Origin of the sequence: Streptomyces sp. NPDC059695, assembly GCF_042733785.1 — a bacterium.
Lineage (GTDB): Bacteria > Actinomycetota > Actinomycetes > Streptomycetales > Streptomycetaceae > Streptomyces.
Genome location: NZ_JBHWFF010000005.1, coordinates 1 through 52,801, shown reverse-complemented (window position 1 = coordinate 52,801; position 52,801 = coordinate 1). Strand labels below are relative to the sequence as shown.

At 73.0% G+C, this 52,801-nt stretch carries 50 protein-coding genes; 18 read left to right on the top strand and 32 right to left on the bottom strand.

The features are described 5' to 3' along the window. Window positions 1-2: 2 nt before the first annotated feature. Window positions 3-431: a MerR family transcriptional regulator gene (locus ACFV2S_RS08190; RefSeq protein WP_385555370.1), complete on the bottom strand. Its 429-nt coding sequence runs from the start codon at window positions 429-431 to the stop codon at window positions 3-5. A gap of 69 nt (window positions 432-500) precedes the next feature. Between ACFV2S_RS08190 and ACFV2S_RS08185 the strand changes: the two genes are divergently transcribed. Continuing rightward, window positions 501-1,397: an aldo/keto reductase gene (locus ACFV2S_RS08185; RefSeq protein WP_385555368.1), complete on the top strand. Its 897-nt coding sequence runs from the start codon at window positions 501-503 to the stop codon at window positions 1,395-1,397. Here the strand turns inward: ACFV2S_RS08185 and ACFV2S_RS08180 are convergent. Next, window positions 1,392-2,111: a vWA domain-containing protein gene (locus ACFV2S_RS08180; protein ID WP_385555366.1), complete on the bottom strand. Its 720-nt coding sequence runs from the start codon at window positions 2,109-2,111 to the stop codon at window positions 1,392-1,394. The two genes, ACFV2S_RS08185 and ACFV2S_RS08180, sit on opposite strands and share 6 nt — an antisense overlap. Then, window positions 2,102-2,746: a PadR family transcriptional regulator gene (locus ACFV2S_RS08175; protein WP_385555364.1), complete on the bottom strand. Its 645-nt coding sequence runs from the start codon at window positions 2,744-2,746 to the stop codon at window positions 2,102-2,104. The genes ACFV2S_RS08180 and ACFV2S_RS08175 overlap by 10 nt, the downstream gene beginning before the upstream one ends. A 115-nt stretch (window positions 2,747-2,861) precedes the next feature. Here ACFV2S_RS08175 and ACFV2S_RS08170 point away from each other — a divergent pair, with 115 nt between their 5' ends. Further along, complete coding sequence (locus ACFV2S_RS08170; protein ID WP_385555362.1) at window positions 2,862-3,977, top strand: LLM class flavin-dependent oxidoreductase; 1,116 nt, start codon at window positions 2,862-2,864, stop codon at window positions 3,975-3,977. Window positions 3,978-4,084: 107 nt separating this feature from the next. Here the strand turns inward: ACFV2S_RS08170 and ACFV2S_RS08165 are convergent, their stop codons facing one another. The 3 genes from ACFV2S_RS08165 to ACFV2S_RS08155 all read right to left on the bottom strand — a co-directional run bounded on the left by ACFV2S_RS08165 (window position 4,085) and on the right by ACFV2S_RS08155 (window position 11,380). Then, window positions 4,085-5,545 (bottom strand): glutamate synthase subunit beta, encoded by a 1,461-nt coding sequence (locus tag ACFV2S_RS08165; protein ID WP_385555360.1) that lies wholly within the window; start codon window positions 5,543-5,545, stop codon window positions 4,085-4,087. After that, entirely contained in the window at window positions 5,538-10,124 is a 4,587-nt protein-coding gene (gltB, locus tag ACFV2S_RS08160; RefSeq protein ID WP_385555358.1) for a glutamate synthase large subunit, read from the bottom strand. Before gltB ends, ACFV2S_RS08165 begins: the two co-directional genes overlap by 8 nt. Before the next feature lie 527 nt (window positions 10,125-10,651). Then, window positions 10,652-11,380, bottom strand: a complete 729-nt coding sequence (locus tag ACFV2S_RS08155) for a VIT1/CCC1 transporter family protein (protein WP_385555356.1) — start codon at window positions 11,378-11,380, stop codon at window positions 10,652-10,654. Between the two features lie 253 nt (window positions 11,381-11,633). Here ACFV2S_RS08155 and ACFV2S_RS08150 point away from each other — a divergent pair, with 253 nt between their 5' ends. From ACFV2S_RS08150 to ACFV2S_RS08120, 7 genes are all read left to right on the top strand, one after another. Continuing rightward, the gene (locus ACFV2S_RS08150; protein WP_385555354.1) at window positions 11,634-12,629 is read left to right on the top strand and encodes an ADP-ribosylglycohydrolase family protein; all 996 of its coding nucleotides are present in this window, start codon (window positions 11,634-11,636) and stop codon (window positions 12,627-12,629) included. Then, window positions 12,626-14,158 carry an ADP-ribosylglycohydrolase family protein gene (locus ACFV2S_RS08145; protein ID WP_385555352.1) on the top strand — a complete coding sequence of 511 codons (1,533 nt, stop codon included), beginning with the start codon at window positions 12,626-12,628 and terminating at the stop codon, window positions 14,156-14,158. Before ACFV2S_RS08150 ends, ACFV2S_RS08145 begins: the two co-directional genes overlap by 4 nt. Continuing rightward, the gene (locus ACFV2S_RS08140; RefSeq protein ID WP_385555350.1) at window positions 14,124-15,290 is read left to right on the top strand and encodes an ADP-ribosylglycohydrolase family protein; all 1,167 of its coding nucleotides are present in this window, start codon (window positions 14,124-14,126) and stop codon (window positions 15,288-15,290) included. The genes ACFV2S_RS08145 and ACFV2S_RS08140 overlap by 35 nt, the downstream gene beginning before the upstream one ends. Continuing rightward, the gene (locus tag ACFV2S_RS08135; RefSeq protein WP_385555348.1) at window positions 15,287-16,684 is read left to right on the top strand and encodes an ADP-ribosylglycohydrolase family protein; all 1,398 of its coding nucleotides are present in this window, start codon (window positions 15,287-15,289) and stop codon (window positions 16,682-16,684) included. The genes ACFV2S_RS08140 and ACFV2S_RS08135 overlap by 4 nt, the downstream gene beginning before the upstream one ends. Next, the gene (rbsK, locus tag ACFV2S_RS08130) at window positions 16,681-17,601 is read left to right on the top strand and encodes a ribokinase (protein ID WP_385555346.1); all 921 of its coding nucleotides are present in this window, start codon (window positions 16,681-16,683) and stop codon (window positions 17,599-17,601) included. Before ACFV2S_RS08135 ends, rbsK begins: the two co-directional genes overlap by 4 nt. Then, window positions 17,598-18,839, top strand: coding sequence for a CaiB/BaiF CoA transferase family protein (locus ACFV2S_RS08125; RefSeq protein WP_385555344.1), 1,242 nt, complete (start codon window positions 17,598-17,600; stop codon window positions 18,837-18,839). Before rbsK ends, ACFV2S_RS08125 begins: the two co-directional genes overlap by 4 nt. Before the next feature lie 215 nt (window positions 18,840-19,054). Continuing rightward, window positions 19,055-19,831 carry an HpcH/HpaI aldolase/citrate lyase family protein gene (locus ACFV2S_RS08120; RefSeq protein ID WP_385555734.1) on the top strand — a complete coding sequence of 259 codons (777 nt, stop codon included), beginning with the start codon at window positions 19,055-19,057 and terminating at the stop codon, window positions 19,829-19,831. 58 nt (window positions 19,832-19,889) lie between these two features. Here the strand turns inward: ACFV2S_RS08120 and lgt are convergent, their stop codons facing one another. The 11 genes from lgt to hisI form a co-directional block, all read right to left on the bottom strand. Next, complete coding sequence (gene lgt / locus ACFV2S_RS08115) at window positions 19,890-20,879, bottom strand: prolipoprotein diacylglyceryl transferase (protein ID WP_385555342.1); 990 nt, start codon at window positions 20,877-20,879, stop codon at window positions 19,890-19,892. An 87-nt stretch (window positions 20,880-20,966) separates the two neighbouring features. After that, complete coding sequence (locus tag ACFV2S_RS08110) at window positions 20,967-21,791, bottom strand: DsbA family protein (RefSeq protein ID WP_385555340.1); 825 nt, start codon at window positions 21,789-21,791, stop codon at window positions 20,967-20,969. Window positions 21,792-21,855: 64 nt separating this feature from the next. Further along, the gene (trpA, locus tag ACFV2S_RS08105) at window positions 21,856-22,677 is read right to left on the bottom strand and encodes a tryptophan synthase subunit alpha (protein ID WP_385555338.1); all 822 of its coding nucleotides are present in this window, start codon (window positions 22,675-22,677) and stop codon (window positions 21,856-21,858) included. Continuing rightward, the gene (gene trpB, locus ACFV2S_RS08100; protein WP_385555336.1) at window positions 22,674-23,912 is read right to left on the bottom strand and encodes a tryptophan synthase subunit beta; all 1,239 of its coding nucleotides are present in this window, start codon (window positions 23,910-23,912) and stop codon (window positions 22,674-22,676) included. The genes trpA and trpB overlap by 4 nt, the downstream gene beginning before the upstream one ends. 151 nt (window positions 23,913-24,063) lie before the next feature. Then, on the bottom strand, window positions 24,064-24,345 hold the full coding sequence (trpM, locus tag ACFV2S_RS08095) for a tryptophan biosynthesis modulator TrpM (protein WP_385555334.1): 282 nt from the start codon (window positions 24,343-24,345) through the stop codon (window positions 24,064-24,066). A gap of 7 nt (window positions 24,346-24,352) precedes the next feature. Next, window positions 24,353-25,162, bottom strand: coding sequence for an indole-3-glycerol phosphate synthase TrpC (trpC, locus tag ACFV2S_RS08090; protein WP_383795582.1), 810 nt, complete (start codon window positions 25,160-25,162; stop codon window positions 24,353-24,355). A 154-nt stretch (window positions 25,163-25,316) separates the two neighbouring features. After that, window positions 25,317-25,856: a DUF2752 domain-containing protein gene (locus tag ACFV2S_RS08085; RefSeq protein ID WP_385555332.1), complete on the bottom strand. Its 540-nt coding sequence runs from the start codon at window positions 25,854-25,856 to the stop codon at window positions 25,317-25,319. 176 nt (window positions 25,857-26,032) lie between these two features. Then, entirely contained in the window at window positions 26,033-26,287 is a 255-nt protein-coding gene (locus tag ACFV2S_RS08080) for an HGxxPAAW family protein (protein ID WP_385555330.1), read from the bottom strand. Between the two features lie 139 nt (window positions 26,288-26,426). Next, window positions 26,427-27,077, bottom strand: a complete 651-nt coding sequence (locus ACFV2S_RS08075) for a TIGR02234 family membrane protein (RefSeq protein WP_385555329.1) — start codon at window positions 27,075-27,077, stop codon at window positions 26,427-26,429. A 14-nt stretch (window positions 27,078-27,091) separates the two neighbouring features. Then, window positions 27,092-28,582 (bottom strand): anthranilate synthase component I, encoded by a 1,491-nt coding sequence (locus tag ACFV2S_RS08070; protein ID WP_385555326.1) that lies wholly within the window; start codon window positions 28,580-28,582, stop codon window positions 27,092-27,094. Between the two features lie 11 nt (window positions 28,583-28,593). Beyond that, on the bottom strand, window positions 28,594-28,962 hold the full coding sequence (gene hisI, locus ACFV2S_RS08065) for a phosphoribosyl-AMP cyclohydrolase (protein ID WP_352019037.1): 369 nt from the start codon (window positions 28,960-28,962) through the stop codon (window positions 28,594-28,596). 84 nt (window positions 28,963-29,046) lie between these two features. Here hisI and ACFV2S_RS08060 point away from each other — a divergent pair, with 84 nt between their 5' ends. Beyond that, the gene (locus ACFV2S_RS08060) at window positions 29,047-29,682 is read left to right on the top strand and encodes a TIGR03085 family metal-binding protein (RefSeq protein WP_383795596.1); all 636 of its coding nucleotides are present in this window, start codon (window positions 29,047-29,049) and stop codon (window positions 29,680-29,682) included. A 4-nt stretch (window positions 29,683-29,686) separates the two neighbouring features. Here the strand turns inward: ACFV2S_RS08060 and ACFV2S_RS08055 are convergent, their stop codons facing one another. From ACFV2S_RS08055 to hisD, 10 genes are all read right to left on the bottom strand, one after another. Then, window positions 29,687-30,919, bottom strand: a complete 1,233-nt coding sequence (locus ACFV2S_RS08055; protein ID WP_385555323.1) for an MFS transporter — start codon at window positions 30,917-30,919, stop codon at window positions 29,687-29,689. Between the two features lie 6 nt (window positions 30,920-30,925). Continuing rightward, entirely contained in the window at window positions 30,926-31,513 is a 588-nt protein-coding gene (locus ACFV2S_RS08050; protein ID WP_385555321.1) for an ArsR/SmtB family transcription factor, read from the bottom strand. Window positions 31,514-31,624: 111 nt separating this feature from the next. After that, window positions 31,625-32,380: an imidazole glycerol phosphate synthase subunit HisF gene (gene hisF, locus ACFV2S_RS08045; protein WP_385555319.1), complete on the bottom strand. Its 756-nt coding sequence runs from the start codon at window positions 32,378-32,380 to the stop codon at window positions 31,625-31,627. After that, window positions 32,377-32,775, bottom strand: a complete 399-nt coding sequence (locus ACFV2S_RS08040) for a RidA family protein (protein ID WP_385555317.1) — start codon at window positions 32,773-32,775, stop codon at window positions 32,377-32,379. Before ACFV2S_RS08040 ends, hisF begins: the two co-directional genes overlap by 4 nt. After that, window positions 32,772-33,506, bottom strand: a complete 735-nt coding sequence (gene priA / locus ACFV2S_RS08035) for a bifunctional 1-(5-phosphoribosyl)-5-((5-phosphoribosylamino)methylideneamino)imidazole-4-carboxamide isomerase/phosphoribosylanthranilate isomerase PriA (RefSeq protein ID WP_385555316.1) — start codon at window positions 33,504-33,506, stop codon at window positions 32,772-32,774. The genes ACFV2S_RS08040 and priA overlap by 4 nt, the downstream gene beginning before the upstream one ends. 2 nt (window positions 33,507-33,508) lie before the next feature. Continuing rightward, window positions 33,509-34,156, bottom strand: a complete 648-nt coding sequence (gene hisH / locus ACFV2S_RS08030) for an imidazole glycerol phosphate synthase subunit HisH (RefSeq protein ID WP_385555314.1) — start codon at window positions 34,154-34,156, stop codon at window positions 33,509-33,511. Next, a complete protein-coding gene (locus tag ACFV2S_RS08025; protein WP_383795617.1) occupies window positions 34,153-34,317 on the bottom strand; it encodes a hypothetical protein in 165 nt (54 codons plus the stop codon). Before ACFV2S_RS08025 ends, hisH begins: the two co-directional genes overlap by 4 nt. Window positions 34,318-34,319: 2 nt before the next feature. Next, window positions 34,320-34,913 (bottom strand): imidazoleglycerol-phosphate dehydratase HisB, encoded by a 594-nt coding sequence (gene hisB / locus ACFV2S_RS08020; protein WP_056560681.1) that lies wholly within the window; start codon window positions 34,911-34,913, stop codon window positions 34,320-34,322. Then, the gene (locus ACFV2S_RS08015) at window positions 34,910-36,022 is read right to left on the bottom strand and encodes a histidinol-phosphate transaminase (protein ID WP_385555312.1); all 1,113 of its coding nucleotides are present in this window, start codon (window positions 36,020-36,022) and stop codon (window positions 34,910-34,912) included. The genes hisB and ACFV2S_RS08015 overlap by 4 nt, the downstream gene beginning before the upstream one ends. 5 nt (window positions 36,023-36,027) lie before the next feature. Then, window positions 36,028-37,371 (bottom strand): histidinol dehydrogenase, encoded by a 1,344-nt coding sequence (gene hisD, locus ACFV2S_RS08010; protein WP_383795622.1) that lies wholly within the window; start codon window positions 37,369-37,371, stop codon window positions 36,028-36,030. Between the two features lie 194 nt (window positions 37,372-37,565). Here hisD and ACFV2S_RS08005 point away from each other — a divergent pair, with 194 nt between their 5' ends. From ACFV2S_RS08005 to ybaK, 4 genes are all read left to right on the top strand, one after another. Continuing rightward, window positions 37,566-39,179 (top strand): oxidoreductase, encoded by a 1,614-nt coding sequence (locus ACFV2S_RS08005; RefSeq protein WP_383795625.1) that lies wholly within the window; start codon window positions 37,566-37,568, stop codon window positions 39,177-39,179. 77 nt (window positions 39,180-39,256) lie between these two features. Further along, window positions 39,257-40,309, top strand: a complete 1,053-nt coding sequence (locus tag ACFV2S_RS08000; protein ID WP_385555310.1) for a hypothetical protein — start codon at window positions 39,257-39,259, stop codon at window positions 40,307-40,309. Window positions 40,310-40,320: 11 nt separating this feature from the next. After that, window positions 40,321-41,058 carry an LON peptidase substrate-binding domain-containing protein gene (locus ACFV2S_RS07995; protein ID WP_383795629.1) on the top strand — a complete coding sequence of 246 codons (738 nt, stop codon included), beginning with the start codon at window positions 40,321-40,323 and terminating at the stop codon, window positions 41,056-41,058. Between the two features lie 38 nt (window positions 41,059-41,096). After that, a complete protein-coding gene (gene ybaK, locus ACFV2S_RS07990; protein ID WP_383795633.1) occupies window positions 41,097-41,594 on the top strand; it encodes a Cys-tRNA(Pro) deacylase in 498 nt (165 codons plus the stop codon). A 27-nt stretch (window positions 41,595-41,621) separates the two neighbouring features. Here the strand turns inward: ybaK and ACFV2S_RS07985 are convergent, their stop codons facing one another. The 4 genes from ACFV2S_RS07985 to ACFV2S_RS07970 form a co-directional block, all read right to left on the bottom strand. Next, on the bottom strand, window positions 41,622-42,260 hold the full coding sequence (locus ACFV2S_RS07985) for a DUF2567 domain-containing protein (RefSeq protein WP_385555308.1): 639 nt from the start codon (window positions 42,258-42,260) through the stop codon (window positions 41,622-41,624). A gap of 34 nt (window positions 42,261-42,294) precedes the next feature. Continuing rightward, window positions 42,295-43,098, bottom strand: a complete 804-nt coding sequence (locus ACFV2S_RS07980; protein ID WP_383797859.1) for an ABC transporter permease — start codon at window positions 43,096-43,098, stop codon at window positions 42,295-42,297. Window positions 43,099-43,198: 100 nt separating this feature from the next. After that, a complete protein-coding gene (locus ACFV2S_RS07975) occupies window positions 43,199-44,170 on the bottom strand; it encodes an ABC transporter ATP-binding protein (protein ID WP_385555732.1) in 972 nt (323 codons plus the stop codon). A 20-nt stretch (window positions 44,171-44,190) separates the two neighbouring features. Then, window positions 44,191-45,597 carry an NYN domain-containing protein gene (locus ACFV2S_RS07970; RefSeq protein ID WP_385555306.1) on the bottom strand — a complete coding sequence of 469 codons (1,407 nt, stop codon included), beginning with the start codon at window positions 45,595-45,597 and terminating at the stop codon, window positions 44,191-44,193. A gap of 216 nt (window positions 45,598-45,813) precedes the next feature. Here ACFV2S_RS07970 and ACFV2S_RS07965 point away from each other — a divergent pair, with 216 nt between their 5' ends. Beyond that, window positions 45,814-45,987, top strand: a complete 174-nt coding sequence (locus ACFV2S_RS07965) for a hypothetical protein (protein WP_189802284.1) — start codon at window positions 45,814-45,816, stop codon at window positions 45,985-45,987. 76 nt (window positions 45,988-46,063) lie between these two features. Here ACFV2S_RS07965 and dnaE read toward each other — a convergent pair whose 3' ends face one another. Continuing rightward, entirely contained in the window at window positions 46,064-49,603 is a 3,540-nt protein-coding gene (dnaE, locus tag ACFV2S_RS07960) for a DNA polymerase III subunit alpha (RefSeq protein ID WP_385555303.1), read from the bottom strand. 157 nt (window positions 49,604-49,760) lie between these two features. Between dnaE and ACFV2S_RS07955 the strand changes: the two genes are divergently transcribed. From ACFV2S_RS07955 to ACFV2S_RS07945, 3 genes are all read left to right on the top strand, one after another. After that, entirely contained in the window at window positions 49,761-51,086 is a 1,326-nt protein-coding gene (locus ACFV2S_RS07955; protein ID WP_385555301.1) for a DUF2252 domain-containing protein, read from the top strand. 70 nt (window positions 51,087-51,156) lie between these two features. Continuing rightward, complete coding sequence (locus ACFV2S_RS07950) at window positions 51,157-51,843, top strand: hypothetical protein (RefSeq protein ID WP_385555299.1); 687 nt, start codon at window positions 51,157-51,159, stop codon at window positions 51,841-51,843. A 53-nt stretch (window positions 51,844-51,896) separates the two neighbouring features. Continuing rightward, window positions 51,897-52,712 carry a thioredoxin domain-containing protein gene (locus tag ACFV2S_RS07945; protein WP_385555298.1) on the top strand — a complete coding sequence of 272 codons (816 nt, stop codon included), beginning with the start codon at window positions 51,897-51,899 and terminating at the stop codon, window positions 52,710-52,712. The last annotated feature ends 89 nt before the right edge of the window (window positions 52,713-52,801 follow it).

Genomic DNA, 52,801 nt, shown 5'->3' with positions numbered 1-52,801 from the left:
CCCTACAAAACAGGGCGCAAATACTCCGCCGCCGGCGGGGCCGGACACCGCGGTTCGCGGGGCGGACTCGGGGGGGCGCGCCCGCGCGCCCCCCCCGCGCCGCGCCCGCGCGGGGGCGCGCAGGAGCGGGTGCCCTGGAGGTCGTGGATCTGCTCGTCGATGGCGTCGAGCCGGGCGACGAGCAGCGGGCTGAGGCAGGGTTCGATCTCCGCCTCGCTGCCGCAGACGCAGTCGAGGACCTCGGCGATGACCCGGGTCGGCAGCCCGGCGGCGAGGAGGGCGCGGATGCGGCGGACGACTGCGGGGGCGTCGGGGCCGTAGACGCGCTGCCCGCCGGAGGTCCGCTCCGAGCCGAGGAGGCCCTGCTCCTCGTAGTACCGGAGCAGCCGGACACTCACTCCGGTCTCGCGCGCCAGCTCACCGATCCTCATGTGACCCCCCTCACATTCGCCCGTCCGTGCTTGAAGCTCACATCCATGTGAGCTCCTACGGTTCCGGGCATGACGAACAACACGAACCCCGCTGCCGACCCGACGATATTCCAGCTCGGCGGAGACCTTCCGGTCCGGCGTGTCGGCTACGGCACGATGCGACTCGCCGACGGCCCCGGCGACCCGTCCGGACCCGAGGCCCGGATCTGGTCGCCGCCGGCCGACCGCGCGGCCGCGGTGAGCCTGCTGCGCACGGCCGCCGAGGCGGGCGTCACGCTCTTCGACACCGCCGACGCGTACGCGCTGGGGGCGGGCGAGGAGCTGCTCGCGGAGGCGCTGCACCCGTACGGCGACGGGGTCGCGGTGGCCACCAAGGTCGGCGTGGTCCGGCCCTCCCCCACCGAGTGGGTGCCGCTCGGCCACCCCGCCTATCTGCGGCAGCAGGCCGAGCTGAGCCTGCGCCGGCTGCGCACGGAGCGGATCGACCTCCTGTACCTGCACCGGCTGGACGGGGACGTCCCGGTCGCCGAGCAGGTCGGTGCCCTGCGGCGGCTCCAGGAGGAGGGCAAGGTGCGGCACATCGGGCTCTCGGAGGTGACGGTCGCCCAGCTGGAGGAGGCCGAGGAGGTCGCCCCGATCGCGGCCGTGCAGAACCTCTACAACCTGGCGGCCCGCGACCACGAGGACGTGGTGGAGCACACGGCCGGGCGGGGGATCGCGTTCGTCCCGTTCTTCCCGGTCGCCATGGGCGGGCACGCGGGCCCGGACGGGCCGGTCGCGCGGGTGGCCCGCGAGGTCGGCGCGACCCCGTCGCAGACGGCTCTGGCCTGGCTGCTGCACCGGGCCCCGCACCTCCTTCCCATCCCGGGCACGACCTCGGCGGCGCACCTCGTGGAGAACCTGGGCGCGCTCGACGTCAGCCTGAGCGAGGAGCAGTTCGCGCGCCTGTCGCGGGCGGCCTCATGACCGGACGACGCCCTGGGCGCGGGCCGCGGCGAGCCAGGCGGGGAACTCGGAGACGAGCCGGTCGTAGAGCTCCGCGTCCGGGACCCGGCCCGGGTCCCGGCCCGCGTGGAAGAAGCCGGCGTTGTCGAGGGGGCGTTTCGCCGGCACGTCGAGCTCGTCGAGGCGGCGCAGGAAGTCGAACTGCCGGCTGCCGGGGTCGCCGAAGCCGATGAACTGCCAGAAGATCGGCAGCCGGGCCGCCTTGCAGACGTACCGCTCGGCGGCGAGCTTGTTGATCGGCCCTCCGTCGGTCTGGAAGACGACGAGCGCGGGCGCGGTGGAGCCGCTGTCCAGGTAGTGGTCGATGACGGCGTCCATGGCGAGGTGGTAGCTCGTCTTCCCCATGTGGCCGAGCCCGGCGACGATCCGGTCGATCCTGCCGGCGTGGTCGTCGAGGCGGATCTCGGTCTCGGCGTCGATGTCGGTCGAGAAGAAGACGACCGGTACCCGCCCGTCGTCGTCGAGGTGTGCGGAGAGCCCGAGGACGCGGTCGGCGAGGGCCTGCACGGTGCCGTTCGCGTAGTACGGCTTCATGGAGCCCGAGTAGTCGACGACGAGGTAGACGGCGACGCGCTGCCCGCTGACCCCGTGCCGCTCCAGCGAGGCCCCGGCCTCCTTGTAGAGACTCACGAGCGCGGGTGCCGTCTCCTCGACCTTCCGCAGGCTCAGTGCCATGGCTTCTCGCCCTCCAGCTCCTCGGTCTCCAGCTTCTCGGTCTCCAGCTCCTCGGTCTCCAGCTCCTCGGTCTCCAGCTCCTCGATGTCCGCGAGCATGGCGTCGGCCAGGTCGCGTTCGGCCGCGTGGTACCGCTCGGCCCAGGTCAGGGCGAGCCGGGGGTACGCCCAGGCCTCGTCCGCCCCCGCGTCCGCCACGTCGGCCTCGGCGCGCCGCCGCATGCCCTCGGCGTACTCCCGGTGGGCGAGCAGGATCTCGCGCATCCGCGCGGGTTCGAGGAGGTGTCCGAGCCAGAGCCGCAGCATCGGCGCGTGTTTCAGGACGGGCGGGTCGAGGGGGGCCGTGCGGGCCCAGGTGCGGACGGCGTCGAGGCCCTCGTCGGTGATGCGGTAGACGCGCTTGTCGCGGGTGCCGGCCTCGGGGGCGACGAGCCGGGAGGTGGCGTAGCCGGTGTTCTCCAGGCGTTTCAGCTCGCTGTAGACCTGGCTGAAGGAGGGGCTCCAGTAGAAGAGGCCGAGGGACCGGTCGGACCACTTCTTGACGTCGTAGCCCGACAACTCCCGTCCGTGGGACAGCAGTCCGAGCACCGCCCAGCCGGTCGCGGGAAGCCCTGGCACGCTCTCTCGGTCCACCACGGACGGCAGTCTACGACCCTTCCCTCCTCTCCTTGTGCCTGCTAGAAGTATTTCGATTAGGCATAAGCAGGCCGTGAGCAACGGCAGAGGCAGGCCCACCCGGGAGGAGCGTCCCGTGAAGTTCTCCATGATCTTCGAAGCACAGCTCGTCGACCCGACCCCCGACCGAGAACGCCAGGTCATCCACGACTGCGTCGAACAGGCCGTCCTCGCCGAGGAGATGGGCTTCGACCGGATCTGGGCGGTCGAGCACCACTCCCTCACCCAGTACGCCCACATGAGCGCGTCCGAGATCTTCCTGACCTGGGTCGCCGCCCGCACCCGGACCATCCGCGTCGGCCACGGCGTGGTCACCATGCCCTTCGGCTACCAGCACCCGGTCCGGGTCGCGGAGCGCGCCGCGATGCTCGACGTGCTCTCCGGCGGCCGCGTCGACGTGGGCGCCGGCCGGGGCGCGACCCGCCAGGAGACCCGGATGTTCGGGGTGCGCCGGGAGGACACCCGCCCGCAGACCGAGGAGGCCCTGCGGATCTTCGCGGCGGCCTGGCGGGAGCCGGAGCTGGAGTGGCACGGCACGCTCGACATCGGCCCCGGCGCGGTCCTGCCCCGCCCCGTCCAGACCCCGCATCCACCGCTCTTCATGGCCTGCTCGCAGCACGACTCGCTCCGCCGGGCGGCCGAACTCGGCATCGGCGCGCTGGTGATGGGCTTCGCGGGCGCCGACGACGTCCGCGCGATGCGGAGGGTGTACGACGAGGCCCTCGCGTCCCGGGACGGATCCCGGTTCGTCTCCACGGAGGTCAACGACCACTTCTCGGCGCTCTGCCCGACGATCGTCCTGGACGACGCCGCCCGCGCCCTCCGGCTCGGCACCCGGGGCCAGCGCTTCTTCGCCGAGTCGATCGCCCACTGGTACGGCGGCGCGCCCGCCCCCACGGGGTACGCGGAGGACGAGGACCACGCGGGGGCGCTCGACGACCAGCGGCAGAAGCTGATCGCCCGCCTCCACGAGGCGGACATCCCGGCCCGCCCGGTCGACACGGGGACGTACCACACCGACCACGCCTACGGGGACGCGTCCACGGCGATCGCCTACGTGGAACGGCTCCGGGAGATCGGCGTCGACGAGGTGATGTGCCTGATCCAGATGGGCACGGTCCCGCAGGAGGTCTGCCTGGAGACGATCCGGCAGTGGGGCACGAAGGTCATCCCGCGCTTCCGCGCCGCCTGACCACGCGCCGCAGCGCCCCCACGTCGTCCGGTCGGGGACATTCAGGGGGCGCTGCGCTCAGTTCCGTACGTCGTTGTACGGGACGTTCTCGGGGTGATCCGGTGGGATCAGACCGTCAGCGAACGGTCCGTCGGACGGATCGGGGCCGGCAGGGAGCTGGCGCCGGTCAGGTAGCGGTCCACGCCGCGGGCGGCCGAGCGGCCCTCGGCGATGGCCCAGACGATGAGCGACTGGCCGCGGCCGGCGTCGCCGGCGACGTAGACGCCGTCGACGTTGGTGGCGAAGTCCGCGTCACGGGCGATGTTGCCCCGCTCGTCCAGGGCCAGACCGAACTGGGCGACCAGGCCGTTCTCCACGTCCGTGCCGGTGAAGCCCATCGCGAGCGTGACCAGCTGGGCGGGGATCTTCCGCTCCGTGCCCGGCTTCTGGGTCAGCTTGCCGTCGACGAACTCGACCTCGACGAGGTGAAGGAACTGGACGTTGCCGTCCTCGTCGCCCTCGAAGTGGGTGGTGGAGACGGAGTAGACCCGCTCGCCGCCCTCCTCGTGCGCCGAGGTGACCTTGTAGAGCATGGGGAAGGTCGGCCAGGGCTGGCCGGCGTTCCGGTCCTCGCCCGGCTTCGGCATGATCTCCAGCTGCGTGACCGAGGCCGCGCCCTGGCGGTGCGCCGTGCCGACGCAGTCCGCGCCGGTGTCGCCGCCGCCGATGACGACGACGTGCTTGCCCTCCGCGGTGATCGGCGGGGCCACGAAGTCGCCCTCGACGACCTTGTTGGCGAGCGGCAGGTACTCCATCGCCTGGTGGATGCCGTTCAGCTCCCGGCCCGGGACGGGCAGGTCGCGGGCGGTGGTGGCACCGGCGGCGATGACCACGGCGTCGAACCGCTTGCGCAGGTCCGTCGACGTCAGGTCGCGGCCGATCTCGATGCCGGTGCGGAACTTGGTGCCCTCCGCGCGCATCTGCTCGATGCGGCGGTTGATGTGCCGCTTCTCCATCTTGAACTCGGGGATGCCGTAGCGCAGGAGGCCGCCGATGCGGTCGGCGCGCTCGTACACGACCACGGTGTGGCCGGCCCGGGTCAGCTGCTGGGCGGCGGCGAGGCCCGCCGGGCCCGAGCCGATGACGGCGGCGGTCTTGCCGGACAGCCGCTCGGGGGCCTGCGGCCTGACGTCGTTCGCGTCCCAGGCCTTGTCGATGATGGAGACTTCGACGTTCTTGATGGTGACGGCCGGCTGGTTGATGCCGAGCACGCACGCGGACTCGCAGGGAGCCGGGCACAGGCGGCCGGTGAACTCCGGGAAGTTGTTCGTGGCGTGCAGCCGCTCCGACGCCGCCGACCAGTCCTCGCGGTAGGCGTAGTCGTTCCACTCGGGAATCAGGTTCCCGAGGGGGCAGCCGTTGTGGCAGAACGGGATGCCGCAGTCCATGCAGCGGCCGGCCTGCTTGCTGATGATCGGGAGCAGGGAGCCGGAGACGTAGACCTCGTTCCAGTCCCTGACGCGCTCGCCCACCGGCCTGGTCTGGGCGACTTCACGCCCGGTGGTCAGGAAGCCCTTGGGGTCAGCCATGGGACGCAGCCTCCATCATCTTCTCGGTGGTCTCGGTCTCGGAGAGACCGGCGAGCTCAGCGGCGTCCTTGGCGGCGAGCACTGCCTTGTACGTGGTGGGGATGATCTTGCTGAACCGGGCCGCCGCGGCGTCCCAGTCGGCGAGGAGCTTCTCGGCGACCGTCGAGCCGGTCTCCTCGAAGTGGCGGCGCACGACATCGTGCAGCCACGCCTTGTCGGTGTCCGACGGGGCCTCGATCGCCTCCAGGTTCCCGGAGTTGACGTTGTCCCGGTCGAGGTCGACGACGTAGGCGACACCGCCCGACATGCCGGCCGCGAAGTTGCGGCCGGTCTCGCCGAGGACGACCGCCGTGCCACCGGTCATGTACTCGCAGCCGTGGTCGCCCACGCCCTCCGAGACGACCAGGGCGCCGGAGTTGCGGACGCAGAAGCGCTCGCCGGTGCGGCCGCGGAGGAAGAGCTCGCCGCCGGTGGCGCCGTAGCCGATGGTGTTGCCCGCGATGGTCGAGTACTCGGCCAGGTGGTCGGCGCCCCGGTCCGGGCGGACGATCACACGGCCGCCGGAGAGGCCCTTGCCGACGTAGTCGTTGGCGTCGCCCTCCAGGCGGAGCGTGACACCGGCCGGCAGGAAGGCGCCGAAGGACTGGCCGGCGGAGCCGGTGAAGGTGATGTCGATGGTGTCGGCCGGAAGGCCGGCGCCGCCGAACGTCTTCGTCACCCGGTGGCCGAGCATGGTGCCGACCGTGCGGTTGATGTTGCGGATCGCGACCTGGGCGCGGACCGGCTGGGCCTCCTCGGCGGAGGCGGCGTTCAGGGCCTCGGCGGCGAGCTGGATCAGCTCGTTGTCGAGGGCCTTCTCCAGGCCGTGGTCCTGCTCGATCCGGGCGTGGCGGACCGCGCCCTCGGGCAGCTCGGGCACGTAGAAGAGCGGCTCCAGGTCGAGACCCTGCGCCTTCCAGTGCGTGACCGCGCGGCTGGTGTCGAGGAGCTCGGCGTGGCCGACGGCCTCCTCGATGGTGCGGAAGCCCAGCTCGGCGAGGAGCTCGCGGACCTCCTCGGCGATGAACTCGAAGAAGTTGACGACGAACTCGGCCTTGCCGGAGAAGCGGTCGCGCAGGACCGGGTTCTGGGTGGCGATGCCGACGGGGCAGGTGTCCAGGTGGCAGACGCGCATCATGACGCAGCCGGAGACGACGAGCGGCGCGGTCGCGAAACCGAACTCCTCGGCGCCGAGCAGCGCGGCGATCACCACGTCGCGGCCGGTCTTGAGCTGGCCGTCGGTCTGGACGACGATCCGGTCGCGCAGGCCGTTGAGCAGCAGCGTCTGCTGGGTCTCGGCGAGGCCGAGCTCCCAGGGGCCGCCCGCGTGCTTCAGGGAGGTCAGCGGGGAGGCGCCCGTGCCGCCGTCGTGGCCGGAGATGAGGACGACGTCCGCGTGGGCCTTGGAGACGCCGGCGGCGACCGTGCCGACGCCGACCTCGGAGACCAGCTTCACGTGGATGCGGGCGACCGGGTTGGCGTTCTTGAGGTCGTGGATCAGCTGGGCCAGATCCTCGATGGAGTAGATGTCGTGGTGCGGCGGCGGCGAGATGAGGCCGACGCCGGGCGTCGAGTGACGCGTCTTGGCGACCCACGGGTAGACCTTGTGGCCGGGCAGCTGGCCGCCCTCGCCGGGCTTGGCGCCCTGGGCCATCTTGATCTGGATGTCGTCCGCGTTGACCAGGTACTCGCTGGTGACGCCGAAGCGGCCGGAGGCGACCTGCTTGATCGCGGAGCGGCGCGCCGGGTCGTACAGGCGGTCCGGGTCCTCGCCGCCCTCACCGGTGTTGGACTTGGCGCCCAGCTGGTTCATGGCGACGGCGAGCGTCTCGTGCGCCTCGCGGGAGATGGAGCCGTACGACATGGCGCCGGTGGAGAAGCGCTTGACGATCTCGGAGACCGGCTCGACCTCGTCGATCGAGATCGCCTCCCGCTCCGCGGAGAAGCCGAACAGGCCGCGGAGCGTCATGAGGCGCTCGGACTGCTCGTTCACGCGCTCCGTGTACTGCTTGAAGATGTCGTACCGCTTGTTGCGCGTGGCGTGCTGCAGGCGGAAGACGGTCTCCGGGTCGAACAGGTGCGGTTCGCCCTCCCGGCGCCACTGGTACTCGCCGCCGATCTCCAGGGCGCGGTGCGCCGAGGGGACGCCGGAGACGGGGTACGCCTTGGCGTGACGGGCGGCGACCTCCTTGGCGACGACGTCGAGACCGGCGCCGCCGATCTTGGTGGCCGTGCCGTTGAAGTACGTGGCGACGAAGGACTCCTCCAGGCCGACGGCCTCGAAGACCTGGGCGCCGCGGTAGGAGGCGACGGTGGAGATGCCCATCTTGGACATGACCTTGAGGACGCCCTTGCCGAGGGCGTAGATCAGGTTCCGGATGGCCTGCTCGGGCTCCAGGCCCTCGATGAAGGTGCCGGCGCGGACCAGGTCCTCGACGGACTCCATCGCCAGGTAGGGGTTGACCGCCGCGGCGCCGTAGCCGATGAGCAGGGCGACGTGGTGGACCTCGCGGACGTCACCGGCCTCGACCAGCAGACCCACCTTGGTGCGCTGCTTGGTACGGATGAGGTGGTGGTGGACGGCCGCGGTGAGCAGCAGCGAGGGGATCGGCGCGTGCTCGGCGTCGGAGTGCCGGTCGGAGAGCACGATGAGGCGGGCGCCGCCCTCGATGGCGGTGTCGGCCTCGGCGCAGATGGCCTCGATGCGGGCGGCGAGGGCGTCGCCGCCGCCGGAGACGCGGTAGAGGCCGGAGAGGGTCACGGCCTTCATGCCGGGCATGTCGCCGTCGGCGTTGATGTGGATGAGCTTGGCCAGCTCGTCGTTGTCGATCACCGGGAAGGGCAGGGTGACGCTGCGACAGGACACGGAGGTCGGGTCGAGCAGGTTGCCCTGGGGGCCCAGCGAGGAACGGAGGCTGGTGACGAGCTCTTCGCGGATGGCGTCCAGCGGCGGGTTCGTGACCTGAGCGAACAGCTGCGTGAAGTAGTCGAAGAGCAGTCGCGGGCGGGCGGAGAGGGCCGCGATCGGCGAGTCCGTTCCCATGGAGCCGAGGGGCTCGCCCGCGGTGCGGGCCATCGGCGCGAGGATGACGCGGAGCTCTTCCTCGGTGTAGCCGAAGGTCTGCTGGCGGCGGGTGACCGAGGCGTGGGTGTGGACGATGTGCTCGCGCTCGGGGAGGTCGGAGAGCTCGATCTCGCCGGTCTCCAGCCACTCCTCGTAGGGGTGCTCGGCGGCGAGGGCGGCCTTGATCTCGTCGTCCTCGACGATGCGGTGCTCGGCGGTGTCGACGAGGAACATCTTGCCGGGCTGGAGGCGGCCCTTGCGGACGACCTTGGCGGGGTCGATGTCGAGGACGCCGACCTCGGAGGAGAGGACGACGAGGCCCTCGTCGGTGACCCAGTAGCGGCCGGGGCGCAGGCCGTTGCGGTCGAGGACCGCGCCGACCTGGACGCCGTCGGTGAAGGTGACGCAGGCCGGGCCGTCCCAGGGCTCCATCATCGTGGAGTGGTACTGGTAGAAGGCGCGGCGGGCCGGGTCCATGGTCTCGTGGTTCTCCCACGCCTCCGGGACCATCATCAGGACCGCGTGCGGCAGGGAGCGGCCGCCGAGGTGGAGGAGCTCCAGGACCTCGTCGAAGGAGGCCGAGTCGGAGGCGTCCGGGGTGCAGATCGGGAAGATCCGGTCCAGCGAGCCCTCGCCGAAGACGGAGGAGTCGAGCTGCGCCTCGCGGGCGGTCATCCAGTTCCGGTTGCCCTTGACGGTGTTGATCTCACCGTTGTGGGCGACGAAGCGGTACGGGTGGGCCAGCGGCCAGCTCGGGAAGGTGTTGGTGGAGAACCGGGAGTGGACGAGGGCCACGGCGGTGGCGCAGCGGCGGTCCGACAGGTCCGGGAAGAAGGGCTCCAGCTGGCCGGTGGTCAGCATGCCCTTGTAGACGATGGTGCGGGCGGAGAGCGACGGGAAGTACGTCGCGGCCTCGCGCTCGGCGCGCTTGCGCAGGACGAAGGCCTTGCGGTCGAGCGCGATGCCCGTGAGCTCGCCTCCCCCGGACTCCGTCCGGGAGGTGCCCCCGGTGACGAAGAGCTGGCGGAAGACCGGCATGGTGGCGCGGGCGGAGGCGCCGAGCAGCTCGGGGGCGACGGGGACCTCGCGCCAGCCGAGGACGGTGAGGCCCTCTTCGGCGGCGATGGCCTCGATCTTCGCGGCGGTCTCGTCGGTGCCGTCCTCGGGGAGGAAGGCGATGCCGACGGCGTACGCACCGGCCTCGGGGAGCGCGAATCCGGCGACCTCGCGGAGGAAGGCGTCCGGGACCTGGAGCAGGATGCCGGCGCCGTCACCGGAGTCGGGCTCGGAGCCGGTGGCGCCGCGGTGCTCGAGGTTGCGCAGTACGGTCAGCGCCTGCTCGACCAGTGCGTGGCTGGCTACACCGGTGAGGGTGGCCACGAACCCGACACCGCAGGCGTCGTGTTCGTTACGGGGGTCGTACATCCCCTGCGGAGCAGGGCGACCGTCCATGGGCGACCAGGCGTCGGAACGCATCGGCTCTCCCGTCGTCGTCGTGGCTGGGGGCACCTCCCAGACCACGTCTGGGGGAGCTACTACCGAGGGACGACGTTGGCCCTCCGCGAAATTTCGTGCAGGTTACATGATGGCTGGCTTCTCGCGAAGTGGATAGCTCATTCCAGCATGCGGACACCGCCGATACGGAGCGGTGCTGTGGGTTCAGCTGTGTGGTTGCGGCGGCAGAGGCTGCCCCGCGGGGGACGGACCGAGGGTCCGGCAGACCTTCGGGTCTCCGGCGACCCGTCACTGGAAGTGGGCTTCGTTGCCCGGTGACGCTCAGGCCTCCTTCCCGTTGGTCACGGGTTCGAAACCGCCGGGTAACCGGCTACTTATGTGGCGTCCCGCATAGTGTCTCATCGCGACGGCGGATCGGACCAGGGATATACGTCACAGCCCTTACGGGCGGTTCGTCCCGGAAAAGCCGCACGAAAAGACCGAGAGGCCCCTTTCGGAGGCCTCTCGGTCTTCTGCGTGGGTACGGAATCCGCACACCCCCCAGGGGGCTACAACGCGGCCCCGAAGAGCATGCCGAGCCCGTACGTGACGGCCGCGGCGGCACCACCCAGGACGAGCTGGCGCATGCCGCTGAAGAGCCAGCCGCGGGCGGTCACGCGGGCCACCAGGGCGCCGCAGGCGAAGAGCCCGACGAGGGCGAGCAGGACGGCGGGCCAGAGCGCGGTCGCCCCGAGCAGGAACGGCAGCACGGGGAGGAGCGCGCCGAGCGCGAAGGACCCGAAGGACGAGACGGCGGCGACCATCGGCGACGGCAGGTCGTCCGGGTCGATGCCGAGCTCCTCGCGGGCGTGGATCTCCAGCGCCTGCTCGGGGTCCTTCGACAGCTGCATCGCGACCTCGCGGGCGAGCTTGGGCTCGACGCCCCGGGAGACGTAGAGCGCGGCGAGCTCCTCCATCTCGTCGACGGGGTGCTTGCGCAACTGGCGGCGCTCGACGTCCAGTTCCGCCTGGACGAGCTCGCGCTGCGAGGCGACGGAGGTGTACTCGCCGGCCGCCATGGAGAAGGCTCCGGCCGCGAGGCCCGCGAGGCCGGTGATGACCACGGTCTGCGAGGAGACCGAGCCACCGGCGACACCGGTCATCAGGGCGAGGTTGGAGACGAGTCCGTCCATCGCGCCGAACACCGCCGGGCGCAGCCAACCGCCGTTCACGTCGCGGTGCGTGTGGTTGTCGCGGTGGGCCTCGTGCAGTGGCGCCTGAGCTTCGATGATGGACATGGCTCTCCCCTCGTTCCGGCGGGCAGGGATGCACCCGCCGCCCCCAACACCCTCGAAAATACGCGCGATGTAAGGGGCCCGCCAGCAAGCCAGGCCGTACTTACTAAGGCCCGCCTCACTGAGGTCACCCCTATCTGGCGAGGTGTCAGCCGGGTGACAGAGACGTTTCTTCGGCGAGTTCGCGGCCCGGGGTGGCACAGATCCAGGCATCGGGGCGCCGCTGTCGGCGCCTCCACCGAGGAAGGGGCGCGAGATGGTGAACAGCACGGCCTGCGACACGCGTGAACGGGCGCGAGGGGCGCTCCTCGGCCTTGCCGTCGGCGACGCGCTCGGCGCGCCCGCCGAGAACATGCGGCCCTCCGAGATCCGCCGCCGCTGGGGCCGCATCGAGGGCTTCGTGACGGACAGCCCGGCGGGCACCGACGACACGGAGTACGCGATCTTCTCGGCGCTGCTCCTCGCCCGGCACGGGTCCGCCCTCACCGTCCACCACGTGGAACGCGCCTGGCACCACTGGATCGCCGATCTCGACGAGGGCCCGTTCCGCGGCGCGGGCTTCTCCGAGCGCGGCACCCTGGAGAACCTGCGCCGGGGCCTGGCGGCCCCCATCTCGGCCCAGCACCGCCACGCGTGGAGCGACGGCCTCGCGATGCGCGCGGCACCCTTCGGGGTGTTCGCGGCGGGCCGCCCCGCGGAGGCGGCCCGGCTCGTCGCGATCGACGGCAGCGTCAGCCACGACGGCGAGGGCATCTACGGCGGCCAGGCGGTGGCGGCGGGCGTGGCGGCGGCGATGACGGGTGCGAGCGTCACGTCCGTGATCGCGGCGGCCCTCTCGGTCGTCCCGATGGACTCCTGGACGGCCCGCTCGCTGCGCCGCGCGGTCGTCGCGGCCCAGCGCGTCCAGCCGGACCCGCTCACCCGGGAACGCCAGGTCCGCTCGGCGGTCGTCATCGGCGGCTACCCCTGGACGGACCTGGCACCGGAGGCGGTCGGGCTGGCGTTCGGCGCCTTCGCGGCGGCCCGGGGCGACTTCCGTACGGCGGTGCTCACGGCGGTCAACATGGGCCGCGACGCCGACACGACGGCCGCGGTGGCGGGCGCCCTGGCGGGCGCGGCGGGCGGCGTGGACACGATCCCGCGGGACTGGGCCTCGGCGATCGCCCCGGTGACGGGCAGCTGCCTCCCGTCGATGCGCGGCTACCACGTCCTGGACATCGCGGACCTGCTGACCCCGGAGGAGGCGGCATGAGCGCGGACGTGACGACTGCGGGCGGGATCCCGGGATCGGACACCGTCGCAGCCGCGCCGGCTGTGAACGGAACCCCGGGGCCGGACACCGTCGCCGCCGCCCGGGCTGTGGGCAATCGTCCCGCAGGGCGGGACGGGTGGGCACAGCCCCCAGTACCGGGTTCCGGCCCGTTGCTCGGTGACCCGCAGGACCACACCCCGTCGCGGGGCACGGAGGCACTGGGACTGCCTCCGCAGGACCTCACCCCGGTGCCGGGCGCCGACGAATCGAGCCTCGCCCCGCAGGGCTTCGCGCAGGGCCCCGCCCCCGTCCGCGGCACCGGCTCCTGGGGCACCGCCCAGACCGCCCCGCACCCCGACGCCCCCCGCAGGGCGACCCGCGACAGGACGGAGGGCCTGCTGCTCGGGATCGCCGCGGGCGACGCCGCCGGCTGGCCCGCCGCCCGGCACCGCGCCGCCCGCATGCCCGAATGGACCCGCCGCCTCACCCGCGAACTCGACACCTTCGCCGAGCAGAACGCGACGACCACCCTCCCCGTCCCCATCGCCCTCAACCAGCCGCCCGAGCCCCTGCGCCTCGGCCCCTCCGACGACGCCGAGTGGGCGGCCTTCACCGCCGAGGCGGTCCTCGCCGCCTCGGGCCCGCTCTTCGCCGGCCTCCCGCCGGAGCGCCGTCCGCGCGCCGCCGTCGACCTGGCCTGGAACGCGCTCGCGGGCCAGGTCGCCGCCGCCGCGGACCGCGCCCCCGAGGTGGAGTCGGCCGTGCTCCCGCTCCGCGCCCGGATCTCGGTCCGCGCGGGCCTCGGCAACCTCGCCACCGGACTGCGCCCGCCCGCCACGGGCCACGACAACCCGCACTTCTTCGACGACGCGGCCTGCGTGCGGGCCGCGGTCCTCGCCGTCGTCCACCCCGGCGACCCCCGCGCGGCCGCCGGACTCGCCGAGTTCGACGCGCGCTACACCCAGGACGGCGACGGCGTCCACGGCGCCCGCGCGACGGCGGCGGCCGTCGCCGCGGCACTCGGCGGGGCGACGGTCGACGAGGCCGTCGAGGCGGCGCTCGCCGAACTGCCGCCCGCCACCGAGATCGGCCGCAACGCCCGGTACGCGGTCACCCTGGCCCGGGCCGCCGAGTCGGCGTTCGAGCTGGTCCCGCTCCTGGAGCACCAGATCGTGGACCACGTCTACAGCTACGGCATCGCCGCCGCCGAGACCGTCCCGGTCGCCCTGGCCCTCGCCACCGCCGCCCGGGGCGAGATGACGGCTGCGGTACCGGCCGCCGCCTGCCTCTCCCGGGTCGCCGACTCGGCCCCGGCGCTCGCGGGCGCGCTCACCGGTGCGCTGGGCGGCGGCCGTTCGGTCCCGGCGAGCTGGCGGGAGGCGTGCCGGACGCTCGCGGGCTGCGCGCTCCCCCGGCTCGCGGGTACGGACCTGGTGGAACTCGCCGGGCTGCTGGGAGCCACGGAACCGGCCGCCCCAGGTGGACAATTCCGACATGACACCCACACTGGATGTGCCCACCCTGGATGACCGGATCACCGGCAGCCTCCTCGGGGCCGCCGTCGGCGACGCGCTCGGCGGCCCCGTGGAGGGCTACACCCCCGAACAGATCGTGGAGCGGCACGGCGGCCGCGTCACCGGGATCGTCGGGCCCTGGAACGGCGGCGAGTGGCGCACCGCCCGGCCCATCGCGCCGTACCACAAGGGCGACGGGCACGTCACCGACGACACCTTGATGACCCACGCGCTGATCCGGGTGTACGAGAAGGTCCGCGGCCACCTCGACGCGTACGCGGTCGCCGACCACCTCGTCCCCGAACTCATGGGATCCCCCGTCTGGATCCCGGAGCTGGAGGCCGAGGCACTCCCCCTCCAGCGGATCTTCCTCGCCGAGAAGTGGATCGTGGCCCGGCTCCACTACGGGCACGCGGACCCCCGCGAGGCCGGCAACGGCAACATCGTCAACTGCGGCGCCGCGATGTACGTGGCGCCGGTCGGCCTCGTCAACGCAGCCCATCCGGCGGCCGCGTACGCCGAGGCGATCGATCTGACGGGCGCGCACCAGTCCTCGTACGGCCGCGAGGCGGCGGGCGTCTTCGCGGCGGCGGTCGCGGCGGCCTGCGCCCCGGGCGCGACACCGGCGTCGGTGGTGGCCGCGGCGCTGTCCCTGGCCAAGGACGGGACGCGTGACGCGATCAGGGCCGTCGTCGAAGTCGCCGCCGACCACACGGACTTCGAGACCGCGCTGATCCCCCTCCGCAGGGCGGTGGCCCCCTTCGACACGGTCGGGCCCGACTACCGCGCCCCGTCCCTCGGCGCCCGCCGCCCCTCCCGCCTGCACGCGATCGAGGAACTCCCGATCGCCCTCGGCATGCTGCTCGTCGGCGGCGGCGACTTCCGCCGCACCGTCCTGGGCGCGGTCAACTACGGCCGCGACTGCGACTCCATCGCCACCATGGCGGGCGCGATCGCGGGCGCCCTGCACGGCGAGTCCGCCGTGCCCGCCGCGTGGGCGAAGCAGGTGGCCGAGGCGAGCCGTCTGGACCTGCACGCCCCGGCGCGGGCGCTGACGGAGGTGGCCCGTGAGGTCTTCGCCCGGGACAGGGACGTCCGCCGGACCCACGAGGCGGCCTTCGCGACGCTGACGAGCGCGGACCGGTGACCCTCCGCCTGACCTGGGTCCAGCCGGAGGACCTGGTCGGCCACGAGCTCCGTCAGGCGACGGAGGACGGCCGGGACGCGCACGCCCCCGCGGCCCGCTGGGCGGAGGCGGGCGGCCCCCCGGCGCCGCCCTCGGCCGGTGCCTCGGACGTCCCCCGCCCGGACCTCCGCGGTCTCGCGGAAGAGCTCCTGGACACCCTGGCGTCCCTCCCGTCGCCCCTGTCGGCCCACGAACCCACCGCCCTCCCCGCGATCCGTGCCCTGACGACGGCCGCGCCCGGGCTCCCGCGCCTGCGCGAGCACCTGACGTCCGGCGCCGGTCGGGGTGCGGGGACAGCCGCCCTCCGCGACCGGCTCCACGCCGCCTGGCTCGGAAGAGCCGTCGGGTGCCTGCTCGGCAAGCCCGTCGAGAAGCTCCCCCTGCCCGCCCTCCGCGCCCTCGCCCGCGCCTCCGGCAACTGGCCGCTCACCACCTGGTTCACGGCCCGCGGCGTCCCGCCCGGGCTGCTCGCCGCCCACCCCTGGAACCGCCGGTCGGCCGGCACCTCCCTCGCCGAGAACATCGACGGCATGCCCGAGGACGACGACCTCAACTACCCCCTCCTCAACCTGCTGCTCCTGAAGCGGTACGGCCGCGACTTCACCACCGCCGACGTCGCCCGCCTCTGGCTCGACGAACTCCCCGCCGGCCGCACCTTCACGGCCGAGCGCGTCGCCTACCGCAACCTCCTGGACGGCGTGGAGCCCCCGCTGACCGCTGTCCGCCGCAACCCCTTCCGCGAGTGGATCGGCGCCCAGATCCGGGCCGACGTCCACGGCTGGACCCACCCCGGCGACCCGGTGGCCGCCGCCGCCCAGGCGCACCGGGACGCGGTGCTCACCCACACCGCCAACGGCGTCTACGGCGCCATGTTCGTCGCCGGCACCCTCGCCGCCGCCGCGACCGGCACCACGGACGTCCACCGGTCGCTCGCCGCGGGCCTCGGTGTGATCCCGCCGCGCTCGCGCCTGGCGGCGGCCGTCCGGCTGGGCGTCACGGCGGCCCGCGCCACGGGCGACTTCGAGGCCGTCGTCGACCGCCTGCACGCCGAACTCGGCGGGTACCACTGGGTGCATGCCGTCCCCAACGCCGCGCTCCTCGCCGCCGCGCTCACCCACGCCGACGGCGACTTCTCGCGCTCCGTCTGCGCGGCGGTCTCGGGCGGCTGGGACACCGACTCCAACGGCGCCACCGCCGGTTCGGTCGCCGGACTGCTCGCCGGCCACCCCGACCGGCTGCCCGAGCGCTGGACGTCCCCTCTCAAGAACCGTCTGTCGACCTCGGTGGCGTCCTTCGACGGCATCGGCTTCGACACCCTGGCCGAACTGACACACACGGAGGCAGTACGCCCATGACCAGCATCGTCGTGCTCGGCAGCACGAACATGGACCTCGTCACCTACGTGCCGCGGGCCCCCGCCCTGGGGGAGACGGTGACCGGCCGCTCCTTCCGTACGATCCCCGGCGGCAAGGGGGCCAACCAGGCGGTCGCCGCGGCCCGCGCGGGCGCCGAGGTGGCGATGATCGGGGCGGTCGGCACCGACGACTTCGGGGCACGGCTCCGCGCCACCCTGGAGCACTGCGCGGTGGACACCGATCTGCTGCGCACCGCCGAGGGCTCCTCCGGCACCGCCCATGTCGTCGTCGACGACGACGGCGGCAACGCGATCGTCGTCGTCCCCGGAGCGAACGGCACCCTCACCTCCCTCTCGCACGGCGACGAGGCCCTCATCGGCACCGCCGACACCCTGCTCCTCCAGCTCGAACTGCCCCTCTCCGTGGTCGTCGAGGGCGCCGTCACCGCTCGCCGACTCGGCGTCCGCACCGTCCTCACCCCCGCCCCCGCACAGCCCCTGCCGCCGGAACTCCTCGCCGCCACCGACCTGTTGGTCCCCAACGAGCACGAGGCCGCCGCGCTCACCGGGCTCACCGACCCGCGCGCCGCCGCGCAGGCCCTGCTGCGGGACGTCCCCGAGGTGGTCGTCACCCTGGGCGCGGCCGGCAGCCTGTACGCGGCACGCGGCGCCGAACCGCTCACGGTGCCCGCGCCCCGGGTGCGGGCCGTGGACACCACGGGGGCGGGCGACACCTTCGTCGGCGCCCTCGCGGTCGCGCTCGGGGAGGGCCGTCCCGCCCCGGAGGCGCTCGCCTGGGCGCAGACGGCCGCCGCGCTCTCCGTCCAGCGCGAGGGCGCGTCGACGTCGATGCCGTACCGCGTCGAGATCGAAGGCGCCTTCCGCTCCCCCCACATCCTGGAGGCGGACGCCGTATGACCCCCCACGCCCCGGCCGCCGTGCCGGAGAACCCCACCGCGCCGGACGACCCCACGGGGCCCCTGCGGGGGCTGCGCGTCCTGGATCTCGCGACCCTGTTCGCCGGCCCCCTCGCGGCCATGATGCTGGGCGACTTCGGCGCCGACGTCGTCAAGGTCGAGCACCCCCGCAAGCCGGACCCCTCCCGCGGCCACGGCCCCGCCAAGGACGGCATCGGCCTGTGGTGGAAGGTCCTCGGCCGGAACAAGCGGGCGATCACCCTCGACCTCTCCTCGCCGGGCGGCCGCGACACCCTCCTGGCGCTCGCCGCCGACGCGGACGTCATCGTGGAGAACTTCCGCCCCGGCACCCTGGAGCGCTGGGGTCTGGGCTGGGAGGAGCTCTCCACGGTCAACCCGCGTCTGGTGCTCGCCCGGGTCACCGGCTTCGGCCAGTTCGGGCCGTACGCCCACCGCCCCGGCTTCGGCACCCTCGCCGAGGCGATGAGCGGCTTCGCCGCGATCACCGGCGAGCCGGACGGCCCGCCGACCCTGCCCCCCTTCGGCCTCGCCGACTCCGTCGCCGCCCTCGCCACGGCGTACGCGGTGATGACCGCGCTCACCGCCAGGACCGCGACCGGCCGCGGCCAGGTCGTCGACATGGCGATCATCGAACCGATGCTCTCCGTCATCGGACCCCACCCCCTCTGGTACGACCAGCTCGGATACGTCCAGCCCCGGACCGGCAACCGCTCCCGCAACAACGCCCCGCGCAACACCTACCGGACCGCCGACGGCTCCTGGGTCGCCGTCTCCACCTCCGCCCAGTCGATCGCCGAGCGGGTGCTGCGGCTCGTCGGCCGTCCGGAGCTGATCGACGAGCCGTGGTTCGCCGACGGCACGGGCCGGGCCGAGCACGCGGACGTCCTCGACGAGGCGGTCGGCTCGTGGATCGCCCGCCACACCCGTGACGAGGCGATGGCGGCGTTCGAGAAGGCGGAGGCGGCCATCGCCCCCGTCTACGACATCCGGGACGTCGTCGCCGATCCGCAGTACCAGGCGCTCCGCACGGTGACCGAGGTGGAGGATCCCGAGCTCGGCCCGATCAGGATGCAGAACGTCCTCTTCCGGCTCTCCGAGACCCCCGGAGGCATCCGCTGGTCCGGCCGGCCGCACGGCGCGGACACCACCGCCGTCCTCACCGAACTCGGCCTCGGCCCCGCCGAGATCGACGCCCTCCGCGAGCAAGGAGCGGTATGAGCCCTCTCAGCGGCCCCGCCGAGAACGAACGGACGGGCGCGAGCGAACGGACCGGTGCGGACGAACGGGCCCGCGCGGACGAACGGACCCGTGCGGACGAACGGACCGGCGCGGGCGGCCGGACGGGCCCGTGCCCACGGACCGGTGCGGGCGAAGCGCCCGGCGCGCCCGCCGCCCCGCAGGCCACGGCACCCCCGCGCGCGCCCCTCACCTGGCTGTACGCCCCCGGCGACCGCCCCGAGGTGGTCCGCAAGGCCCTGGCGTCCGGCGCCGACGTCGTGATCGTCGATCTGGAGGACGCCGTCGCCCCGCACCGCAAGGCGTACGCCCTCGACGCCACGGCCGACCTCCTCGCCGACGAGCACCCCGTCCCGGTGCACGTCCGCGTCCACACCCCGCACGACATCCCCACCCTGGCCCCCCTCCCCGGCCTCCGCGGCATCCGTGTACCCAAGGTGACACACGCCACCGACATCCACCGGATCGCCGGCCTCGCCCCGGGCCTGTCCCTCTACCCGCTCCTGGAGAACGCCCTCGCCGTGGAGCACGCCTACGCGATCGCCACCGCCCACCCCGCCGTGCGCGGCATCTCCCTCGGCGAGGCCGACCTCCGCGCCGACCTGGGGGTACGCGAGGACAGCGGCCTCGACTGGCCGCGCGGGCGGGTGGTGGTCGCGGCCCGGGCGGCCGCCCTCCCGCCGCCCGTCCAGTCGGTCCACCCGGACGTCGGCGACCTGGACGCGCTGGCCGCCGGCTGCGCCCGGGGCCGGGCCATGGGCTTCTTCGGCCGGGCGGCCATCCACCCCCGTCAGCTCCCGGTGATCGAGCGCGCCTATCTCCCGACCCCGCAGGAGATCGACGCGGCCCGTGAGGTCGTGGAGGCGGCCTCGCCGGAGCAGGGGGCCCTCGCCCTGCCGGACGGCCGCTTCGTCGACGCGGCGGTGGTGGAGGGCGCGCGCCGGATCCTCGCCCTCGCGGCCCGCGCGGGGTGACGCACGCGAAAGGGCCGCCGGGACCTCTCGGTCCCGACGGCCCTCCGATCAGGAGTGATCAGCTCTTGGCGGCCGATCCGGCGCCGTTCCCCGACTTCTCCGCATCGGGTTCCCCGGACGTCGCGGGGTCCGTGTCCGTGTCGGCGTCCGCGGTGGCGTCCTTCGGCTCCGCGTCCGCGGCGCCGTCGGCGTCCGCGTCCTTCTCCGCCTTCGCGCGCTTCTCGCTCTCCTCGGCCTTCCTCGGCTCCACGGTCTCCTCACGGCCCGGACGCAGCCGCGCCGAGAGCACCAGGTAGACGACCGCGAGCAGGAGGACGATGATCGCCGTCCACACGTTCAGGCGCAGGCCGAGGACGTGGTGCGCCTCGTCGACGCGCAGGTACTCGGTCCAGACGCGGCCCGCGCAGTAGGCGGCGACGTAGAGGGCGAAGGCGCGGCCGTGGCCGAGCTTGAAGCGGCGGTCGGCCCAGATGACGAGGAAGCCGACGCCGACGCACCACAGCGACTCGTAGAGGAACGTCGGGTGGTAGAGCCCGGCCTCCCGGTTCACACCGGCGCTGATCTTCAGCGCCCAGGGCAGGTCGGTCGGCTTGCCGTAGAGCTCCTGGTTGAACCAGTTGCCCCAGCGGCCGATGGCCTGGGCGAAGGCGATGCCGGGGGCGATGGCGTCGGCGTAGGCCGGGAGCGCGATGCCCCGGCGGCGGCAGCCGATCCAGGCGCCCACCGCGCCGAGCGCGATGGCGCCCCAGATGCCGAGGCCGCCCTCCCAGATCTTGAAGGCGTCGACCCAGTTCTCACCCTCGCTGAAGTACAGCTGGTAGTCGGTGATCACGTGGTACAGGCGTCCGCCGACGAGGCCGAAGGGCACCGCCCAGACGGCGATGTCGGCCACGGTGCCGGCGGTGCCGCCCCGGGCGATCCAGCGCTTGTTGCCGAGCCAGACGGCAACGAAGACACCGATGATGATGCAGAAGGCATAGCCGCGCAGCGGGATCGGTCCGAGGTGGATCACGCCGGTCGACGGGCTGGGAATGTAGGCAAGGTCCATGGCAGGTCCGACGCTACCCTGCCGGACGGGCGGGACGGCAGCCCGCCCGGCAACTTCTGGGTAACCAATCGTCCGGACCGGCCGTGGCTAGCCCGCCGACGGGGAGGCGGTGCCCGCCTTCTTGCCCTTGTTGGCCTCGGCGACCCACTTCTTGAGGTTCTCCGGGGAGATCTGCTCGTTCCCCTTGGTCGGGAAGATCGACTCGCCGTTGAGGAGGACGGACGGGGTGCCGCGGAAGCCGCCGTTCTGGAAGGCCTCGTTCGACTTCTTCACCCAGGTGTCGTGGGTGCCGTCGTTCACACAGCTGCGGAAGGCGGGCGTGTCGAGCCCCGGCACCTTCGCCGCCAGCTCGATCAGCTTCTCGTTCTTCCCGTAGGCGTCGTCCGTCTCGGGCGGCTGGTTGACGTAGAGCGTGTCGTGGTACGCGGTGAACTTCCCCGCGTCCTGGGCGCACGCGGCGGCGTTGGCCGCCCGCAGCGAGCCGCTGCCGCCCATGTTCCCGTCGATGAGGGTGGCGAGGTGGTACTCGGCCTTGAGTGCGCCGGAGGCCTCCAGCTCGTGGATCGAGTCCCGCATGACGTTCTCGAACTGGGCGCACGCCGGGCAGCGGAAGTCCTCCCAGATCGTGAGCGTCGACGGGGCGTCCGCCTTGCCCGTGGGGATGGCGGGCTTGGCGTCCTCGTCGGTCGCTCCGGTCGGCGCGACCACCGGTCCCGCCTTGTCGGAGCCGCCGTCCTTGTCGCCGCCGGCGGCGATCACTCCGACGATCGCGGCCAGGCCGAGGACACCGACCACCGCCGCCGACACGATCAGGACGCGCCGCTGCTTCTCGCGGGCCTTGTCGCGCTCGCGCTGCTGCTGGAGGCGCTCCCGCGCGCTCCGGTTACCGTCACCGCTGTTCTTCTCGCTCACGCCCCAGGCAACGAACCGGGGAGGCACATGCGCGCCTCCCCGGTCCCATGTCCACCCGAACGGGCTACGAAGCGCGGCGGACGCCCTCGGCGAGTTCGGCCGCCAGTTCCCTTACGGCGGTGAGCCCGGCCGCCTCGTCGCCGTCGGCGTCGAGGATCCGCTTCACGAACGCGGAGCCGACGATGACGCCGTCGGCGAAGGCCGCGACCTCACGCGCCTGCGTTGCGTTGGAGACGCCGAGTCCCACGCAGACGGGGATCCCGGAGGTGGCGCGGGTGCGGCGGACCAGGTCCGCGGCGGACTCGCCGACCGACTCGCGGGTGCCGGTGACGCCCATGAGGGAGGCGGCGTAGACGAAGCCGGAGCCGGCCGCCGTGATGGTGGCGAGGCGCTCGTCCTTGCTGCTGGGCGCGACGACGAAGACGGTCGCGAGACCGTGCTTGTCGGCGTGCTCGCGCCAGAGGGCGGACTCCTGGACCGGGAGGTCGGGCAGGATGCAGCCCGCGCCGCCGGCCTCGGCGAGCTCCTGGGTGAAGCGCTCGACGCCGTACCGGTCGATCGGGTTCCAGTACGTCATGACGAGGACCGGCTTGCCGGTGGCGGCGTGGGCCTCGCGGACCGTCCGCATGACGTCGGCGATCTTCACGCCGCCGCGCAGGGCGATGTCGTCGGCGGTCTGGATGACCGGGCCGTCGAGGACCGGGTCGCTGTGCGGGAGCCCGACCTCGACGATGTCGGCGCCCCCGTCGAAGACGGCCTTGATCGCGGCGATGCCGCCGTCGACCGTCGGGAAGCCGGCCGGCAGGTACGCGATGAGCGCGGCCCTGTTCTCGGCCTTGGCCTTGGCGAGGGTGTCGCCGAGCAGCTGGATGTTTCCGGTCGTCACCGGGAGCCCTCCCCGTCGTACAGCCCGAAGTAGCGGGCGGCCGTGTCCATGTCCTTGTCGCCGCGCCCGGAGAGGTTGACCAGGAGCAGGGCGTCCTTGCCGAGCTCCTTGCCGACCTCCAGGGCCCCGGCGAGGGCGTGCGCCGACTCGATGGCCGGGATGATGCCCTCCGTGCGGGAGAGCAGCCGCAGCGCCTGCATGGCGGCGTCGTCGGTGACGGCCCGGTACTCGCCGCGGCCGCTGTCCTTGAGGTACGCGTGCTCGGGGCCGATGCCGGGGTAGTCGAGTCCGGCGGAGATCGAGTACGGCTCGGTGATCTGGCCCTCCTCGTCCTGGAGGACGTAGGAGCGGGACCCGTGGAGGATGCCGGGCTCGCCGGCGGTGAGGGTGGCCGCGTGCTCGCCGGTCTCGACGCCGTGGCCGGCCGGCTCGCAGCCGATGAGGCGGACGTCCGCGTCCGGGACGAAGGCGTGGAAGAGCCCGATGGCGTTGGAGCCGCCGCCGACGCAGGCGATGGCCGCGTCGGGCAGGCGCCCGGCGCGCTCCAGGATCTGGCGGCGGGCCTCGACGCCGATGACCCGGTGGAAGTCGCGGACCATGGCGGGGAAGGGGTGCGGTCCCGCGACGGTGCCGAACAGGTAGTGCGTCCGGTCGACGTTGGCGACCCAGTCGCGGAAGGCCTCGTTGATGGCGTCCTTGAGGGTCCGGCTGCCGGACTTCACGGCCACGACCTCGGCGCCGAGCATCCGCATCCGGGCCACGTTGAGGGCCTGGCGCTGGGTGTCGATCTCGCCCATGTAGATGGTGCACTCGAGGCCGAAGAGGGCGCAGGCGGTGGCGGTGGCCACGCCGTGCTGGCCGGCGCCGGTCTCCGCGATGACCCGCGTCTTGCCCATGCGCTTGGTCAGGAGGGCCTGCCCGAGCACGTTGTTGATCTTGTGCGAGCCGGTGTGGTTGAGGTCCTCGCGCTTGAGGAAGATCCGGGCACCGCCGGCGTGCTCGGCGAACCGGGGGACCTCGGTGAGGGCGCTCGGCCGGCCGGTGTAGTTGACCATCAGGTCGTTGAGCTCGCGGGCGAACTCGGGGTCGGCCTTGGCCTTCTCGTACTCGACGGCGACCTCGTCGACGGCGGCGACGAGCGCCTCCGGGATGAACTTGCCGCCGAAGGTGCCGAAGTAGCCCTCGGGGGTGGGGACCTGACCGTCCGGGTCGGGAATGAAGAACTCGCTGGACATGCGGATGCTCCTCGCGGGGCGGGGTGCCCCGGGATACGTGGGGTCGATGGTCACGTTATGCGCGCGGGTCCCTCGTGTACGGCAGCGTCGCCCCCGTTGTGGGCATGCGTTCCGCCCTGCGGAACGATTGCCCACACGGGCAGCGGGGTGCTCAGACGTCGTACGTGAGAACGCGCGCGAGGCGCGGGCGCCATCGCATGCCGTTGACCTGGCCGGGCTCGGAGCCGATGACGTACCGCACCCGGCGGCCGTGGACGCGGCGGGCGGGTGCGCGGCAGCCGCGCGGGCGGCAGCCCCGGGCCAGGGGGGCGTGGGCGGGGACGGACGCGGCCGTACGGAGCAGGCGGCGGCGCCCCACGGAGGTCGCCGACGGCGCGCCGAGCGCCCCCCGGGCGCTGCCCGGGGGTGTCGGCGTGTCGTGGCGGGGGGTCATGGCGCGGTCAGCTCCGGCCGTGGCGCAGGGCCGGGTGGGCGCCGGCGGCGACGAGGTCGGCGACGGCGGCCTTCGGGTCGCGGCCGGTGACGAGGGACTCGCCGACGAGGACCGCGTCGGCACCCTGGTTGGCGTAGGCGATGAGGTCGTGCGGGCCGCGGACGCCGGACTCGGCGACCTTGACGATGTGCGCGGGGATCTCCGGGGCGACGCGCTCGAAGGTGGAGCGGTCGACCTTGAGGGTCTTCAGGTTCCGCGCGTTGACGCCGATGATGCGGGCGCCCGCGTCGACGGCGCGCTCGACCTCCTCCTCGTCGTGGACCTCGACGAGCGGGGTGAGCCCGATGGACTCGGCACGCTCGATGAGGGAGACGAGGGCCTCCTGCTCCAGGGCGGCGACGATGAGGAGCGCGAGGTCGGCTCCGTACGCCCGTGCCTCCCAGAGCTGGTACGCGGTGACGATGAAGTCCTTGCGCAGCACCGGGATGTCGACCCGGGCGCGGACGGCCTCCAGGTCGGCGAGCGAGCCGCCGAAGCGGCGCTGTTCGGTGAGGACGGAGATGACGGCGGCGCCGCCGGCCTCGTAGTCCGCGGCGAGACCTGCCGGGTCGGCGATCGCGGCGAGCGCGCCCTTGGACGGGCTGGAGCGCTTGACCTCGCAGATCACCTTGACGCCGTCGCCGCGCAGTGCGGCGACGCCGTCCTTGGCCTGCGGCGCCTTGGCGGCGCGCTCCTTGAGCTCGTCGAGGGTGACCCGCGCCTGCCGCTCTGCGAGGTCGGCGCGCACGCCGTCGATGATCTCGTCGAGCACACTCACGCGAGGGGCCCCCTTCCGGGACGGTGACGATGTTGATGAACCAGGTTCAGCCACTTCGATCCTATCCGCAGGACGGCCCCGGACTCGCATCGGCCGGAGTGGCGTCCCATCTGCTGGGACTCCCGACGGGGTCCCCGCGGGCCCGCGGGGGCCCTCAGGGGGCCAGCGCGGAGCCGAAGGGAAGGTTCCGGACCAGGGTGAAGAGGGCGAGGACGGCGCCGACCCCCCACCACAGGTACGGGGAGACCGCGAGGCGCATGGGCGCTCCGCGGACGGCGCGAACCAGCCAGACGACCATGACGACGGCGAAGATCCCGTAGCCGACGACGGCGAGCGCGTTGGCGCCGAGGGCGGCCGGGAGGTCGCCGTGGACGAACGCGTGGGCGCTGCGGAGCCCGCCGCAGCCGGGGCAGTAGAGGCCGGTGAAGCGGAGAAGCGGGCAGACGGGGTAGTGGCCGGGTTCGTTGGGGTCGACGGTCCCGACGTAGGCGAAGGCGGCGGCGACTCCGGCGAGGGTGCCGGCCGGTGCGAGCAGCCGCCGTGCGAGCGGGCGGGCCGGGGGCGGCGGCGGCGCGTAGGGGCCGGTCCAGGAGGCGTCCGCGGGGGCGTGCCCCGGCGGTACGGGGCCGCCCGGCCACGACGAGGGTGCGGGCAGCGCGCCGGCGGCGCCGGGGGCACCGTCACGCCCGTCCACGGGCGGGTCGGGCTCCGCTGCCGTGGCATCCGGTCGTGCGGGTTCACCCGGGTGGGTGGGGGAATCGGTCACGGCCGGGGCCGTCGGCTGCGGGTCCACGCGGTGATTCTCGCCCCTGACGCGCGAGGGCGCAGCCCGGCACCGCCGGACTGCGCCCTCGGATGCGTCGTGTCGCGTCAGGCGCGGGCCCGGACGGTCGCGGTCGCGGCCTCGCGGGCGGCGGTGACGGCCGCCGACTCCTTCGGCATGCCGAGGCCGGCCACCTTCATCGCGCCGCCGACGATGCCGCCGAGGACGATGACGCCCACGCCGGCCCAGAAAGCGGGCACGTTCGCGGCCACCATGAAGACGCCGGCGATGCAGAAGCCGATGAAGGAGATGATGACACCGGTCCAGGCGGCCGGGGTGTGTCCGTGGGCGCTGCCCGCCATGAGTTGCTCCTCGTTGCAGTTGCTCGATGGTGAGGGTCTCGCGTGCGCGGACACTCGGCGCTCATTGTCCCGCACACGGGCGCGCGAGGATGAATCGGGGGTACCGGGACGATCACGCGTCGCGCTACCGCTCCCCCGCTCAGGCTCCCTGGGTCGGGTCCTCGCCGCGGTCCAGGGCCTTCCAGAGGTCCTCGGGCCGGTCCGGGTCGGTCGTGGGGGCCCTGCGCGCGGCGCGCGGGGTGCCGGAGCGCTCGTAGCGTCCGCCCATCGCCGGCCAGTCCTTGCCGAACCGCAGGGCGAGGAGGCCGGCGAGCAGGATGAGGAGGGCGCCGGCGGCGGTCACGTACGGCCAGGCGGTGTGGGTGAGGCCGGCGACGGCGGCGGCGGTGTCGCCGCTGATCCTGGCCGCCTCGGCGTCGAGCGCGGAGCTGTCGGAGGCGCCGAGGACGGCGGCGAGCGCGGCGCCCGCGCCGCTGAGCGCGAGGAGCGCGGAGACGAGGGTGCGGCCGGTGCGCCGGACGGCGAAGACGGCGAAGAGCGCGGCGAGGCCGACGATCGCCAGGGCGGTCGGCACGCCGGTGACGGCGGCGCCGTCGGCCTGGACGGGGACGGTGCCGCCGCCGACGGACGCGGTGCCCTCCGCCCAGATCTGGCCCGCGGAGAGCAGGACGACGGTGGCGCCGAGGGCGCCGAGGAGGAGGGCCGCGGCCAGGCTGCGGCGGCCGCCGGTGGGGACGGCCACGCGGGCGGCCCGGGGCTGGGGTACGGGTACGGCACTCACGTACCCCACTATCCCCTACGGGCTCAGCCGGCGTTCATCCGGTTGGCGGTGTGGACGGCGCGGAGCACGGCCGCGGCCTTGTTGCGGCACTCGTCGTCCTCGCCGACCGGGTCGGAGTCGGCGACGACACCCGCCCCGGCCTGCACGTACGCCGTTCCGTCCCGGAGCAGCGCGGTGCGGATGGCGATGGCGGTGTCCGCGTCTCCGGCGAAATCGAGATAACCGACACATCCGCCGTAGAGGCCGCGCCGGGAGGGTTCGAGCTCTTCGATGATCTGCATGGCGCGGGGCTTGGGCGCGCCGGAGAGCGTCCCGGCGGGGAAGCAGGCGGTGAGGACGTCGAAGGCGGTGCGGCCCTCGGCGACCTCGCCGGTGACGGTGGAGACGATGTGCATGACGTGCGAGTACCGCTCGATCGACATGAAGTCGACGACCTCCACCGAGCCGGGCGCGCAGACCCGGCCGAGGTCGTTGCGGCCGAGGTCGACGAGCATGAGGTGCTCGGCGCGCTCCTTGGGGTCGGCGAGCAGCTCCTCGGCGAGGTCGTGGTCCTCCTGCGGGGTGGCGCCGCGGTGCCGGGTGCCGGCGATGGGGTGGAGCATCGCCCGGCCGTCCTCGACCTTGACGAGGGCCTCGGGCGAGGAGCCGACGACGTCGAAGCCGTTCTCGAAGCGGAAGAGGTACATGTACGGGGACGGGTTGGTGGCCCGCAGGACCCGGTAGACGTCGAGCGCGGTGGCGGTGCAGGCGGTCTCGAAGCGCTGCGAGGGCACGACCTGGAAGGCCTCGCCGGCGCGGATGCGCTCCTTGATGTCCTCGACGGCGTCCTGGTAGGCCCGTCCGCCCCAGAGGGCCGAGAAGGCGGGGAGCTCGGACGGCGGCAGGGCGGCCGGCACGGTCTCGACCGGGCGGGCCAGGTCGGCCTCCATGGCGTCGAGGCGGGCGACGGCGTGCGCGTACGCCTCGTCGATGCCGGTCTCCAGGTCGTTGTGGTTGATCGCGTTGGCGATCAGCAGGACCGAGCCGTCCCAGTGGTCGAGGACCGCGAGGTCGCTGGTGAGGAGCATGGTGAGCTCGGGGAGCTCCAGGTCGTCGCGGGTGGAGTCCCCGATCTTCTCCAGGCGGCGGACGATGTCGTAGCCGAGGTAGCCGACCATGCCGCCGGTGAAGGGGGGCATCCCCGACGCGAGGTCGCGGGGGGTGTGGAGGGTCTCGACGGTGGCGCGCAGGGCGGCGAGCGGGTCGCCGTCGACGGGGACGCCGACGGGCGGGGTGCCCAGCCAGTGGGCCTGTCCGTCCTTCACCGTCAGGGTGGCGTCGCTGCGGACTCCGACGAAGGAGTACCGGGACCAGCTGCGGCCGTTCTCCGCGGATTCGAGGAGGAAGGTGCCGGGGCGTTCGGCGGCGAGCTTGCGGTAGAGCCCGACCGGGGTGTCGCCGTCCGCGAGGAGCCTGCGGCTGACGGGGATGACGCGGCGGTCGGCCGCCAGCTTGCGGAAGGTCTCGAGATCCATGGCACGGGACCTTACTGGGAGACGGGGAGCACGTCGGCGTCGAAGCAGGTGCGGGCGCCGGTGTGGCAGGCGGCTCCGACCTGGTCGACCTTGACGAGGAGGGTGTCGGCGTCGCAGTCGAGGGCGACGGACCTGACGTGCTGGACGTGCCCGGAGGTGTCGCCCTTGACCCAGTACTCGTTCCGGCTGCGGGACCAGTAGGTGCAGCGGCCGGTGGTGAGGGTGCGGTGGAGGGCCTCGTCGTCCATCCAGCCGAGCATCAGCACCTCGCCGGTGTCGTACTGCTGGGCGATGGCGGGGACGAGGCCGTCGGGGCTGCGCTTGAGGCGCGCGGCGATGGCCGGGTCGAGGTCGCTGGGGGTCCGGGGCGTGCTGCTCATGGCGCCATTGTGCCGCGCTCCGGGGTGGTGTCCGGCGGGGCGTCCACTGGGCGGACCGCGGGCCCCGGTCGTACGCTGGCGGGCATGTCGACCCATGCGAAACGTGAACGGCTTCTGCTCGCCGATCTGTTGGAGGCGGCGGGCCCGGACGCGCCGACGCTCTGCGAGGGCTGGCGGACGCGGGACCTCGCGGCCCATGTGGTGGTGCGGGAGCGGCGTCCCGACGCGGCGGCGGGTTCTCTCGTACCGGTGCTGAAGGAGCGGCAGGACCGGGTGCAGGCGGAGTTCGCCGCCAAGCCGTACGAGGAGCTGATCCAGCTCATCCGGACGGGTCCGCCGCGCTTCTCGCCGTTCACCATCAAGCAGGTGGACGAGGGGGCGAACGTCGTCGAGTTCTACGTGCACGCGGAGGACGTCCGGCGGGCCCAGCCCGACTGGTCGGCGCGCGAGCTCGACCCGGTCTTCGCGGACGCCCTCTGGGCCCGCCTGGAGCGGATGGCCCGGCTGCTCGGGCGCAAGGCCCCGGTGGGCCTGGTGCTGCGCCGCCCGAACGGCCAGACGGCGGTCGCCCACCGCGGCACCCCGGTGGTGACGGCCTCCGGGGAGCCGGGCGAGCTGGTGATGTACCTGTACGGCCGCCAGGACTCGGCGAAGGTGGCCCTGGAGGGCGAGCCCGATGCGATCGAGCGGCTGCGGGAGACGAAGCAGCTGGGGATCTGAGGGGCTACGTCGGCAGCTCGGCGCGGCGGAGGGTCGGGACCACGAGGGCGTAGGCGCCGGACAGGGCGCAGACCGCCGCGCTGACGACGAAGACCGGGCCGGGGCCCCAGAGGCCGATGGCCGCGCCGGTGACCGGGAAGCTCAGCGGGGCGATGCCGAGGCTGCCGAGGCCGGAGACGGCGCTCACCCGGCCGAGGTAGGCGGGGTCGCACTCGGTCTGCACGAGGGCGTTGCAGAGGGCGCCGGAGAGTCCGGCGAGCAGTCCGACGGAGACCGCGACGAGGACGGCGAGGGGCAGCTCGGGGAGGTGGGCGAGGGCGCCGATCGACACGGCTCCGAGCAGCATGGTCCAGCCCATGACGGCACCGGCCCGGGGTATGCGGCCCTTGACGGTCAGCAGGAGGGAGGCGCCTCCCGCGCCCACGCCGAAGCCGGCGAGGACCCAGCCGATGCCGGAGGCGCCCCAGCCGCGCTGGTCGGAGAGGATCGCGAGGCCGACGTTGAGGGGGCCGGCGAAGCCGAGGTCGGCGAGGAGGACGACGATCATCAGCGGGCCGAGCGACCTGTGGCCGCGGAGGTAGCGCAGGCCGTCGGCGAGGTCGCGCAGGGCGGTGCGGTCACGCGCCTCGTCCTCGCGCGGCAGCGGGCGGAGCGTGAGCGCGCGGAGCAGGGGCAGGGAGAGCGCGAAGAGGATCCCGGCGATGCCGAAGGCGGTGGCGGAGCCGCCCAGGGCGACGGCGAGGCCGCCCAGCGGGGCGCCGAGGACGGCGCCGAGGCGGGAGGAGAGGCCGCGCATGCCCTGGACGCGGGCGAGCTGGTCGCGGGCGGCGATGCGGGGCGGCAGGGCGCCGACGGCGGGCAGGAAGACGGCGTCGACGACACCGAAGACGAGGGCGACGGCGGCGAGCGCCCACAGGCCGGGTGACGCGAGGAAGAGGGTCGCGGCGAGGCCGAGGACGACCAGGCAGCGGACGGTGTCGGAGGCGATGACGACCCGGCGCGGGCCGAGGCGGTCGGCGATCGTTCCGCCGACGAGCAGGAGCAGGGCGCGGGGCACGGCGGAGACGGCGGTGACGAGGCCCGCCTGGGCGGGGGTGCCGCTGCTCACTGCGGTCCAGGAGAGGGCGAGGTAGAAGACGCTGTCGCCGAGGGTGGAGGCGGTGTAGGCGCCGAGCCAGCGCAGGACCTGGGGGTTGCGGTGGGCGGGGGCCACCGTGGTGTCGGTGAGCGTGGTCATCGCCGCTCAGCCCCGGTAGGGGAAGCCGTGGAGGTGGACGGCGACGTTCTCGCGGCCCTCGGTGTCGCCGGCGGCCTCGGCGGCGCGGGCCGCCTGGTCGTACTTCCGGAGCAGCGCGTCGAGCTCGCCGCCGAGGGAGGCGAGTTCGGCGGCGGTCAGGCGCGGCAGCCACTCGGAGCTGACCGAGGCGGCGCGCCATTCCTCGGACCAGGTGTGCCGCTCGTCGAGGAAGCGGGCGTACATCTGCTTGCGCTGCTCGTCGATCGTACGGCCGAAGGCGGCGCCGGCGGCGGCGAGCTCGGGGGCGTCGCGGAGGTCTTCGTCGTGGATGCTGAAGCCGTACGAGCTGGGCTGCCACCAGCGCTCGCGCCCGTCGGAGGACTGGGGCTCGGCCTCCTCGATGAGGCCGTGCTCGGCGAGCTTGCGGAGGTGGTAGCTGACGAGGGAGACGGCCTCGTCCACCTGCTCGGCGAGCTGGGAGGCGGTGGCCGTGCGGGCCACGAAGAGGGCGCGGTAGAGGCGCATCCGCAGCGGGTGCGCGATGGCTTTGAGGGTGCCGAGATCGGTGATCCGGCGGTGCTCCGACGAGGTCATGACAGCGACCCTAGATGCGAAGGAAAACTTGCGCAACGAAAATTGCGCAACAGATCCTGCGCGTTCGGGAAAGAAGAAGGGCCCCCGAGGGGGCCCTTCGCACGGCTCGGTTCAGCGGACCGGGTGGCCCGCCTCCCGCAGCGTGTCCTTGACCTGCGAGATCCGCAGGTCGCCGAAGTGGAAGACGGAGGCCGCGAGCACCGCGTCCGCGCCTGCCGCCACGGCCGGCGGGAAGTCGGCGAGCCTGCCGGCGCCGCCCGAGGCGATCACCGGGACCGTCACGTGCTTGCGCACGGCCGCGATCATCTCGGTGTCGTAGCCGTCCTTCGTACCGTCGGCGTCCATCGAGTTGAGCAGGATCTCCCCCGCGCCCAGCTCGGCGGCCCGGTGCGCCCACTCGACGGCGTCGATGCCGGTGCCCTTGCGGCCGCCGTGCGTCGTCACCTCGAAGGAGCCCGAGGCGGTGCGGCGCGCGTCCACGGACAGCACCAGCACCTGCCGGCCGAAGCGCTCCGCGATCTCCTGGATCAGCTCGGGGCGCGTGAGGGCGGCGGTGTTGACGCCGACCTTGTCGGCACCGGCCCGCAGCAGCTTGTCGACGTCCTCGGCCGAGCGGACGCCGCCGCCGACCGTGAGCGGGATGAAGACCTGCTCGGCGGTGCGGCGCACCACGTCGTAGGTGGTCTCCCGGTTGCCGGAGGAGGCGGTGATGTCGAGGAAGGTCAGCTCGTCGGCGCCCTCGGCGTCGTACAGCTTGGCCATCTCGACGGGGTCGCCCGCGTCCCGCAGGTTCTGGAAGTTGACGCCCTTGACGACCCGGCCGTTGTCCACGTCCAGGCAGGGGATCACCCGTACGGCGAGGCTCATGCTTCCTCTCCCCGGTACGCCTCGACCTCGACCTCGACGACCAGGCTCGGGTCGACGAAACCGGAGACGATGATCATCGACGCGGCGGGACGGACGGCGTCGAACAGTTCCTTGTGGGCGCGGCCGACCTCGTCCACGTCCCGGGCGTGCGTGATGTACATCCGGGTGCGGACGACGTGCTCCGGGCCCAGGCCCAGCTTCTTCAGCGCGTCGAAGGCCACGTTGAACGAGTTGACCGTCTGCTCGTGGGGGCCGCCCCCGGCGATCTGGCCGCCGACCACCGACGTGCAGCCGGAGACCAGGACGGTGCCGTTCGGGAGTTCCACCGCGCGGGAGTAGCCGAACTGCTCCTCCCAGGGAGCGCCGGTGACGACCTTGCGGACCTCGGAGGTCACGGCTTCACCGCCGCGAGCGCCTCTTCGAGGGTGAACGCCTCGGCGTACAGCGCCTTGCCGACGATCGCGCCCTCGACACCGAGCGGCACCAGGCCGGACAGGGCCCGGAGGTCGTCCAGGGAGGACACGCCGCCGGAGGCGACGACCGGCTTGTCGGTGGCCGCGCAGACGTTCTTCAGGAGCTCCAGGTTGGGGCCCTGGAGGGTGCCGTCCTTGGCGATGTCGGTGACGACGTAGCGGGAGCAGCCCTCCGAGTCGAGGCGGGCGAGCGTCTCGTACAGGTCGCCGCCGTCGCGGGTCCAGCCGCGGCCGCGCAGGGTCGTGCCGCGCACGTCGAGACCGACGGCGATCTTGTCGCCGTGCTCGGCGATGACCTTGGCGACCCACTCGGGGGTCTCCAGGGCGGCGGTGCCGAGGTTGACGCGGGTGCAGCCGGTGGCGAGGGCGGCGGCGAGCGTGGCGTCGTCGCGGATGCCGCCGGAGAGCTCGACCTTGATATCCATGGCCTCGGTGACCTGGCGGACCAGGTCGCGGTTGTCGCCGGTGCCGAAGGCGGCGTCCAGGTCGACGAGGTGGAGCCACTCGGCGCCGGCGCGCTGCCAGGCCAGGGCCGCCTCCAGCGGGGAGCCGTAGGAGGTCTCGCTGCCGGACTCGCCGTGGACGAGCCGGACGGCCTGGCCGTCGCGGACGTCGACGGCGGGGAGGAGTTCGAGCACGCTGTTAGACGGCACGGTCACAGGGTTCCGATCCAGTTGGTGAGGAGCTGGGCTCCGGCGTCGCCGGACTTCTCGGGGTGGAACTGCGTCGCCCACAGGGCGCCGTTCTCCACCGCCGCGACGAAGGGCTCGCCGTGGGTGGCCCAGCTGACCTTGGGGGCGCGGATGTTCTTGTTGCCGACCTCCAGGGTCCACTCGCGCACCGCGTAGGAGTGCACGAAGTAGTACCGGTCGCCGGCGTCGAGCCCCGCGAAGAGCTGGGTGTCGGCGGGCGCGTCGACCGTGTTCCAGCCCATGTGGGGGACGACGGGGGCGTTCAGCGGTCCGACCGTACCGGGCCACTCGTCGAGGCCCTCGGTCTCCACGCCGTGCTCGATGCCCTGGGCGAAGAGGATCTGCATGCCGACGCAGATGCCCATGACCGGGCGGCCGCCGGCGAGCCTGCGGCCGATGATCCAGTCGCCGCGGGCCTCCTTGAGGCCCTGCATGCAGGCGGAGAAGGCACCGACGCCGGGGACGAGGAGCCCGTCGGCGTTCATCGCGGTGTCGTAGTCGCGGGTGATCTCGACGTCGGCGCCGACGCGGGCGAGCGCGCGCTCGGCGGAGCGCACGTTTCCGAAGCCGTAGTCGAAGACGACGACCTTCTTCGGGGAGGCCGTGCTCATGACCACACGTCCAGACGCAGCACTCCGGCGGAGAGGCACATCGCGGCACCGAAGGCGAGCAGGACGATGAGGCCCTTGGGCATCTGCTGCTTGACGAAGGAGTAGATCCCGCCGAGCAGGAAGAGCCCGACGAGGATCAGGATGGTGGAGAGGCCGTTCACGACTAGAGCGCGCCCTTCGTGGAGGGGAGGATTCCGGCGGCGCGCGGGTCGCGCTCGGAGGCGTAGCGGAGCGCGCGGGCGAGGGCCTTGAACTGGCACTCCACGATGTGGTGGGCGTTGCGCCCGTACGGCACGTGGACGTGCAGCGCGATCTGGGCCTGGGCGACGAAGGACTCCAGGATGTGCCGGGTCATCGTCGTGTCGTACGAGCCGATCATCGGCGCCATGGTCTCGGGCTCGGTGTGCACGAGGTACGGGCGGCCGGAGAGGTCGACGGTGACCTGGGCGAGCGACTCGTCCAGCGGGACCGTGCAGTTGCCGAAGCGGTAGATGCCGACCTTGTCGCCGAGGGCCTGCTTGAAGGCGGCGCCGAGGGCGAGGGCGGTGTCCTCGATGGTGTGGTGCGAGTCGATGTGCAGGTCGCCGTCGGTCTTGACCGTGAGGTCGAAGAGCCCGTGACGGCCGAGCTGGTCGAGCATGTGGTCGTAGAAGCCGACCCCGGTCGACACGTCGACCTTTCCGGTGCCGTCGAGGTCGATCTCGACGACGACGGAGGTCTCCTTGGTGGTGCGCTCAACGCGGCCTACGCGGCTCATCGTTCCTGCTCCTTCATCAATTCACGGACCGCGTCGAGGAACGCGTCGTTCTCTTCGGGGGTGCCTGCGGTGACCCGCAGCCATCCCGGTACGCCGTTGTCCCGGACCAGGACGCCCCGGTCGAGGATCGACTGCCAGGCCGCGTGCGTGTCGGGGAACTTCCCGAACTGCACGAAGTTGGCGTCGGAGTCGGTGACCTCGCAGCCGAGGGCGCGCAGCTCGGTGACGAGCCGGTCGCGCTCCGCCTTGAGCTGCTCGACGTACCCGAGGAGGGTGTCGGTGTGCTCCAGGGCGGCGAGCGCGGTGGCCTGGGTGACGGCCGAGAGGTGGTACGGGAGGCGGACCAGCTGGACGGCGTCGACCACGGCCGGGTGGGCGGCGAGGTAGCCGAGGCGGAGCCCGGCGGCGCCGAAGGCCTTCGACATCGTCCGGGAGACCACCAGGTGCGGGCGGCCCTCCAGGAGCGGCAGCAGCGAGTCGCGGTGGCTGAACTCCACGTACGCCTCGTCCACGACGACCATCGAGGGCTTGGCCGCCTGGGCCGCCTCGTACAGGGCGAGGACGGTGTCGGCCCCGACGGCGGTGCCGGTGGGGTTGTTGGGCGAGGTGATGAAGACGACGTCCGGCGCGTTCTCCGCGATGGCCTGGACGGCCGCCTCCACGTCGATGGTGAAGTCCTCGTTGCGCGGGCCGGAGATCCAGCCCGTGCCGGTGCCGCGGGCGATCAGGGCGTGCATCGAGTACGAGGGCTCGAAGCCGATCGCGGTGCGGCCGGGGCCGCCGAAGGTCTGGAGGAGCTGCTGGAGGACCTCGTTGGAGCCGTTGGCCGCCCACACGTTCTCGACGCCGACCGGGTGCTTCCCGGTGCGGGTGAGGTAGGCGGCGAGCCCGGTGCGGAGCTCGACCGCGTCGCGGTCGGGGTAGCGGTTGAGGCCGCGGGCGGCCTCGGCGACCCGCTCCGCGATCCGGGCCACCAGCGGCTCGGGCAGCGGGTAGGGGTTCTCGTTGGTGTTCAGCTGGACGGGGACGTCGAGCTGGGGCGCGCCGTAGGGGGACTTGCCGCGCAGCTCGGCCCGGACGGGCAGGTCGTCGATCTTGATCTGGCTCACTTGTTCTACGGCACCTTCCAACCGAAACGGGCCTTGACGGCGGCGCCGTGCGCGGGCAGGTCCTCGGCCTCGGCGAGCGTGACGACGTGGTGGGCGACGTCGGCGAGGGCGTCGCGCGTGTAGTCCACGATGTGCACGCCGCGGAGGAAGGACTGCACGGAGAGGCCCGAGGAGTGGCAGGCGCAGCCGCCGGTGGGCAGGACGTGGTTGGACCCGGCGCAGTAGTCGCCGAGCGAGACCGGCGCCCAGGGGCCGACGAAGATCGCGCCGGCGTTGCGGACGCGGTCGGCGACGGCGGCGGCGTCGGCGGTCTGGATCTCCAGGTGCTCGGCGCCGTACGCGTCGACGACCTTGAGGCCGTCGGCGAGGTCGCGGACGAGGACGATCGCGGACTGGCGGCCGGCCAGGGCCGGGACGATCCGGTCGTCGACGTGCTTGGAGGCGGCGACCTGGGTCTTCAGCTCGGCCTCGGTGGCGGCGGCCAGCTCGTCCGAGTCGGTGACGAGGACGGAGGCGGCCATCGGGTCGTGCTCGGCCTGGCTGATGAGGTCGGCGGCGACGTGCACGGGGTCGGCGGTGGAGTCCGCGAGGATCGCGATCTCCGTCGGGCCGGCCTCGGCGTCGATGCCGATGCGTCCCTTGAGGAGGCGCTTGGCGGCGGCCACGTAGATGTTGCCGGGGCCGGTGACCAGGTTGACGGGGGCGCAGCCGGGCTCGCCGGCCGTCCCGGTGCTGTCGAGGGTCCCGTACGCGAACATGGCGATCGCCTGGGCGCCGCCGGCCGCGTAGACCTCGTCCACGCCGAGGAGGGCGCAGGCGGCGAGGATCGTCGGGTGCGGAAGGCCCCCGAAGTCCTTCTGCGGGGGCGAGGCGACGGCCACGCCCTCGACGCCGGCCTCCTGGGCCGGGACGACGTTCATCACGACGGAGGACGGGTAGACGGAGCGGCCGCCCGGCACGTACAGGCCGACGCGCTCGACGGGGATCCACTTCTCCGTGACCGTGCCGCCGGGGACGACCTGGGTCGTGTGGGTGGTGCGGCGCTGCTCGCGGTGGACGAGGCGGGCGCGCCGGATGGACTCCTCCAGGGCGGCGCGGACGGCCGGGTCGAGCTCGTCGAGGGCGCGGGTGAGCTCCTCGGCCGGGACACGCAGGCTCGTGAGGCGGACGCCGTCGAACTTCTCCCCGTAGTCGATCACCGCCGCCGCGCCATGATGCCTGACGTCCTCGCAGATCGGCCGCACCTTCTCCAGGGCGGCTTCCACGTCGAACTCGGCACGGGGCAGCAGGTCACGCAGGGCGGAACCCTCGGGGAGGGTGTCGCCGCGCAGATCGATTCGAGAGATCACGGGTCAATTCTCTCAGACGGCCCACAGCGCCGGACGCCCGTATCACTGGCTGATACACGCCACGGTGGCGTCTCCTCGCCACTCCTGACCGTTAGCGTTCAGCCCGTCACAGCGCGGGAAGAACGACTGTACGAATCCACGAATCCCGGAAAGCGGAATCGTGGGAGCGCATCGGGGAGAGCGAGGGGGCGGCAGTGACCGAGCCGCACGAGGACGGGATGCCGGACGGTCTCACGGGGCCGGAGCGGGCCGTGTGGCGGGCCTTCCGGATCGGCAGGACCTGCGATCTGACGGAGGGGATCGCGGAGCGGGACGACCCTTTCGGAGGACGGGAGTGGGGGGAGGAGCGGAGCGTCCGCGCCGACGTGGTGGCGCTGCTGCTGCTCGACGGACCGCCGGCGCGGTCGGGGCGGGTGGCCGCGCTGAAGCTGCGCGGGGTGAGGATCACCGGCGTGCTGAACCTGGCGGGCGGGACGATAGGGCCGTACGTGGAGCTCCACAGCTGCCGGTTCGACGGCGAGGTGGTGCTGCCGGAGGCGCGGTTCGGCACCCTGCGGATGGTCGAGTGCCTGCTGCCGCGCCTGGAGGCGGCACGGCTCCACACGGAGGGGGACCTGCACCTGCCGCGCTGCCGGGTGCGGCGGGGCATCCGCCTGACGGACGCCCAGATCGGCACGGACCTGCTGATCAACCAGATCCAGGTGTGGCCGGACCGGCGGGGCCGGGCCATCACGGCGGACGGGCTGGTGGTCGCCCAGGACCTCCAGGCCGAGCTGGTCGAGGCCCACGGCGAGCTGAGCCTGCGCGGGGCGAAGGTGGGCGTCTCGCTCAGCCTGCGGGGCAGCGTGCTGCGCGGGGCGCAGGGCCGCCGCGCGCTGAACGCCCCGCAGCTGACGGTGGAGCGCTCGCTCTATCTGAACGCGGCCTGGGTGTACGAGGAGTCGGGGAGCTCGGGCCCGGCGGGAAGCTCCACGGCCACTCCGCCGTACGGGGTGACGCCCGTCCAGGGCGCCCGGCGCAAGCCGGTGGAGTGCCACGGCGGGGTGCGGCTCGACGACGGCCGGTTCGGTGACGCGGTGGACCTCCACCACGCGCGCTTCCTGCTGGACGGCGCGCGCCGGGAGGAGCTGTCGCTGCGCCGGATCGTGACCCCCGAGCTGCGGTTCAACGGGGAGCGGCCGGAGGAGGGCCGGGTCGTGCTGAACGGCGCGAAGGTCGTCACCCTCATCGACCTGTCGACCAGCTGGCCGGGGCCCGGCGGGCTGGCCATGGGCGGCTTCGCCTACGAGAACCTCGTGCCGTACGGGCACTTCCCGCTGGCCCGGCGGCTGGAGTGGGTGGCGGCGGCGACCCCGGAGTACGCCCCCGAGCCGTACGAACGCCTCGCGGCCGTCCTGCGCGGCAGCGGCGAGGACGCGGACGCGCGCGAGGTGCTGCTCGCCAAGCAGCGCCGCCGACGCGAGACCCTGCCGATCGCGGGGAAGCTGTGGGGCTACCTCCAGGACTGGACGGTGGCGTACGGCTACCGGCCGGGCCGGGCGGCGCTGTGGATGGCCGTGCTGTGGGCGGCGGGCACGGTCGCCTTCTCCCACTACCGCCCGACGGCGCTGAAGGCGGACGAGGCGCCCGAGTGGAACGGCACGCTGTACGCCCTGGACCTGCTGCTGCCCGTGATCAACCTCGGCCAGGACGGCTACTGGCGGCTCGAAGGGCTGTGGCAGTGGGCGGCGACGGGCCTGATCCTCCTCGGCTGGATCCTCGCGACGACGGTGGCGGCCGGTGCGACCCGGCTGCTGCGGAGGGGGTGAGGGTGGTGTCGCGGTGCCGTGAGGGTGCTGTCGTGACCCCGTGATGCTGCTGCAGCGGCGGGCCCGGCCGGGGGAGAATGCACAGCACCATGTCCTTGCTCCGCGCCCTGGTCGGCACCCTCCGCTCGGCCCGGCACGCACCGCGGCTCGCCGCGGGGCTCGTGCCGGACGACGACGTGCTGCTCGACGCCCCGGACGAGCGGCTGGCCCCCGCCCTGGTCGCCGCCGCCCTCGGTGACCAGGAGCCCGCCGCGAAGCTGCTCGCCACCACCCGGGACGCCGGCGAGTGGGAGGACCGCGACCGGTACGTCACCCGGCTCGCCGCCTTCGCCCAGCACCGGGGCGACTGGCTCACCCGGTGGCTCTCCGACGCACCCGGCGATCCCGACGCCCTCCTCGTCACGGCGCAGCTCGCCGTCCGCAGGGCCTGGGAGTCCCCGGCGCGGGCCGAGCGGCTGCGCGAGCTCGCCCCGCTGGTCCAGGACCTCGCCGGGGCGGCCCCGCACGACCCGGTGCCGTGGCGGCTGGCCCTGGACCACGCGCGCGGGGCGCACGCGGGGCCCGCGGTCTTCGAGTCGCTGTGGGAGCAGGCCGTGCGCCGCTCCCCGCACCACTACGGCTGCCACGTGGCCGCCCTGAAATACCTCTCCGCGCAGTGGTACGGCTCACACCGCGCCGCCTTCGACTTCGCCGAGCAGGCCGCCGACGACGCCGCCGCGGACTCGCTCGTCAGGGCGCTCCCGGTCCGCGCGGCCCACGACGGGCTCGGTGTGCCGCCGGGTCCCGACGGATCCGTGCCGGCCGCCCGGGTCGACCGGGCGGTGGTGCGCGCCCGGGCGCTGTCGGCGGCGTTCCCGCCGGGTGACCCGTGGCCGGCGGAGATCCGCAACCTGCTCGCGCACGTGCTGGTCGAGCGGGGCCGCTGGGCGGAGGCGTGGGAGGAGTTCGGGCGGATCGGCCCGTACGCGAGCTCCTTCCCCTGGGGCGCCGCGCGGGGCTCCGCACCGGAGGATCCCCTGCTCCGCTTCCTCGCCGCGCGGGACCGGGTGCGGGGCGAACTGGCCCGCCGGACACCGCTGAGGGGACCGGGTCGTGGAACACCCGGACGGGGCGGGCCCGGCGGCCATTAGGCTTGGCGGCTGTGACCACCGCTCGCCTTCCCCTCTTCCCGCTCAACGCGGTGCTGTTCCCCGGCCTCGTGCTGCCCCTGAACGTCTTCGAGGAGCGTTATCGCGCCATGATGCGCGAGCTGCTCACGGTCGACGACGCCGAGCCCCGGCGCTTCGCCGTCGTCGCCATCCGCGACGGCCGCGAGGTCGCGCCGACGGCTCCGGGCATGCCGGACCAGACGGCGCTGCCGGAGAAGGGCCCGGCGGCGGGCTTCGGCTCCGATCCCGTCCAGTCCTTCCACCGGGTCGGCTGCATCGCCGACGCGGCGTCGATCCGGGAGCGCGCCGACGGCAGCTTCGAGGTGATGGCGACCGGCACGACCCGGGTGAAGCTGCTCTCCGTCGACGCGAGCGGGCCGTTCCTGACGGCCGAGGTCGAGGAGATCCCCGAGGAGCAGGGCGAGGAGGCGGGCACCCTCGCCGAGGGGGTGCTGCGGGCCTTCCGGAGCTACCAGAAGCGCCTCGCGGGCGCCCGGGAGCGTTCACTGACGACGAGTGAGCTGCCGGACGAGCCGTCCGTGGTGTCCTACCTGGTCGCGGCGGCGGCGGTGCTCGACACCCCGTCGAAGCAGCGGCTGCTCCAGGCGCCGGACACGGCGACCCGGCTGCGCGAGGAGCTGGCGCTGCTGCGCGCGGAGACCGCGGTGCTGCGGCACCTGCCGTCGCTGCCGGTGGTGGACCTGACGCAGACCCCGACGTACCCGAACTGAACCGGCCCCGCCGGAGCGACCGAGCCGAGGAAGAGCGCGTGGCGAAGAAGCAGAGGAAGAACAGCGGCGGCACTCCGGCGACGGTGGCCCTGACGGAGGCCGGCACCCCGTTCACGGTGCACGCGTACGAGCACGACCCGGCCTCGCCCTCGTACGGCGAGGAGGCGGCGGAGGCCCTCGGCGTCTCCCCCGACCGGGTCTTCAAGACGCTCGTCGCGGACGTCGACGGCGAGCTGACGGTCGCGGTGGTCCCGGTCGCGGGTCAGCTGGACCTGAAGGCCCTGGCCTCGGCGGTCGGCGGGAAGCGCGCCGCGATGGCCGACCCGGCGGCGGCGGAGCGCACGACGGGGTACGTCCGGGGCGGCATCTCCCCGCTGGGCCAGCGCAAGCGGCTCCGTACCGTCCTCGACTCCTCGGCCTCGGACCACGCGACCGTGTGCGTCTCCGCGGGCCGGCGCGGCCTGGAGGTGGAGCTCTCCCCCGCCGACCTGGCCGCCCTCACCTCGGCGGTCGTGGCCCCGATCGGCCGCGCCTGACGTACGGCGCGGCCACCCCGGGGGCCGTCAGTGCGAGCCCGGCCCCTGTGTGTACGGCTTGGGCTGTCCCCAGGGCTCCGGCTCGGGGTCACGGGGGCCGAAGACCGCCGTGAGCGCCAGATGCACGATCATCGCGGCGAGCGGCCAGGCCAGCATCGCGGCGGCCGCCAGGTTCAGTTCGAGGGGTGCCTCGAAGGCGACGTTCGGGCCGACCGCCTTCGCGTGGGCGACCACGTCGTCGGTGGGGCCGAAGCTCGTCCCGATCCACCAGGCCAGCAGTGAGCCCAGGCCGCCGCCGAGCGCAAGGCCGAGGACGAGCGGGACGCCGCCCTTGCGGCGCAGCAGGAAGACGACGAGCGCGGCGACCGCGCCGAAGGCCAGCGCGAGGAGCACGAACGTGCCGTCGGCGCCGATCGCCTGCTCCCCCTCGGAGTTCCGCAGGTAGACGCCCTTGCCGTCCGAGATGAGCAGGACGCGCGGGGCCAGGTTCAGCCACAGCACCCCGAGCAGCACCCCGGCGACCGCGGAGGCGAGGGTCACCAGCAGGCCCTGCACGACCTCGGCCCCCGTGATCGGGTCACCGGCCGGGCCGTCCATGGGCGGGGGCGGCGGGGGCCAGTCGGGATCGTTCGGCGGCTGGTGAGGCGGAGTCAGAGGTGCGGTCACCCCGCCATCGTGCCAGGTGTCCCTGTGGCCCGCCTCAGCGGACGGCGGCCCGCCGGTAGGCCCAGGTGGCGAGGGAGAGCGAGACCAGGCCGACCGCCCCGCACACGGCGAGGTCGACGGCGACGGCCGCCCAGTCGGGGTGCGGGTCGAAGGTGCGGGCCAGGGCCTCCACGCCGTACGTCGACGGCAGCAGGTCCCGTGCCCAGCCGATCGGTCCCGGCATCCGCTCGGCCGGCAGGACCCCGAGGAGCAGGGCCGCCGACATGCCGAGCTGGCCGAGGAGGGTGGCCAGCTCCTGGCGGGGCGCGAGGAGCCCGAGGGCCGCGCCGAGCCCGGCGAGGGCCGCGCCGGAGAGCGGGACGACGGCGGCGAGGATCCAGAGATGGCCGAGGGGCAGCCCGAAGAGCACGGACCCGGCGACGGCGGTGACGGCGGTCCCCGGCACCGTGAAGGAGGCGTACGCCCCGGCGGCGCCGAGGACGACGGCGGCGGGCGGCACGGGCAGGGTGGCGTAGTGGTCGAGGCCGCCGCCGGCCCGCAGCTGCCCGAAGTACTGGGCGAGCAGGTTGAGCGCGACGAAGGCGACGACGAGGACGGTGGAGCCGGCGACGACGGCGCGCGCCTCGGAGCCTCCGTCGACGACCCCGCGCATCAGGATCATGATCCCGATGGACTGGAAGGTGGCGACGAAGAGCAGCGGGATGCGGGCGACGCGGGCACGGGAGAGCTGGGCGCGGTAGACCGCGGCCAGGGCCGGAAGGAGCCGGGCGCGCGGGGCGAGGGGCGCGGCGCCGTCGTCCGCGTCCCGGCTCGTGGCGGGGAGCGTGCCGGGCTGCAGGACCTCGGCGGGCAGGGTGCTCACTGCGTACAGCTCCTGGGGGTGACGTGCGGTACGTGAGAAGTGTGCCGTGCGCGGGAGGTGTGCGGTACAGAGCGGGTCACGCCTTCACCAGTCCCTCGGTCGCGCCGCCCAGGGCGAGGTACACGTCCTCCAGGCTCGGCGTGGCCAGGGTGAAGTCGTCGAGCGCGGCGAACGCGGGCCCGCCGGTGACGGTCGCGACGGCCGCGCGGGCCTCGTCGGGGGCGAGCCGGAGGTGCCAGCGGCGGCCGGTCTCCTGGGCGAGCCCGCGCAGGGCGGCGATCTCGGGCAGCTGGAGCGGCGGCGCGTCGCGCCAGACCAGCTCGACGCGGACCTCGCCGGCGACCCGCTCCTTGAGTCCGGCCGGGGTGTCGCAGGCGATGACCCGGCCCCGGTCCAGGACGGCGACCCGGTCGAGGACGGTCTCGGCCTCGATGACGTTGTGGGTGACGAGGACCACCGTGGTGCCGTGCTCGGCGCGGCGCCGGTCGACGGCGGCCCAGACGGCGCGCCGGGCGACGGGGTCCATGCCGGTGGTGGGTTCGTCGAGGACGAGGACGGGCCGGCTGCCGACGAGCGCGGCGGCGAGGCAGGCGAGCCGCCGCTGTCCGCCGGAGAGCTTCTTGAGGGGGCGCCCGGCGAGCTCGCCGAGGCCGAGCTCCTCCAGGACGGCGTCGCGCTCGGCGCGGGCGTCGCGGGCGGTGAGTCCGCGGAGCCGTCCGGTGGTCTCGGCGGCGAGGGAGACGGTCAGCTCGTCGAGGGCCGTGGACTCCTGGCCGAGGTGGGCGAGGAGCCGGGCCGCCCGCTCGGGGTGGCGCACGAGGTCGTGGCCGAGGAGTTCGACGGTGCCGGAGTCGGGGCGCATGAGCCCGGTGAGCTGGCGGACGAGGGTGGACTTGCCGGCGCCGTTGGGGCCGAGCAGGCCGAAGATCTCGCCGCCGCGCACGTCGAGGCTGATCCCGTCGGTGGCCCGCACCTCGGGGGTCGCGGGCGCACCGCGCCTGCCGCGCGTGGCGGGGTACGTCTTGACCAGATCCCGCACCACGCACACCGTACTCACGGAGGAAGAGCCTACGGGGTCGCCGGGCCCGCTCCGGGCGCGGGGGCGTGTTCGGCGGCGGCCCGGACGTCGATCTCGCGCCAGAACCCGGCCCGGATCGCGTACCGGTCGTGTTCGTCGATCTGGTCGTCCTTGTGGGCGAGAAGTCCGAAACGGGCCGCGTACCGGAGGAGTTCGCCGTCGATGCGGTGCGGGATGCGCGGGTAGAGGGTGGAGAGCTTCTGGACGTGGCTCTGCTCGGGGAGCCGCTCCATCCACCGGCGGGCGAACACCTGTCCGACCTCGAACGGGTCGCCGCCGACGGTGGTGATGTCCTCCTCGCGGTCCGCCCAGCGCTGCTCCGCGCTGGTGAGCGAGGCGAGGGTGGGAAGGGTGGCGGTCTCGGCGGGCTCACCGAGGGAGGGGGCGGGGCGCTCGACCCAGCCGCGGTCGGAGGACCAGCGGAGCGCGCTCGCGCCCTGCGGGACCGGGGCGGCCGCGACGCCGGGCGTCCCGGGGGCACCGGGGCCGCGCAGCCCCGCCAGGTCCTTGGGGGTGGGGACGCCCCTGCCGGGCGAGGCCGGGGCGGGCACGCCGTCGCCGTCCACGTGCTCGTCGCCGTCGACCCGGCCCTCGGCGTCGAGGTGGCCCGCGCCGTTGAGGTGTCCGGCGCCGTTGAGGTGGCCGGCACCGCGCAGGTGCCCGTGGCCGCCGTTGCCGTTCGTGTCGGCGGGGGCCGGTGAGCCGTTCCGTGCGGCCGCGGCGGCGGCCTCCGCGGCCCGTTCGGCGGAGGCGGCGAGGGCCGCCTCCGGCAGCGGAGCGGAGAGGATGGCGGCGATCTCGGGGCGCGGGGCGGGCGGCGGCGCGCAGATGCCGGTGAGGTCCTTGGCGCGGACGGCCCGGGTGATCCAGGCCCGGTCGAGGACCCGCCGTTCGTCGGCCTCGGCGACGAGGTCCTCCGACTGGTTGTAGTCGCCGTCGGCCGCCTGGACGGCCCACAGGTGGACGGCGACGCCGTGCTCCTTGGCGGACATCAGGCCCGGCAGCAGGTCACCGTCGCCGGTCACGAGCACGATGTCGGAGCAGGCCCTGTTCCGGGCGAGCTCGGTCAGCTCGGTGTGCATGGCCGCGTCGACGCCCTTCTGCGCCCAGCGGCCGTCGCTCCTGGTCAGAGCGCCCAGCCGGACAGTGACCCGGGGCATCACGCGGAGCCTGCGGTGCTCGGGCTGGGGCACCCGGTCGGGGGCGCCGTCGAACCAGTAGATCCGCAGGAGGGGCAGGGCGGTCTCGGCCTCGGCGCGCTGCCGCAGCTGCTGGATCAGGCCGGCGTGGTCGACGGTGATCCGGGAGCGGGCCGGTTCCCCGGCGAGGAGACTGGCGGCGGCGCCCAGCAGGTAGCCGGCATCCACCAGGACGACGCAGCGGTCCACGTGTTCCACCCTCTTTCGGGAGCCTCGGGTTCGAAAGGGTGCTTCGGGTTCCTTCGAGTCTGCCCGACGGCCAGGTGCTTGACGTCCGGAACTGGATCATCGGCGTGGCGAGTATCACGCCCACTGGGCCACTACCCTCCGTAATGATCCAAAATGCGGCGGTTCATACGGTGTGTGAGTCTGACAGCGGCCCTGGCCCCTAGGTCCCCTTGAGGAGGCAACCCCATGGCCAAGAACCGCAACCAGAACCGCAGTCAGAAGCAGCCGTCGCAGGCCGAGCGCGGCCAGCAGCAGGCGCAGCAGTCGGCGATGGAATCGCAGGCGGAGCAGCGCGCGAGCCAGGTCACGCCGGGTGACATGGCACGCAAGGGTCGCCAGAAGCGTTTCGGCCACAACTGACGCTGCTCGACGGCAAAGGGGCGCGCCCGTGACGACGGGCGCGCCCCTTGCGCGTGGGCGAGGGTCCGGGTGCCGGTCAGCCGGCCAGGCAGGACGGGCCGAGCAGCACCTTCAGGTCGCCGAAGAGCGCCGGGTCGGCGGTCACCCGGTGCCGGTCGAGCCGGAGCACGGTGGTGCTCCGGGGTCCCTGGAGCTTGATCCGCACCTCGGTGTTGCCCTTGTGGTGCTTGAGGATCTCGCCGAGCCTGCTGACCATCGGCGGGGTCACCTTCACGGTCGGGATGGTGAGGATCACCGGCGCGTTGGTCCCGGCGTTCGACAGGTCGGGGACCATCAGCTCCATGGCGACGAGGCGGGGCACGTCCTCGCGCTTGTCGAGGCGTCCCTTGACGAAGACGACCGTGTCCTCGACCAGCTGGGTGGAGACGAGCTGGTAGGTGGCCGGGAAGAACATGCACTCGATGGAACCGGCCAGGTCCTCGACGGTGGCGATCGCCCAGGCGTTGCCCTGCTTGGTCATCTTGCGCTGGAGGCCGGAGATGATGCCGCCGATGGTGACGACCGCGCCGTCGGAGTGCTCGCCGCCGGTCAGCTGGGAGATCGCCGCGTCCGTCTTGTCGGACAGGACGTGCTCGATGCCGAAGAGCGGGTGGTCGGAGACGTAGAGGCCGAGCATCTCGCGCTCCTGGGCGAGCAGGTACGACTTCTCCCACTCGACGTCGGAGAACTCGACGTCGAGGCCGAAGCCCGGCTCGTCGGCGGACTCGTCGCCCATGCCGCCGAACAGGTCGAACTGTCCCTCGGCCTCCTTGCGCTTGACCGCCACCACGTTGTCGATCATGGGCTCGTGGTGGGCGACCATGCCCTTGCGGGTGTGGCCCATCTCGTCGAAGGCGCCGGCCTTGATCAGCGACTCGATGGTCCGCTTGTTGCAGACGACGGCCTCGACCTTGTCGAGGAAGTCGGGGAAGGAGGAGTACTTCCCCTTGGCCTTGCGCGACTTGATGATCGACTCGACGACGTTGGTGCCGACGTTCCGGACGGCGGAGAGGCCGAAGAGGATCACGTCGTCGCCCTGGGCGGCGAAGTTCGACTCGGACTCGTTCACGTTCGGCGGGAGCACCTTGATGCCCATGCGGCGGCACTCGTTGAGGTAGACGGCGGACTTGTCCTTGTCGTCCTTCACCGAGGTGAGCAGACCGGCCATGTACTCGGCGGGGTAGTTCGCCTTGAGGTAGGCGGTCCAGTAGGAGACCAGGCCGTACGCGGCGGAGTGCGCCTTGTTGAAGGCGTAGCCGGCGAAGGGGACCAGGACGTCCCAGAGCGCCTGGATCGCCTCGTCGCTGTAGCCGTTCTTCTTCGCGCCCTCCTGGAAGATGACGAAGTTCTTCGCCAGCTCCTCGGGCTTCTTCTTGCCCATCACGCGGCGCAGGATGTCGGCCTCGCCGAGTGAGTACCCGGCGATGATCTGGGCGGCCTTCTGCACCTGCTCCTGGTACACGATCAGGCCGTAGGTGACCGCGAGCACCTCTTCGAGCGGCTTCTCCAGCTCGGGGTGGATCGGGGTGATCTCCTGCTGCTTGTTCTTGCGCAGGGCGTAGTTCGTGTGCGAGTTCATGCCCATCGGGCCCGGCCGGTACAGGGCGGACACGGCGGAGATGTCTTCGAAGTTGTCGGGCTTCATCAGCCGCAGCAGCGACCGCATGGGTCCGCCGTCGAACTGGAAGACACCGAGGGTGTCACCGCGGCAGAGCAGTTCGTACGTCTTGGGGTCGTCCAGCGGCAGGGCCAGCAGGTCGAGGTCGATGCCCTTGTTGGCCTTCACCATCTTGACGGCGTCGTCCATGATCGTGAGGTTCCTGAGGCCCAGGAAGTCCATCTTGATCAGGCCGAGCGACTCGCACTGGGGGTAGTCCCACTGCGTGATGGTCACGCCGTCCGTGTGCCGCACCCAGATCGGCGCGTGGTCGACGATGGGCTCGCTGGACATGATCACGCCGGCCGCGTGCACGCCCATCTGCCGGACCAGGCCCTCGACGCCCCGGGCGGTGTCGATGACCTTCTTGACGTCCGGCTCGTTCTCGTACATCGCGCGGATCTCGCCGGCCTCGCCGTAGCGCGGGTGCGAGGGATCGGTGATGCCGTTGAGGTCGATGCCCTTGCCGAGGACGTCGGCGGGCATGGCCTTGGTGAGCCGGTCGCCCATGGCGTAGGGGTAGCCGAGGACGCGCGCGGAGTCCTTGATGGCGTTCTTCGCCTTGATCTTGCCGTAGGTGCCGATCATGGCGACCTTGTCGGAGCCGTACTTCTCCGTCACGTACCGGATCACCTCGACGCGCCGGCGCTCGTCGAAGTCGATGTCGACATCGGGCATCGAGACGCGCTCGGGGTTGAGGAAGCGCTCGAAGATCAGTCCGTGCGGGATCGGGTCGAGGTCGGTGATGCCCATGGCGTACGCGACGATCGAGCCGGCCGCGGAGCCTCGGCCGGGGCCCACGGCGATGCCCTGCTTCTTCGCCCACATGATGAAGTCGGCGACGACGAGGAAGTAGCCGGGGAAGCCCATCGCGATGATGGTGTCCATCTCGTACTCGACCTGCTTCATGCGGTCCTCGGGGATGCCCCCGGGGAAGCGGCGGTGCATGCCCCGCATGGTCTCCTCACGGAACCAGGTCGTGTCGGTGTAGCCCTCCGGGATGTCGAACTTCGGCATGAGGTCCCGGGCCTCGAACATGCCGGTGGTGTCGATCTGCTCGGCGACCAGGAGGGTGTTGCGGCAGCCCTCCTGCCAGGCGTCCGACGAGTCGATGGCGTACATCTCGTCCGTGGACTTGAGGTAGTAGCCGGTGCCGTCGAAGCGGAAGCGGTCCGGGTCGGAGAGGTTCTTGCCGGTCTGGATGCAGAGCAGGGCGTCGTGCGCGGCCGACTCGTGCGCGTACGTGTAGTGGGAGTCGTTGGTGACCAGCGGCGGGATGCCGAGCTTCTTGCCGATCTCCAGGAGCCCGTCGCGGACCCGGTGCTCGATCTCGATGCCGTGGTCCATCAGCTCCAGGAAGTACCGGTCCTTGCCGAAGATGTCCTGGTACTCGGAGGCGGCCTTCAGGGCCTCGTCGAACTGGCCGAGGCGCAGACGGGTCTGCAGCTCGCCGGAGGGGCAGCCGGTGGAGGCGATCAGGCCCTCGGACCACTGGGAGATGGTCTCCTTGTCCATCCGGGGCCACTTCTGGAGCCAGCCCTCGGCGTACGCGTCGGAGGAGAGCTTGAAGAGGTTGTGGAGCCCGGTGGCGTTCGCCGCCCAGATCGTCTTGTGGGTGTAACCGCCGGAACCGGAGACGTCGTCCCGCTTCTGGTGCGGCTGGCCCCACTGGATCTTCCGCTTGTTGCGCCGGGACTCCGGGGCGACGTACGCCTCGATGCCGATGATCGGCGTGACCCCGGCCTTCTTCGCGCTGTGGAAGAAGTCGTACGCCCCGTGCAGGTTGCCGTGGTCGGACATGGCGATGTGGGTCATGCCCATCTCGTTGCACGCGTTGAACATGTCCTTCAGCCGCGCGGCACCGTCCAGCAGCGAGTACTGGGTGTGGACGTGGAGGTGCGTGAAGGGCGGCTTGGTCACGGGGGAGGCCTCCGACTGAATTTCTGGGGGGACAGCGTGGAAGTCTACGTCGGCCGACTGACAACACGCGGGCACTCGGGGGTACGGTCACGCGTTGGAAGACCGGGAACACCTGTCCCATTTGTCATGAGCAGTCTTGCACCAGGAGGCACCCTCGATGTCGGTCCCGCAGCCCACCGCAGACGAGCGCGGTGAGCACATCCTCGCCGTCTTCGACACCGCCTTCGGCGAGCTCCTCGCCGCCGACCCGGCGGCCTTCCGCGTCAAGTTCCGGAAGATGGCCGGATCCGCCTTCGCCTTCTACCGGGGGACGGCCTGCCTGTTCTACTCGGACCTGGAGCGGGAGGCCCACGGCGGCCCCTACCTGGACGAGCAGACCGGCCGGGTCTGGATCCACGGCGACCTCCACGCCGAGAACTTCGGCACGTACATGGACGCCAACGGCCGGCTCGTGTTCAACGTCAACGACTTCGACGAGGCCTACGTCGGGCCCTTCACGTGGGACCTGAAGCGCCTCGCCGCCTCGCTCGCCCTGATCGGCTACGCCAAGGCGCTCAGCGACGAGCAGATCACCCACCTGGTCCGGGTCTACGCCGCGGCCTACCGGGAGCGGATCCACGCCCTCGCGACCGGCGCCAAGGGGGACGAGGTCCCCGCCTTCACCCTGGAGACCGCCGACGGGGCGCTGCTCGGCGCCCTGCGCGAGGCCCGGTCGCTGACCCGCTTCGGGCTGCTCGACTCGATGACCGGGATCCACGACTTCGAGCGGCGCTTCTCGGCGGGCGGCGGCGCGATCGAGCTGGACGCCGCCACCCGGTACAAGGTCCTCGCGGCCTTCGACGGCTACCTGGAGACCCTGCCGGAGTCCTCCCTGGCCCGCCCCGACTCGTACCGGGTGAAGGACGTCGTCGGGCGGCGCGGGATCGGCATCGGCTCGGCCGGCCTCCCCTCGTACAACATCCTCCTGGAGGGCAACAGCGACGCCCTGGAGAACGACGTCGTCATCTACCTGAAGCAGGCGCAGACCCCCGCGGTCTCGCGGCACGTCACGGACGCGGCGGTGCGGGGCTACTTCCGGCACGAGGGCCACCGCACGGTGATCTCGCAGCGGGCGCTCCAGGCGCACGCCGACCCGTGGCTGGGCTGGACCGAGCTGGACGGGGCGGGCCAGCTGGTCGCCGAGGTGTCGCCGTACGCGGTGGACCTGGACTGGTCGGACATCGACGACCCGGACGAGATCGCGGCCACCGTCGCCGACCTGGGCCGGGCGACGGCCACGATGCACGCGGCGGCGGACGACGAGAGCGGGCACTCCCTGGTGCCGTTCTCGACGGAGCGGGCCATCGACGCGGCGATCGCCGCCGACGAGGAGGGCTTCGCCGGGCTCCTGGTCGACTTCGCCCACACGTACGGGGCGCGGGCGCGGGCGGACCACCAGATTTTCGTGGACCTCTTCCGCAACGGCCGGATCCCGGGACTGTAGGGGCCGGTGCGGTCCTCCACAGACTTCCTTTAAGGACGTCTTACGGGCCGGCATGGGACACTCCACGACGATGGACATGGCAGGGACGCAGCTGAGGGCGCTGCGGGCGGCGTTCTTCACGGCCTTGGTCGTGACGCTGTCCGTGGCGTCCCACGTGCTGCTCTCGCGCGTGCCGCTGCCGCTGGGGACGGTCGTCCCGGTGGCGGTCGGCGTCTTCGCCGTGGCGTACGCGCTGGCCGGCCGCGAGCGCGGGCTCGGCCCGATCGCCGGGCTCCTGGTCCCGCTGGAGCTGGCCGCCGACACCCTGTTCACCAGCGGTCAGGCGGTCTGTTACGGCCCCGCGGGCGGCCCGGTCGCCGGTTCGCTGCGGGCGGTGGGCGTGGAGGTGTTCTGCGGCGGCGCTGTGGGCACCCCGCTACCCGGCGTGGTGACCCCGGAGGGCGGGAGCGCCGCCGCGCTGCTCGACTCCCCCGACCCGGCGCTGCCGTGGCTGCTGCTCCTGGCCCACGTGGGCGTGGGGCTCTCGGCGGCGTGCTGGCTGCGCGGCGGGGAGCGGGCCCTGGCCCGGCTGCTGCGCGCGCTGGAGACCTTCGCCTTCCGGCCGCTGCTCCTCGTGGCGGCCTTCTTCCGGGCCCCGGTCCCGGCGCCGCCGAGCGCCGGGCGGCCGGCCGGGCGGCCGCGCTCCTCCCGCACCCGGCTCCTCGTGCACTCCGTCGGGCGGCGGGGGCCGCCGCGTCCGGTGCTCGCTCTCGTCTGAGCGGGCCCCGCGCGTCCCCCTGCCCTTCCCCACCTTTCACGGAGATCACGATCATGAGTGCACGCAACAACCACGCCAACAAGGCCGCGGCCCGCGAGCGGCTGCGCGAGGAGCGCGAGCGTCAGGCCAAGAAGGACCGGGCCCGCCGGCAGCTGGTCGTCGGCGTCTCGGCCGTGGCCGTGCTGGCCGCCGCCGGCGGCATCGGCTACGCGGTCGTCCAGTCGAACAAGCCCTCCCAGTGGGAGGCGGCGGCGGACGCGAAGACGGTGACGGCCCCGAAGAACACCACGGGCACGAACGGCACGACCGTCGTCATCGGCAAGGACTCCGCGAAGAAGACGCTGGAGGTGTACGAGGACTCGCGCTGCCCGGTCTGCGCGACCTTCGAGCAGACCGTGGGCTCGACGGTCGAGAAGGACGTCGAGGCCGGCAAGTACAAGATCAAGTACGTCGGCGCCACCTTCATCGACAACGGCATCCCGGGCGAGGGCTCGAAGAACGCCCTGTCCGCCCTCGGCGCCGCGCTGGACGTGAGCCCGGAGGCCTTCCTGAAGTACAAGGCCGCCCTCTACTCCACGAAGTTCCACCCGGAGGAGAAGGACGACAAGTTCGCCAAGGACTCCTACCTCGTCGAGGTGGCGGACTCGGTCCCGGCCCTCAAGGGCAACGCCGAGTTCAAGAAGAACGTCCAGGACGGCACCTTCGACGCGTGGGCGATGAAGATGTCGCAGGCCTTCGACGCGAGCGGGGTGCAGGGCACGCCGACGTTCAAGATGGACGGCAAGGCGGTCACGGTGGCGGGCACGCAGAACCCGCCGATGACGGTGGCCGAGTTCGACACGGCGATCGCCGCGGCGCTCAAGGCCTGACCCCTCTCCCCCCTGTCTCGTATACACAGCGGACGCGGGCGACGGCAATTTGTTTGTAGATGGAGGGGGGGGGGGGATAAGTTAAAAGT

Bases quoted from the DNA above. Each gene is read 5' to 3' on its own strand.
- ACFV2S_RS08190 (WP_385555370.1), bottom strand. From the start codon at position 431: ATGAGGATCGGTGAGCTGGCGCGCGAGACCGGAGTGAGTGTCCGGCTG.
- ACFV2S_RS08185 (WP_385555368.1), top strand. From the start codon at position 501: ATGACGAACAACACGAACCCCGCTGCCGACCCGACGATATTCCAGCTC.
- ACFV2S_RS08180 (WP_385555366.1), bottom strand. From the start codon at position 2,111: ATGGCACTGAGCCTGCGGAAGGTCGAGGAGACGGCACCCGCGCTCGTG.
- ACFV2S_RS08165 (WP_385555360.1), bottom strand. From the start codon at position 5,545: ATGGCTGACCCCAAGGGCTTCCTGACCACCGGGCGTGAAGTCGCCCAG.
- gltB (WP_385555358.1), bottom strand. From the start codon at position 10,124: ATGCGTTCCGACGCCTGGTCGCCCATGGACGGTCGCCCTGCTCCGCAG.
- ACFV2S_RS08155 (WP_385555356.1), bottom strand. From the start codon at position 11,380: ATGTCCATCATCGAAGCTCAGGCGCCACTGCACGAGGCCCACCGCGAC.
- ACFV2S_RS08150 (WP_385555354.1), top strand. From the start codon at position 11,634: ATGGTGAACAGCACGGCCTGCGACACGCGTGAACGGGCGCGAGGGGCG.
- ACFV2S_RS08145 (WP_385555352.1), top strand. From the start codon at position 12,626: ATGAGCGCGGACGTGACGACTGCGGGCGGGATCCCGGGATCGGACACC.
- ACFV2S_RS08140 (WP_385555350.1), top strand. From the start codon at position 14,124: ATGACACCCACACTGGATGTGCCCACCCTGGATGACCGGATCACCGGC.
- rbsK (WP_385555346.1), top strand. From the start codon at position 16,681: ATGACCAGCATCGTCGTGCTCGGCAGCACGAACATGGACCTCGTCACC.
- ACFV2S_RS08125 (WP_385555344.1), top strand. From the start codon at position 17,598: ATGACCCCCCACGCCCCGGCCGCCGTGCCGGAGAACCCCACCGCGCCG.
- lgt (WP_385555342.1), bottom strand. From the start codon at position 20,879: ATGGACCTTGCCTACATTCCCAGCCCGTCGACCGGCGTGATCCACCTC.
- trpB (WP_385555336.1), bottom strand. From the start codon at position 23,912: ATGTCCAGCGAGTTCTTCATTCCCGACCCGGACGGTCAGGTCCCCACC.
- trpM (WP_385555334.1), bottom strand. From the start codon at position 24,345: ATGACCCCCCGCCACGACACGCCGACACCCCCGGGCAGCGCCCGGGGG.
- ACFV2S_RS08080 (WP_385555330.1), bottom strand. From the start codon at position 26,287: ATGGCGGGCAGCGCCCACGGACACACCCCGGCCGCCTGGACCGGTGTC.
- ACFV2S_RS08070 (WP_385555326.1), bottom strand. From the start codon at position 28,582: ATGGATCTCGAGACCTTCCGCAAGCTGGCGGCCGACCGCCGCGTCATC.
- hisI (WP_352019037.1), bottom strand. From the start codon at position 28,962: ATGAGCAGCACGCCCCGGACCCCCAGCGACCTCGACCCGGCCATCGCC.
- ACFV2S_RS08060 (WP_383795596.1), top strand. From the start codon at position 29,047: ATGTCGACCCATGCGAAACGTGAACGGCTTCTGCTCGCCGATCTGTTG.
- ACFV2S_RS08055 (WP_385555323.1), bottom strand. From the start codon at position 30,919: ATGACCACGCTCACCGACACCACGGTGGCCCCCGCCCACCGCAACCCC.
- ACFV2S_RS08050 (WP_385555321.1), bottom strand. From the start codon at position 31,513: ATGACCTCGTCGGAGCACCGCCGGATCACCGATCTCGGCACCCTCAAA.
- hisF (WP_385555319.1), bottom strand. From the start codon at position 32,380: ATGAGCCTCGCCGTACGGGTGATCCCCTGCCTGGACGTGGACAACGGC.
- hisH (WP_385555314.1), bottom strand. From the start codon at position 34,156: ATGAGCACGGCCTCCCCGAAGAAGGTCGTCGTCTTCGACTACGGCTTC.
- hisB (WP_056560681.1), bottom strand. From the start codon at position 34,913: ATGAGCCGCGTAGGCCGCGTTGAGCGCACCACCAAGGAGACCTCCGTC.
- ACFV2S_RS08000 (WP_385555310.1), top strand. From the start codon at position 39,257: ATGCACAGCACCATGTCCTTGCTCCGCGCCCTGGTCGGCACCCTCCGC.
- ACFV2S_RS07965 (WP_189802284.1), top strand. From the start codon at position 45,814: ATGGCCAAGAACCGCAACCAGAACCGCAGTCAGAAGCAGCCGTCGCAG.
- ACFV2S_RS07955 (WP_385555301.1), top strand. From the start codon at position 49,761: ATGTCGGTCCCGCAGCCCACCGCAGACGAGCGCGGTGAGCACATCCTC.
- ACFV2S_RS07950 (WP_385555299.1), top strand. From the start codon at position 51,157: ATGGACATGGCAGGGACGCAGCTGAGGGCGCTGCGGGCGGCGTTCTTC.
- ACFV2S_RS07945 (WP_385555298.1), top strand. From the start codon at position 51,897: ATGAGTGCACGCAACAACCACGCCAACAAGGCCGCGGCCCGCGAGCGG.